54 protein-coding genes and 2 tRNA genes (2 of these 56 cut by a window edge) are annotated in these 57,671 nt (G+C 49.1%); 21 read left to right on the forward strand and 35 right to left on the reverse strand.

The annotated features are described in order from the left end of the window. The 3 genes from M988_RS10950 to M988_RS10960 all read left to right on the forward strand — a co-directional run. Window positions 1-105, forward strand: the end of a protein-coding gene (locus M988_RS10950; protein WP_004090221.1) for a LacI family DNA-binding transcriptional regulator. It extends 900 nt beyond the left edge of the window; the window shows 105 of its 1,005 coding nt (coding positions 901-1,005); its start codon lies beyond the left edge, outside the window; it ends in the stop codon at window positions 103-105. A gap of 145 nt (window positions 106-250) precedes the next feature. After that, the gene (gene nhaC / locus M988_RS10955; RefSeq protein ID WP_061060101.1) at window positions 251-1,705 is read left to right on the forward strand and encodes a Na+/H+ antiporter NhaC; all 1,455 of its coding nucleotides are present in this window, start codon (window positions 251-253) and stop codon (window positions 1,703-1,705) included. Then, window positions 1,705-2,889 carry a MalY/PatB family protein gene (locus M988_RS10960; protein WP_008813315.1) on the forward strand — a complete coding sequence of 395 codons (1,185 nt, stop codon included), beginning with the start codon at window positions 1,705-1,707 and terminating at the stop codon, window positions 2,887-2,889. The genes nhaC and M988_RS10960 overlap by 1 nt, the downstream gene beginning before the upstream one ends. 50 nt (window positions 2,890-2,939) lie before the next feature. Here M988_RS10960 and mdtI read toward each other — a convergent pair whose 3' ends face one another. From mdtI to zwf, 6 genes are all read right to left on the reverse strand, one after another. Beyond that, a complete protein-coding gene (gene mdtI / locus M988_RS10965) occupies window positions 2,940-3,269 on the reverse strand; it encodes a multidrug/spermidine efflux SMR transporter subunit MdtI (RefSeq protein ID WP_004090227.1) in 330 nt (109 codons plus the stop codon). Continuing rightward, a complete protein-coding gene (gene mdtJ / locus M988_RS10970; protein WP_008813314.1) occupies window positions 3,256-3,687 on the reverse strand; it encodes a multidrug/spermidine efflux SMR transporter subunit MdtJ in 432 nt (143 codons plus the stop codon). Before mdtJ ends, mdtI begins: the two co-directional genes overlap by 14 nt. 621 nt (window positions 3,688-4,308) lie before the next feature. Then, window positions 4,309-4,950 carry a bifunctional 4-hydroxy-2-oxoglutarate aldolase/2-dehydro-3-deoxy-phosphogluconate aldolase gene (locus M988_RS10975; RefSeq protein WP_004090231.1) on the reverse strand — a complete coding sequence of 214 codons (642 nt, stop codon included), beginning with the start codon at window positions 4,948-4,950 and terminating at the stop codon, window positions 4,309-4,311. A gap of 252 nt (window positions 4,951-5,202) precedes the next feature. Then, window positions 5,203-7,017 carry a phosphogluconate dehydratase gene (gene edd / locus M988_RS10980; RefSeq protein ID WP_008813313.1) on the reverse strand — a complete coding sequence of 605 codons (1,815 nt, stop codon included), beginning with the start codon at window positions 7,015-7,017 and terminating at the stop codon, window positions 5,203-5,205. 7 nt (window positions 7,018-7,024) lie between these two features. Beyond that, window positions 7,025-7,720, reverse strand: a complete 696-nt coding sequence (gene pgl / locus M988_RS10985) for a 6-phosphogluconolactonase (protein WP_008813312.1) — start codon at window positions 7,718-7,720, stop codon at window positions 7,025-7,027. A gap of 87 nt (window positions 7,721-7,807) precedes the next feature. Further along, window positions 7,808-9,283 carry a glucose-6-phosphate dehydrogenase gene (gene zwf / locus M988_RS10990; protein ID WP_008813311.1) on the reverse strand — a complete coding sequence of 492 codons (1,476 nt, stop codon included), beginning with the start codon at window positions 9,281-9,283 and terminating at the stop codon, window positions 7,808-7,810. Between the two features lie 479 nt (window positions 9,284-9,762). On the opposite strand from zwf, the gene M988_RS10995 reads away from it, so the two are divergent. Together M988_RS10995 and pyk are read left to right on the forward strand one after the other, a co-directional pair. Next, window positions 9,763-10,632, forward strand: coding sequence for a MurR/RpiR family transcriptional regulator (locus tag M988_RS10995; protein WP_008813310.1), 870 nt, complete (start codon window positions 9,763-9,765; stop codon window positions 10,630-10,632). A 265-nt stretch (window positions 10,633-10,897) separates the two neighbouring features. Beyond that, entirely contained in the window at window positions 10,898-12,340 is a 1,443-nt protein-coding gene (pyk, locus tag M988_RS11000; protein WP_008813309.1) for a pyruvate kinase, read from the forward strand. A 71-nt stretch (window positions 12,341-12,411) separates the two neighbouring features. Here the strand turns inward: pyk and lpxM are convergent, their stop codons facing one another. From lpxM to znuA, 3 genes are all read right to left on the reverse strand, one after another. Beyond that, window positions 12,412-13,374, reverse strand: coding sequence for a lauroyl-Kdo(2)-lipid IV(A) myristoyltransferase (gene lpxM / locus M988_RS11005; RefSeq protein WP_008813308.1), 963 nt, complete (start codon window positions 13,372-13,374; stop codon window positions 12,412-12,414). A gap of 170 nt (window positions 13,375-13,544) precedes the next feature. After that, the gene (mepM, locus tag M988_RS11010) at window positions 13,545-14,870 is read right to left on the reverse strand and encodes a murein DD-endopeptidase MepM (RefSeq protein WP_008813307.1); all 1,326 of its coding nucleotides are present in this window, start codon (window positions 14,868-14,870) and stop codon (window positions 13,545-13,547) included. Between the two features lie 13 nt (window positions 14,871-14,883). Beyond that, the gene (gene znuA / locus M988_RS11015) at window positions 14,884-15,894 is read right to left on the reverse strand and encodes a zinc ABC transporter substrate-binding protein ZnuA (protein WP_064574132.1); all 1,011 of its coding nucleotides are present in this window, start codon (window positions 15,892-15,894) and stop codon (window positions 14,884-14,886) included. A 73-nt stretch (window positions 15,895-15,967) separates the two neighbouring features. On the opposite strand from znuA, the gene znuC reads away from it, so the two are divergent. Both znuC and znuB read left to right on the forward strand, forming a co-directional pair. After that, window positions 15,968-16,759 carry a zinc ABC transporter ATP-binding protein ZnuC gene (gene znuC / locus M988_RS11020; protein ID WP_061060103.1) on the forward strand — a complete coding sequence of 264 codons (792 nt, stop codon included), beginning with the start codon at window positions 15,968-15,970 and terminating at the stop codon, window positions 16,757-16,759. Then, a complete protein-coding gene (znuB, locus tag M988_RS11025) occupies window positions 16,756-17,541 on the forward strand; it encodes a zinc ABC transporter permease subunit ZnuB (protein ID WP_004090248.1) in 786 nt (261 codons plus the stop codon). The genes znuC and znuB overlap by 4 nt, the downstream gene beginning before the upstream one ends. Before the next feature lie 69 nt (window positions 17,542-17,610). On the opposite strand, the gene ruvB is transcribed toward znuB, so the two are convergent. The 7 genes from ruvB to M988_RS22410 form a co-directional block, all read right to left on the reverse strand. Then, window positions 17,611-18,618 (reverse strand): Holliday junction branch migration DNA helicase RuvB, encoded by a 1,008-nt coding sequence (gene ruvB / locus M988_RS11030; RefSeq protein WP_008813304.1) that lies wholly within the window; start codon window positions 18,616-18,618, stop codon window positions 17,611-17,613. Between the two features lie 22 nt (window positions 18,619-18,640). Next, window positions 18,641-19,255: a Holliday junction branch migration protein RuvA gene (ruvA, locus tag M988_RS11035; RefSeq protein WP_008813303.1), complete on the reverse strand. Its 615-nt coding sequence runs from the start codon at window positions 19,253-19,255 to the stop codon at window positions 18,641-18,643. Between the two features lie 100 nt (window positions 19,256-19,355). Continuing rightward, window positions 19,356-19,877, reverse strand: a complete 522-nt coding sequence (gene ruvC, locus M988_RS11040) for a crossover junction endodeoxyribonuclease RuvC (RefSeq protein WP_008813302.1) — start codon at window positions 19,875-19,877, stop codon at window positions 19,356-19,358. Beyond that, entirely contained in the window at window positions 19,874-20,620 is a 747-nt protein-coding gene (locus M988_RS11045; RefSeq protein ID WP_008813301.1) for a YebC/PmpR family DNA-binding transcriptional regulator, read from the reverse strand. The genes ruvC and M988_RS11045 overlap by 4 nt, the downstream gene beginning before the upstream one ends. Window positions 20,621-20,738: 118 nt before the next feature. After that, window positions 20,739-21,173 carry a dihydroneopterin triphosphate diphosphatase gene (nudB, locus tag M988_RS11050; protein WP_008813300.1) on the reverse strand — a complete coding sequence of 145 codons (435 nt, stop codon included), beginning with the start codon at window positions 21,171-21,173 and terminating at the stop codon, window positions 20,739-20,741. Further along, window positions 21,173-22,963: an aspartate--tRNA ligase gene (gene aspS, locus M988_RS11055; RefSeq protein WP_008813299.1), complete on the reverse strand. Its 1,791-nt coding sequence runs from the start codon at window positions 22,961-22,963 to the stop codon at window positions 21,173-21,175. The genes nudB and aspS overlap by 1 nt, the downstream gene beginning before the upstream one ends. Before the next feature lie 108 nt (window positions 22,964-23,071). Continuing rightward, window positions 23,072-23,275: an FmdB family zinc ribbon protein gene (locus tag M988_RS22410; RefSeq protein WP_004090264.1), complete on the reverse strand. Its 204-nt coding sequence runs from the start codon at window positions 23,273-23,275 to the stop codon at window positions 23,072-23,074. Window positions 23,276-23,689: 414 nt separating this feature from the next. On the opposite strand from M988_RS22410, the gene M988_RS11060 reads away from it, so the two are divergent. Both M988_RS11060 and M988_RS11065 read left to right on the forward strand, forming a co-directional pair. Continuing rightward, window positions 23,690-24,508, forward strand: coding sequence for a DUF72 domain-containing protein (locus M988_RS11060; protein WP_039187696.1), 819 nt, complete (start codon window positions 23,690-23,692; stop codon window positions 24,506-24,508). 139 nt (window positions 24,509-24,647) lie between these two features. After that, complete coding sequence (locus M988_RS11065; RefSeq protein ID WP_008813297.1) at window positions 24,648-25,043, forward strand: MAPEG family protein; 396 nt, start codon at window positions 24,648-24,650, stop codon at window positions 25,041-25,043. 612 nt (window positions 25,044-25,655) lie between these two features. Here M988_RS11065 and M988_RS11070 read toward each other — a convergent pair. After that, window positions 25,656-27,017 (reverse strand): amino acid permease, encoded by a 1,362-nt coding sequence (locus M988_RS11070; RefSeq protein ID WP_008813296.1) that lies wholly within the window; start codon window positions 27,015-27,017, stop codon window positions 25,656-25,658. A gap of 251 nt (window positions 27,018-27,268) precedes the next feature. Between M988_RS11070 and cmoA the strand changes: the two genes are divergently transcribed. Continuing rightward, complete coding sequence (cmoA, locus tag M988_RS11075) at window positions 27,269-28,111, forward strand: carboxy-S-adenosyl-L-methionine synthase CmoA (protein ID WP_374057977.1); 843 nt, start codon at window positions 27,269-27,271, stop codon at window positions 28,109-28,111. After that, complete coding sequence (gene cmoB, locus M988_RS11080; protein WP_008813294.1) at window positions 28,108-29,079, forward strand: tRNA 5-methoxyuridine(34)/uridine 5-oxyacetic acid(34) synthase CmoB; 972 nt, start codon at window positions 28,108-28,110, stop codon at window positions 29,077-29,079. The genes cmoA and cmoB overlap by 4 nt, the downstream gene beginning before the upstream one ends. A 113-nt stretch (window positions 29,080-29,192) precedes the next feature. On the opposite strand, the gene cutC is transcribed toward cmoB, so the two are convergent. After that, on the reverse strand, window positions 29,193-29,948 hold the full coding sequence (cutC, locus tag M988_RS11085) for a copper homeostasis protein CutC (protein WP_004090284.1): 756 nt from the start codon (window positions 29,946-29,948) through the stop codon (window positions 29,193-29,195). Window positions 29,949-30,220: 272 nt separating this feature from the next. On the opposite strand from cutC, the gene M988_RS11090 reads away from it, so the two are divergent. Next, the gene (locus M988_RS11090) at window positions 30,221-31,363 is read left to right on the forward strand and encodes a MalY/PatB family protein (protein WP_008813292.1); all 1,143 of its coding nucleotides are present in this window, start codon (window positions 30,221-30,223) and stop codon (window positions 31,361-31,363) included. 81 nt (window positions 31,364-31,444) lie between these two features. Here M988_RS11090 and M988_RS11095 read toward each other — a convergent pair whose 3' ends face one another. Continuing rightward, the gene (locus tag M988_RS11095; RefSeq protein WP_064574135.1) at window positions 31,445-32,008 is read right to left on the reverse strand and encodes a VOC family protein; all 564 of its coding nucleotides are present in this window, start codon (window positions 32,006-32,008) and stop codon (window positions 31,445-31,447) included. Between the two features lie 234 nt (window positions 32,009-32,242). Between M988_RS11095 and argS the strand changes: the two genes are divergently transcribed. Continuing rightward, window positions 32,243-33,973 (forward strand): arginine--tRNA ligase, encoded by a 1,731-nt coding sequence (gene argS / locus M988_RS11100; RefSeq protein ID WP_064574138.1) that lies wholly within the window; start codon window positions 32,243-32,245, stop codon window positions 33,971-33,973. Between the two features lie 87 nt (window positions 33,974-34,060). Here argS and M988_RS11105 read toward each other — a convergent pair whose 3' ends face one another. The 5 genes from M988_RS11105 to rimJ all read right to left on the reverse strand — a co-directional run bounded on the left by M988_RS11105 (window position 34,061) and on the right by rimJ (window position 38,751). Beyond that, window positions 34,061-34,819, reverse strand: a complete 759-nt coding sequence (locus M988_RS11105; RefSeq protein ID WP_048797681.1) for a PA3715 family protein — start codon at window positions 34,817-34,819, stop codon at window positions 34,061-34,063. Between the two features lie 46 nt (window positions 34,820-34,865). Beyond that, window positions 34,866-36,404, reverse strand: coding sequence for a murein biosynthesis integral membrane protein MurJ (gene murJ, locus M988_RS11110; RefSeq protein WP_008813288.1), 1,539 nt, complete (start codon window positions 36,402-36,404; stop codon window positions 34,866-34,868). 143 nt (window positions 36,405-36,547) lie between these two features. Continuing rightward, on the reverse strand, window positions 36,548-37,459 hold the full coding sequence (locus M988_RS11115) for a Gfo/Idh/MocA family protein (protein WP_064574141.1): 912 nt from the start codon (window positions 37,457-37,459) through the stop codon (window positions 36,548-36,550). Window positions 37,460-37,469: 10 nt separating this feature from the next. Further along, window positions 37,470-38,126: a DUF480 domain-containing protein gene (locus tag M988_RS11120; RefSeq protein ID WP_039187692.1), complete on the reverse strand. Its 657-nt coding sequence runs from the start codon at window positions 38,124-38,126 to the stop codon at window positions 37,470-37,472. A 40-nt stretch (window positions 38,127-38,166) separates the two neighbouring features. Beyond that, the gene (gene rimJ / locus M988_RS11125) at window positions 38,167-38,751 is read right to left on the reverse strand and encodes a ribosomal protein S5-alanine N-acetyltransferase (RefSeq protein ID WP_008813285.1); all 585 of its coding nucleotides are present in this window, start codon (window positions 38,749-38,751) and stop codon (window positions 38,167-38,169) included. A 293-nt stretch (window positions 38,752-39,044) separates the two neighbouring features. Here rimJ and mdtH point away from each other — a divergent pair, with 293 nt between their 5' ends. Continuing rightward, the gene (mdtH, locus tag M988_RS11130) at window positions 39,045-40,250 is read left to right on the forward strand and encodes a multidrug efflux MFS transporter MdtH (RefSeq protein WP_008813284.1); all 1,206 of its coding nucleotides are present in this window, start codon (window positions 39,045-39,047) and stop codon (window positions 40,248-40,250) included. Between the two features lie 378 nt (window positions 40,251-40,628). Next, window positions 40,629-41,192, forward strand: coding sequence for a lipoprotein (locus M988_RS11135; RefSeq protein ID WP_008813283.1), 564 nt, complete (start codon window positions 40,629-40,631; stop codon window positions 41,190-41,192). Between the two features lie 93 nt (window positions 41,193-41,285). Here M988_RS11135 and M988_RS11140 read toward each other — a convergent pair whose 3' ends face one another. The 4 genes from M988_RS11140 to M988_RS11155 all read right to left on the reverse strand — a co-directional run bounded on the left by M988_RS11140 (window position 41,286) and on the right by M988_RS11155 (window position 45,302). Then, entirely contained in the window at window positions 41,286-41,864 is a 579-nt protein-coding gene (locus M988_RS11140) for a TorD/DmsD family molecular chaperone (RefSeq protein ID WP_008813282.1), read from the reverse strand. Window positions 41,865-41,943: 79 nt separating this feature from the next. Next, window positions 41,944-42,681, reverse strand: a complete 738-nt coding sequence (locus tag M988_RS11145) for a phosphatase (protein ID WP_064574143.1) — start codon at window positions 42,679-42,681, stop codon at window positions 41,944-41,946. A 152-nt stretch (window positions 42,682-42,833) separates the two neighbouring features. Next, the gene (ghrA, locus tag M988_RS11150; RefSeq protein ID WP_064574146.1) at window positions 42,834-43,775 is read right to left on the reverse strand and encodes a glyoxylate/hydroxypyruvate reductase GhrA; all 942 of its coding nucleotides are present in this window, start codon (window positions 43,773-43,775) and stop codon (window positions 42,834-42,836) included. A gap of 51 nt (window positions 43,776-43,826) precedes the next feature. After that, complete coding sequence (locus M988_RS11155) at window positions 43,827-45,302, reverse strand: peptide MFS transporter (RefSeq protein WP_020303786.1); 1,476 nt, start codon at window positions 45,300-45,302, stop codon at window positions 43,827-43,829. A 318-nt stretch (window positions 45,303-45,620) separates the two neighbouring features. Here M988_RS11155 and M988_RS11160 point away from each other — a divergent pair, with 318 nt between their 5' ends. After that, entirely contained in the window at window positions 45,621-46,817 is a 1,197-nt protein-coding gene (locus M988_RS11160; RefSeq protein ID WP_064574148.1) for an ABC transporter substrate-binding protein, read from the forward strand. A gap of 154 nt (window positions 46,818-46,971) precedes the next feature. Continuing rightward, window positions 46,972-47,061, forward strand: a tRNA-Ser gene (locus tag M988_RS11165). A gap of 79 nt (window positions 47,062-47,140) precedes the next feature. Here the strand turns inward: M988_RS11165 and M988_RS11170 are convergent. Then, window positions 47,141-47,566, reverse strand: a complete 426-nt coding sequence (locus M988_RS11170; protein ID WP_004090322.1) for an organic hydroperoxide resistance protein — start codon at window positions 47,564-47,566, stop codon at window positions 47,141-47,143. A gap of 252 nt (window positions 47,567-47,818) precedes the next feature. On the opposite strand from M988_RS11170, the gene M988_RS11175 reads away from it, so the two are divergent. From M988_RS11175 to dauA, 4 genes are all read left to right on the forward strand, one after another. Further along, window positions 47,819-47,908 (forward strand) — tRNA-Ser (locus M988_RS11175). Window positions 47,909-48,293: 385 nt separating this feature from the next. Beyond that, a complete protein-coding gene (locus M988_RS11180) occupies window positions 48,294-48,770 on the forward strand; it encodes a heme-degrading domain-containing protein (RefSeq protein ID WP_039187686.1) in 477 nt (158 codons plus the stop codon). Between the two features lie 216 nt (window positions 48,771-48,986). Beyond that, on the forward strand, window positions 48,987-49,601 hold the full coding sequence (locus M988_RS11185; protein ID WP_008813275.1) for a Slp family lipoprotein: 615 nt from the start codon (window positions 48,987-48,989) through the stop codon (window positions 49,599-49,601). Between the two features lie 1,005 nt (window positions 49,602-50,606). Then, window positions 50,607-52,313 (forward strand): C4-dicarboxylic acid transporter DauA, encoded by a 1,707-nt coding sequence (gene dauA / locus M988_RS11190; RefSeq protein ID WP_008813274.1) that lies wholly within the window; start codon window positions 50,607-50,609, stop codon window positions 52,311-52,313. A gap of 106 nt (window positions 52,314-52,419) precedes the next feature. Here the strand turns inward: dauA and kdsA are convergent, their stop codons facing one another. From kdsA to hemA, 6 genes are all read right to left on the reverse strand, one after another. Next, window positions 52,420-53,274, reverse strand: a complete 855-nt coding sequence (gene kdsA, locus M988_RS11195) for a 3-deoxy-8-phosphooctulonate synthase (RefSeq protein ID WP_004090343.1) — start codon at window positions 53,272-53,274, stop codon at window positions 52,420-52,422. 166 nt (window positions 53,275-53,440) lie between these two features. After that, window positions 53,441-54,250, reverse strand: coding sequence for an invasion regulator SirB1 (sirB1, locus tag M988_RS11200; RefSeq protein ID WP_004090346.1), 810 nt, complete (start codon window positions 54,248-54,250; stop codon window positions 53,441-53,443). Continuing rightward, window positions 54,247-54,645: a SirB2 family protein gene (locus M988_RS11205; RefSeq protein WP_004090348.1), complete on the reverse strand. Its 399-nt coding sequence runs from the start codon at window positions 54,643-54,645 to the stop codon at window positions 54,247-54,249. The genes sirB1 and M988_RS11205 overlap by 4 nt, the downstream gene beginning before the upstream one ends. A gap of 53 nt (window positions 54,646-54,698) precedes the next feature. Continuing rightward, entirely contained in the window at window positions 54,699-55,541 is an 843-nt protein-coding gene (gene prmC / locus M988_RS11210) for a peptide chain release factor N(5)-glutamine methyltransferase (protein WP_064574150.1), read from the reverse strand. Beyond that, entirely contained in the window at window positions 55,541-56,623 is a 1,083-nt protein-coding gene (gene prfA, locus M988_RS11215; protein WP_004090353.1) for a peptide chain release factor 1, read from the reverse strand. Before prfA ends, prmC begins: the two co-directional genes overlap by 1 nt. 37 nt (window positions 56,624-56,660) lie before the next feature. After that, window positions 56,661-57,671: the 3' portion of a glutamyl-tRNA reductase gene (gene hemA, locus M988_RS11220; RefSeq protein WP_008813272.1), read on the reverse strand. Its footprint extends 267 nt past the window's final position; 1,011 of the gene's 1,278 nt are visible here — the last part of the coding sequence; its start codon lies off the right edge, out of view; its stop codon occupies window positions 56,661-56,663.

Genomic DNA, 57,671 nt, shown 5'->3' on the forward strand with positions numbered 1-57,671 from the left:
ATGCTTGCCATACAACTTTCCCAACAACAGACTCCCCCTCCTCGCTCCCTGCGATTCGAAGCGGGGCTGATCGAGCGCGACTCAGTGATTTGTTTAAGCGAGTAAATTGGGTCGTCAATGCTCACAACCGTGATGTATCTCTCATTTTAATTTGTCATGTAAGCGATTACATAGCAGCTTTCTGTCGATCACATTTGAACAGCCCCATTCCCTTTACGCTAAGCCAATCCTACAAATCTGGAGCACGATCATGAATGCGAAAGAAAACAACGACAAAAAAACGCTCTCTCTAGGGCTGGCTTTAATCCCCATAATTTCCATGCTGACACTGCTCATCGTGGGTTATGGCGTAATGGGATTACGTATCGAACCCCTGCTTTTATGCTCCGCCGCCATTGCCGCAGGTTTAGCCTACTGGCAGGGGTACTGCTGGGATGATGTCATTAACTCCATCGTTAGCAAATTGGCTAAAGCGATGCCTGTGGTCATGATCCTTATCTGCGTCGGCGGCCTCATCGGTACATGGATGTTCAGCGGCACGATCCCTTATATGGTGTACTGGGGGCTAAAACTCATCAGCCCGCAGTATATTCTTATTGCCGCGTTCTTCCTGACTAGCGTGGTTTCTGTCTGTACAGGGACATCATGGGGCTCTGCGGGCACCGTGGGTGTTGCCTTGATGGGAGTCGCTTCAGGTCTGGATGTTCCCTTAGCGGCGGCGGCGGGTGCAGTAGTTTCAGGCGCGTACTTTGGTGACAAAATATCTCCGTTGTCTGACTCCACTAACTTCGCGGCTATCGTTGCCGATACCACGCTGTTTGAGCATATCCAGCATTTGATGTACACCACCATCCCCAGCTTTATTCTGGCCACCATTGTTTATTTGATCGCCGGACACAGCAGCATGATGGGGGACGTGGCAACACCACAACGCGTCACCGACATCATCAATGCGCTAGACGGTCTCTACCATTTCAATATTGTGCTGATTCTGCCTCCCGTCATTGTGCTGTGGGGTGCTATCAGTAAAAAACCTGTTATTCCATTGATGTTATCGGCCTGCGTTCTCGCCATTATTCTTGGTGTTTGGCTACAAGGTTTGAGCGTTAAGCAGGGACTTGATGCCTTCATGGATGGTTTCAACCTGTCGATGTTCCCACAAGGCGCTGAAGGTATCATTGCTGACGTCCCTCGCCTGCTAAACCGCGGTGGATTGTTCTCTATGATGAGCACAATTCTGCTGGTGTTCTGCGCATTCTCGTTTGCCGGAGCACTAACGCTCACCGGTGCACTCACCATTATCATCAATCGTCTGTTAACCGTTATTCACTCCGTTGGCCAACTGATTGCTGCCACTATCGGCACCACTATCCTCGTTACCGGCGCCACCAGCGACGGCAAACTGGCTCTGCTGGTTCCCGCTGAACTTTATCAGGATGCCTATCGTCGCATGGGGCTGGATACTAAAAACCTGTCTCGCACCATCGAAGATGCCGGTACGGTTATTGAACCGCTGATCCCATGGACCGCTGCAGGTGTCTATATGGCAACCACGCTCGGCGTAAGTACACTCGATTTATTGCCTTGGGCGGTGCAGTGCTACTCAGCCATTTTCTTTGCCCTGATTTACGGATTTACCGGCTTTGGCATTGCTAAAGCACAGCCTGAACCAACAGCAGTACAAAGCCGCGAGGAGAATTTATAATGGAAACTAACTTTGACCTGATCATCAATCGCCATGCGACCGGTTCAGTAAAATGGGATTTCATGGATCGCTATCAAAATATGCAAACGCATAATTTGTTGCCAATGTGGGTTTCAGACTTTGACTTTGCCTGCCCACCTAACGTGCTTGAAGCATTGCACAACCGTGTCGATCATGGTGTCTTCGGCTACAGCGAGCGTGATGAGGGTTACTACGCCGCGCTTATCAACTGGTTTGCTCGTCGCCACCAGTTGGAAATTAGCCCCGACTGGATTTGTAGCATTGAAGGCGTGGTTCCTGGCCTGTCTTTATTAATCCAAATGCTGAGCCAATCGGGCGACGGCGTAGTCGTTCAAGGCCCCTACTACGGTTCCTTTGCAAAAATTATCCAACTGAATCAACGAAAACTGCTCGAAAACCCGTTAGTGGAAGATGAAACACTGGGCTACGTCATGGACTTTGCGCAGTTAGAGACGGTGTTCCGTGAGCAAAAACCGACGCTGTTTCTCCTGTGTAATCCGCATAACCCCACTGGCCGCTGCTGGTCTAAAGAAGAACTGACCCAGCTTCTAACCTTGTGTGAAAAATATGATGTTACGGTGCTGTCCGACGAGATTTGGGCCGACTTGTTATTACCCGGTTCAACGTTTACTTCAGTGCTACATCTGGGCGAACGCTGGCACTCACGCGTGATTGCAGCGACCTCTGCCAGCAAAACCTTTGGTCTATCTTCGTTACGGATATCCAACTTCCTGATCCCCAATAACGAGATAAAAACTCGCTTCATTGAGCGTTTAAACGCCCACGGCTTGGACGTTTTCAATGCTCTTTCTATGGAGGCCGCCAGCGCAGCTTACCGCAGTTCGGCCCAATGGCTGGACGAAATGCTGGCTTATCTAGCCGCTAATCGCGATTGGTTTGTTGAACAGGTTAAGACGCATTTACCATGGGCGAAGATATCTCCAGCTCAGGGAACCTATCTTATCTGGATGGACTGCCGCTCACTAAACGTTAGCGATGACGACTTAAAGATGATCATGACAGAGTGCGCTGGTATCGCGCCGTCAATGGGGGCTGGTTTTGGCCCTCACGGCTCGGGCTTTATCCGCTTAAATTTGGGTTGCCCTCGCCGCTATCTAGAACAGGCAATAGAAGGTTTAATCCGCATCAAACCCCAGCGTTAAGAGACAAAAAAGGCTGCCATTTGGCAGCCTTTCATTTTACGTCAAAACCATTAAGCCAGTTTAATCATAATCATACCGGCCAATAGCAGCGTTAGCCCCGCCCAACCTTTCTTATTCAGACGTTGACCGAACAAAATCCATCCGGCAGCAACGGTAGCGGCGATACCAAAACCGCCCCACAGCGCATAGGCAACCGACAGTTCGATGCCTTTAACCGCCTGTGCCAGAGAGCTAAACGCCCCCAGTACCGCCGCTAAGGATAGCAGTCCCATCCAGATACGACGGAAACCGTCCGACCACTTAAGAAATATGTTGGCTAAAATTTCGAGTACTACGGCTAATGCTAACCACGCGATATGGAACCACTCAAGCTGTTGCATGATTGCCTCCTGTTACGTTGGATTTTGACTGCGCAGGTTTGGTTTTCGCTGCTACGGTGCTTTTCTGCTCACCAGCTTTCGCAGGGGATTTTTTTGTTTTTACCGTACCCGATTTAACCAGCGCGATACCCGCAATCAGCGTTGCCAAGCCCATCAGTTTCATCATGGACATGCTTTCATCAAACCACAGCACGCTGAACAGGGTAATAAACAGAATACCGATGCCTTCCCATAATGCGTAAGCCACGCCCAAAGCAACGCGCTTCACCGCAAACGAAAGCATGATGTAAGAAATGGTGATCATCACTAGCATAACGATGTTGCCCGTCATACCACCGCTTAGACTCGCCCATTTCATTGACAGCGTACCGATAATCTCGGCCGCGATAGCACATGCCAAAAAGATCCAATAAATCATTTTTCTCTCCACAGAGTTTTATTTTTTATTCGACCCGCTATTTTTTTAACTTTTAGCGCTATCATGCCCGTAAATAGGCGCACGAAGTCTAAATTACACTTTGGAAAACCGTTATTGGTGTTCCAGCGTAAAATGCGAATCGGTAAGAATTATTCGGTTAGGATAAACGCAGACAGCAACAGGTTAAGCCGCTGGTTTTATCAGCTACCGAGAGTGGAGAGAGAAGCTAAAGCTCGCTACACCAGTGATGTTCACTAGACAGCGTTGTAGAAATGAATAAGAGATATGTAGAAGTTTTAATCATCAAGCGATTGTGAGTTTTCATAATAGTTTACATCTTCCCCCGTACCTACTCCCTACCATACGGTTTGTTCAGTGTCCTCATCAGATTTAATTAACTGCATTATTTGTATCATAGGCAATTTTATTAAGCAAACCCCGTTTTGACAAGTTTTCTTAGAAAAATGAATATAAATAAGCAAGTTAGATAATTAAAAAAGAAAGCCGCCAAGATTTGGCGGCTTGATTTCTGTGGAGCCTCAACAGGTTAGCATTGCTTAACTATCATACGCTATGCATAAAGCAACGCTTTTGGTGCTCACGCAATATGGACAAAATATTTTACGCTTTTGCACCGGCAACGGCTTCTTTAGCCAGTTCAGTAATGCGCGCATAGTCGCCATTGTCCAGCGCATCGTTAGGGATCAACCAAGAACCACCGATGCACAGCACGCTTTTCAGTGCCAGATAATCGCGATAGTTTTGTGGGTTGATACCGCCAGTTGGGCAGAAACGAACGTGAGAGAATGGACCCGCAATAGCCTGCAGTGCTTTAACACCGCCGTTCGCTTCAGCTGGGAAGAATTTAAACTCTTTCAGACCATGATCCATACCCAGCATCAGTTCAGAAACAGTGCTAATACCTGGGATCAGTGGGATTGAACCCGCAGTGGCGGCTTTCAGCAGGTCAGCGGTCAGTCCTGGGCTGATAGCAAACTGAGCACCCGCTTCGGTCACTTCTGCGAGCTGTTTAGCGTTGGTAACCGTACCCGCACCCACGATAGCTTCTGGTACTTCTTTCGCGATAAGACGAATAGCTTCAACCGCACACTCGGTACGCAGCGTCACTTCCAATACACGCACACCACCAGCGATCAGGGCTTTTGCCAAAGGCACAGCCTGCTCCAATTTTTTGATTACGATTACAGGTACAACCGGGCCTGCGGTCATGATTGACTCGGCGCTTACTTTCCAGTTTTTCATCTGTTTATTATCTCCACTGTGCCTTGCGGCTGATAGTTATGGCTGGCGCTGTGGTTTTCAAACCGAAAAACCTTGCCGTCCCCGTCATCCTTACAGCCGCATCAGTATTAGCAGCACACCTTCCCCCGAACCACTGACCTGAATCAATTCATCGGATTCATTTGCATGCCGCTATGATGTAGCTCTAATTATTTAGGTATACAACGCCAAAAAGAATCGTTAACGCGGGCCGCGATGCGACCCACGGTTTCATTAATAGAATTTGATGCAGCTAGCGCCCTCTTCAGCGCCAGAGAGTTGTTCCCGCAGCGCAGCAAACATTTCGCGGCCTGAACCGTCATGCAGCGCAGACAGATCTGGGTGAACCAGTTCGCGGTTTGCCAGTTCAGCCTCATCCACCAGCAAGGTCAGCTCGCCGGTTTTACCGTTCAGACGGATCATATCGCCGTCACGTACTTTCGCCAGCAGGCCGCCGGAGTACGCTTCTGGTGTCACGTGGATCGCTGAAGGCACCTTGCCCGATGCCCCTGACAGACGACCATCGGTGACCAATGCCACTTTCAGACCGCGATCCATCAATACGCCCAACGGCGGCATCAGCTTATGTAGCTCTGGCATACCGATGGCACGAGGCCCCTGATAGCGAACGACAACGATGCAATCTTTGTCCAGTTTGCCCGCTTCAAAAGCGGGCACGACATCATGCTGACTATGGAATACCACCGCCGGTGCTTCGATGATCTGATTATCAGTGGGAACCGCTGAGGTTTTCATCACTGCACGACCAAGGTTGCCCGTTAACACTTTGGTACCGCCATGAGATTCAAACGGTTTATCAAAGCTGGCAATCACATTGCTATCGTGCGATTGGGTTGGACCTGGGCGATAAACCAGTTTGCCATCTTCAAGGAACGGCTCTTGGGTATAACGGCTCAGACCGTGTCCTGCAACAGTGTCCACATCCTCATGCAATAACCCCCCTTTCAGCAGTTCCTGCACTAACACAGGCACCCCGCCCGCCGCTTGGAAGTGGTTGATATCCGCAGGACCATTTGGATAAATGCGACACATCAACGGCACAACGTCAGACAGGTCAGAGAAATCATCCCAGTTGATATGGATGCCCGCAGCGCGAGCCATTGCGACCAAGTGCATAGTGTGGTTGGTCGATCCACCGGTTGCCAGCAGCGCAATAATGCCGTTAACAATCACTTTTTCATCAACCATACGGCCAACCGGCATGTAGTTGCCGCTGGTTTCAGTCATGCGAGTAACCTGACGTGCAGCCGCATCCGTGAGCGCAGCGCGCAGCGGCATATCTGGCTGGACGAAAGATGCTCCCGGCAGATGGAGACCCATAACCTCAATCACCATCTGATTAGAATTTGCAGTACCGTAAAATGTGCAAGTACCCGGCGCATGATAGGACGCAGCTTCGGCTTCGAGCAGCGCATCACGGCCTAATTTACCTTCCGCATACAGCTGGCGCACACGGACTTTTTCTTTGTTCGGCAAACCGCTCGGCATTGGTCCGGCGGGAACGAACAGGGTCGGTAAATGGCCAAAAGACATGGCGGCCATAAACAGACCCGGCACAATTTTGTCGCACACGCCAAGATACAGCGCGCCGTCAAACATATTGTGTGAAAGACCCACAGCGGCCGACATGGCGATAACTTCGCGGCTCATCAACGAGAGCTCCATGCCGTCCTGTCCCTGAGTTACGCCATCACACATTGCGGGTACGCCTGAAGCCACTTGCCCCACAGCCCCTACCGTGTGCAGCGCTGCTTTGATCTGCTGCGGATAGGTTTCGTATGGCTGGTGCGCCGAGAGCATATCGTTGAAGGATGTCACGATACCGATGTTGCTCTTAGTCATGCTGGTCAGAGAGGCTTTATCTTCCTGACCACAGGCGGCAAAGCCATGTGCCAAGTTGCCGCAGGCTAACTGAGAACGATGTACCTTTTTGCTGCGCGCGTGTTCGATTTTGGCCAAGTAGGCCGCACGGCTGTCACGGGAGCGTTCAATAATGCGTTGTGTCACTCGGGATACTGTTGGGTTCATTGCTGCCTCATGCCGTCCAGTAGATGTCGACCGGCGTTCGTGTTTGCTGTAACACGGCGCGGATCGGCATCTCATTCACATCCGTACCCTGAATTGCGCGCTGATAGACATCACGCTTGCTGTCACCTACCACATGCAGGTAGATATGACGGCTATTGAGCAGAGCCGGAAGTGTTAGGGTGATACGATCGAGCGGCGCGGTCAGCGGGGTCATCCCCATGCAGACTCGGCCGGAATCCATCGCGAGAGCTGGGAACAGATTCTCTGCCCCAGGGAAGAGCGAAGCGGTATGGCCATCATCACCCATGCCGAGGATCACAACATCGAATGGACGCGCAATAACTTTTAGCGCCTGTTCGGTGTCTTCAGCTCCGGCAAACGGGGTGGCATGACTATTCTTCAAACCAACAAACTTTGCGTCTGATGCGTAGCCTTTTAGCAAATGTTCACGTACCAGCTTTTCGTTACTGGAATCATCATTTGCATCGACCCAACGCTCATCCGCCAAGGTGATGGTGACCTTGCTCCACTCAATGGCTTGCTGAGTTAACGCCTCGAACAGTCCTAGCGGCGTACGACCACCGGACACCACTAGGCTCGCTTGTCCCTGAGCGCCAATACTGTGGCTCAGAGCTGCGGCAATTTCCTCAGCAAACTGTTCGTTGAGCGCTTGTGCGCTCGGAAATTCTTTAAACTGTGCCATCTCAATCTCCCCTAAACTGTCTGAATCATGCAACACGAAGGTTTATATCTCCGTGTTGCTCTCATTCGAAAACGCCCTTCTAGAGCGCTATTCGAACTCATTCCATGCACGGCCATCGCGACTAATCATCGCAACGGAGGCCACAGGGCCCCAAGTACCGGCTTGATACGGTTTAGGAGATTCGTTATCAGCGGCCCACGCTTCCATAATGGAATCGACCCACTTCCATGCTTCCTCAACTTCGTCACGACGCACGAACAGCGCTTGAATGCCACGCATGGCCTCTAGCAACAGGCGTTCATATGCATCAGCCAGATGTTCCTGATGGAAAGTATCGGAGAAGCTCAGATCCAGCTTAGTCGTTTGCAGGCGGTGCTTGTGCTCCAGACCCGGCACCTTATTTAAGATGTCAATCTGGACACCTTCGTCTGGCTGCAGACGGATCGTGAGTTTGTTCTGTGGCAGCTCTTGATAAGAGTCACGGAACAGGTTGAGCGGCGGGTTCTTGAAGTAAATCACGACTTCAGAACATTTTGACGGCAGACGTTTACCCGTACGCAGGTAGAATGGAACGCCAGCCCAGCGCCAGTTATCAATATCTACGCGAATAGAGACAAAGGTTTCAGTGTTACTGGTTTTATTCGCCCCTTCCTCTTCTAGATAACCCGGCACTTTTTTGCCTTGTACAAAGCCCGCGGTGTATTGACCCCGCACCGTGGTATCGCGCACGTTGGAGTGGTCGATACGACGCAGTGAACGCAACACTTTGACTTTCTCATCACGAATACGGTCAGTCGAGAGATCCGCTGGCGGTGACATCGCGATCATGGTCAGGATCTGCAACAGATGGTTTTGAATCATGTCACGCATCTGACCCGCTTTATCAAAATAACCCCAACGTCCTTCGATCCCCACTTCCTCGGCCACGGTAATCTGCACGTGATCAATCATGCTGTTATCCCAGTTATTGGCAAACAGCGAGTTAGCGAAGCGCAAGGCCAGCAGGTTGAGAACCGTTTCTTTACCTAAATAGTGGTCAATACGGTAAACCTGTGACTCATCGAAGAATTCTGCCACCTGATTGTTGATGGCTCGTGAGGACTCCAAATCAGTACCGAGAGGTTTTTCCATCACGATACGGCTTGGCTCTTTGTTCAGACCTGATGCACCTAAACCTTGGCAGATCGCACCAAAAGTGCTTGGCGGCATAGCAAAGTAGTTGATGGTGACGCGTTTTTTCTGATCCAGCATCTTGGCAAGATTTTTAAAATGCTGAGTGTCGTTGACGTCAAGGTTACAGAAATCCAGACGTGCGCTGAGCGTCGCCCACAGTTCTTCATCAACTTTTTCTTTCAGGAAGGTATCCAGCGCTTCGCGCACGACCTTGGTGTAGGCGTCTTTATCCCATTCAGCGCGACCAACGCCGATGATACGAGTGTCCGGATGGATATGACCGGCTTTTTCTAATTGGTACAGGGAAGGCAGCAGTTTACGGCGGGCTAAATCGCCCTTTGCGCCGAAAATGACCAGATCGCAGGCCTGTGCTGTTGACGTAACCGCCATGTTCATCTCCTCGTTGCAGGATGCTTGTAATTTTATTACATGATTAATGTACTATTTTTGACTATAGCCAGTAAACATGCTTTTTTGCCGAAAATTTATACATAAAAGGTATTAAATTTTCTCAAATCCTGCCGCAAGCCATGTAATGACAGACACATTATGTAATTTTCTGTCAAAACTGAACTAATATTACCATATCGAAAGTTAGACACACGTCATACTCTGGTAAAAAAAGCCCATCAAGCGGCATCATCTCGCTGCAAAGCAGTTACAGCTCGTAGTATATTTTCATCAAACAACCATAGATTTCTCCTTTCTTTGAAATCGCTTTACCCAATAGATTTCAAAAATGCAGGAAAGCGGCTGGCGAGAAAGACCCGATAAGCTTACTAGAGTAAGTGATTCCGGCGCACGAAAGTAGCCAACCCACCTGCAATTTGAAAGATGACGGGTATACCATTCATGAGTGAATTTCGTATATGAATACGCTGGACAAAATTCAGGCGAATCTGGACCAACTAAGCAAATCCGAGCGTAAAGTCGCCGAAGTCATCTTGGCTGCACCGCAGACCGCCATTCACTCTAGCATTGCAACGCTGGCGAAAATGGCTGATGTCAGCGAACCCACGGTTAACCGTTTTTGCCGACGTATGGAAACCAAAGGCTTCCCTGATTTCAAACTTCATCTTGCACAGAGCCTTGCTAATGGGACGCCATATGTCAATCGAAACGTCGAAGAGACAGATAGCGTTGATGCTTATACCAGCAAAATATTCGAATCAGCGATGGCCAGCCTTGAAATGGCCAAGAATAACCTTGATATGTCTGCGGTTAATCGCGCCGTAGACTTGCTAACGCAGGCGAAAAAAATCTCGTTCTTTGGCTTAGGCGCATCTGCCGCAGTGGCTCACGATGCCATGAACAAGTTTTTCCGTTTTAACATCCCCGTGGTTTACTTCGACGACATTGTCATGCAACGCATGAGCTGCATGAATTCGAACGAAGGCGATGTGGTTGTACTCATCTCTCATACAGGCAGAACGAAAAGCTTAGTAGAAATGGCGCATTTGGCTCGTGAGAACGACGCAACGGTCATTGCTATCACCTCCCGTGATACCCCACTGGCGTTAGAAGCTACACTTCCGTTGCTGCTCGATGTCCCTGAAGACACCGATGTTTACATGCCAATGGTATCGCGCATTGCTCAATTAACACTCATAGATGCCTTGGCGACTGGCTTTACGCTGCGTAGAGGTGCAAAATTCAGAGATAACTTGAAGCGAGTCAAAGAAGCGCTGAAAGAATCGCGCTTTGATAAGGGACTTGCGCTCCCCCACCATTTTGACTAGAACATGACAGGGATTCAGCGCAGGAAACGGTTTTAACGACAATCAGGCACCAAAGCATAAAAACAATCGGTCATTTTCTGCTAAATAAAGAAGAGACTGGTATTAATCAACCGCATGCACTCTCTTTTGCGGTTTCATGCGAGCAGGCTTGATGAGTTGATGTGCCCAGTTTGAAAAACAATGGGTGTAACGTGGATGCGTAATCAACTGCCTGTTCGTTGTATTGGCAACAACACCAATGCTTCACATGTCAACGGAGTTACACATGTCCAGACGGCTCAGAAGAACCAAGATCGTAACCACCTTAGGCCCAGCAACCGACCGCGATAATAATCTTGAAAAAATTATTTCAGCTGGCGCTAACGTTGTTCGTCTCAATTTCTCTCATGGCAGCGCTGAAGATCATTTAGCCCGCGCCAATAAAGTCCGTGAAATTGCAGCAAAACTGGGGCGACACGTCGCTATCCTAGGCGACCTGCAGGGCCCAAAAATTCGCGTTTCGACGTTTAAAGAAGGCAAAGTATTCCTCAACATCGGCGATAAATTCCTGTTAGATGCCGATCTCACCACCGGTGAAGGCGATAAAGAAAAAGTCGGTATCGACTACAAACGCCTGCCAGAAGACGTTGTTCCAGGCGACATCCTGCTGCTCGACGATGGCCGCGTGCAGCTAAAAGTGCTTGAAGTTAAAGGCAGTAAAGTCTTTACCGAAGTCACCGTGGGTGGCCCGCTGTCCAATAACAAAGGCATTAACAAGTTAGGTGGTGGCCTGTCTGCCGAAGCGTTAACTGAAAAAGACATCGCCGATATCGCCACTGCAGCGAAAATTTCCGTCGATTATCTGGCCGTCTCCTTCCCTCGCACCGGTGAAGATATCAACTATGCACGTCGTTTAGCGCGTGACGCTGGCTGTGATGCCAAAATTGTGGCGAAAGTAGAGCGTGCTGAAGCCGTATGTAGCGAAGAAGCGATGGATGACATCATTCTTGCTTCCGATGTTGTGATGGTTGCTCGTGGTGACTTAGGCGTCGAGATTGGCGATCCGGAACTGGTCGGCATCCAGAAGCAGTTGATCCGCCGCGCGCGTAAATTGAATCGTACCGTCATCACAGCCACTCAGATGATGGAATCCATGATCACCAACCCAATGCCAACGCGTGCTGAAGTCATGGACGTTGCAAACGCCGTGCTGGATGGCACCGATGCGGTGATGTTGTCGGCGGAAACGGCAGCAGGCCAGTATCCGGCTGAAACCGTAGCAGCGATGGCACGCGTCTGTCTGGGTGCGGAAAAAATCCCAAGCATCAACGTGTCTAAACACCGCTTAGACGTACAGTTCGACAACATCGAAGAAGCCATCGCCATGTCGAGCATGTATGCGGCTAACCACCTAAAAGGTGTGACGGCGATTATCGCCATGACAGAGTCGGGGCGTACCGCGTTGATGATGTCGCGTATCAGCTCTGGCCTACCTATTTTTGCCATGTCTCACCGTGAGCGTACGCTAAACCTGACTGCACTCTATCGCGGCGTGACGCCGGTTTATTTCGATAGCACCAGCGATGGCGTAGCCGCAGCTCAGGATGCAGCAAATCTGCTTCGTGACAAGGGCTTCTTGGTTTCAGGCGACTTGGTTATCGTCACTCAGGGCGACGTCATGGGGACCGTGGGCAGCACGAACACCAGCCGTATTCTGCGCGTTGAATAAGACGTTCTAATCGCCAAATACACAAGGGGCGCATCGCGCCCCTTTTTCATCGGTAGATCAACAGCTTTAGCCTACAGGTCTTTGCGCTTGTAGGGCTCTATCTCGCCCGGTTTGCGGGTCTTCAATAGCTTGAGTATCCAAGTGTACTGTTCTGGATGCGGCCCCATCAAGAGTTCCACCTCTTCGTTCATCCTGCGCGCCATATCATGTTCGTTCATCTCAGCAATATCATCCATGGGTGGACGAATATAGATATCCAACGTGCTGGTTTTGCCGTCATAAACTGGAAACAGTGGAATGACCTGCGCGCGACACAGCTTCATTAAACGACCTATTGCCGGTAACGTAGCTTTATAGGTTGCGAAGAAATCCACAAACTCACTGTGTTCTGCACCGTGATCTTGATCGGGGAGGTAATACCCCCAGTAACCGTGACGCACTGAGCTGATGAAAGGTTTGATGCCATCATCACGCGCATGCATACGCCCGCCAAAACGCCGCCGACAAGTATTCCATAACCAGTCAATCATCTTATTTTTCTGATTATGGAACATGGCCGCCATCGGCTGACCTTGAGCGGCCAGCAGCATTGCGGGAATATCAACCGCCCAACCATGTGGAACCAAGAAGATGGCATTCCCACCGCGCTCACGTAAGGCCTCGATATGTTCCATACCGTGCCAACGGGTACGCTTCAGCACTCGCTGTGGATCACGTAGCGTAAGCTCAGCCATCAAAAACATCGACTGCCCCGCTCGCTCGAACATACGGTCAATAATCTCTTCGCGCTGCGCTTCGCTTAATTCAGGAAAACAATACAGCAGATTAATTCGCGCACGACGGCGAGCGCCACCCGCTAATTTACCCGCCCAACGACCCACTGTCGCGAGGATGGGATCCCGAACTCGCACGGGCAAATAGGCCATCGCCACCATCGTGCCGACACCTAACCATGCACCCCAATATTTGGGTAACAAAAAACTTTTCTCAAACTGCGGAATAAACTCCACGTTTGACCGTTGTTCTTTTTCCATGCGAAAACTCTTTAATCAAATATCAGCTAATTATATACCTAAGCCGTCTGACATTAATTTTTATCTAACTTTTCAGATATAACGGCTGACAAAACATTATCCTGCGCATTACTTGCGTAAAGAAAAACAGCCGGAGAATAAAGCCGGCTGTTTTGCGAAAGAAGTGAATTTTAATCTAGCTGAAGCTGTGGAACAACCTGACGCACCTGAGCTAAGTACTCTCTGCGGTCTTTACCCGATAATCCATCGGAGCGTGGCAACTGCGCCGTTAGCGGGTTCACCGCCTGATTATTCAACCAGAATTCATAGTGGAGATGAGGCCCAGTAGAACGCCCTGTGTTGCCTGACAGTGCGATACGATCGCCACGTTTAACTTTCTGCCCTGGCTTCACAAGGATTTTTTTCAGGTGCATAAAACGCGTTGTATATTGGCGACCGTGGCGAATAACCACATAGTTACCGGCGGCCCCGCTGCGCTTCGCTATGACCACCTCTCCATCCCCAACCGCCAACACTGGAGTTCCTACCGGCATGGCAAAATCGACACCGCGATGCGGTGCAACACGTCCGGTGACCGGATTAACACGGCGCGGGTTGAAGTTGGATGAAACACGGAATTGTTTGGTCGTCGGGAAACGCATGAAGCCTTTCGCCAAACCGCTACCCTGACGATCGTAGAATTTACCATCGTCTGCGCGCACCGCGTAATAATCTTTCCCACCGGTACGCATTCTCACGCCCAGAAGCTGGCTCTGTTCGCTACGACCATTCAACTCTTCTCGAGACATCAGCACCGCAAACTGATCGCCTTTCTGTAGTTTGCGGAAATCCATTTGCCACTGCAGCGCCTTGATAACAGCGTTCACTTCGGAACGGCTCAGTCCCGCTGCGCGAGCGCTATTCACAAAGCTGCCGTTAAGCGTTCCGGTGACAACTTTGTTTTTCCATTCGCCCTGCTGAGATTCGACAGCCTCTTTGAAATTGCCGTTAACCAGATTGTAGGTGCGAGTTTCACGGCGATTGACTTCCCAAGTCAACTGCTGCAATTCGCCAGCGTCATTCAATACCCATGAAAGGGTTTGACCAATTTTCAGGTTGCGCAGTGCTGGATTTTGCTTAGCTAACGCAGACACTTCTGACATATCGATACCAAACTGCGTCAGAATGCTACCCAGCGTATCGCCAGTAGAAACAACGTAGTCGTGAGTACCGGAATCGTTATCCGCTTTATCGTCTAATTCGTCGGTAGGAACTTCATCTTCTGGTGCGGGCTGATCCAGTGGCTCACTGGCTTCAGGGACAAGAGTTCGCAACTGTTGATTATCCAAAGGAATAATCTTGGCAGTGGCGCTATCGCTATCAATGTTTGGCTGGTAAACGAATGGCCGCCAAATGGAGACGGCCAACGTGATGACGGTCAGTGACCCTAGCATAACCCGATGTGGTCGGGGCAAGTTGTTATACGCTAGGGCGATAGATCGCGCTATCTGCTGCACTCGGATGTTCCTCTTAATCTCCGTTCAGGCAGCTTAAATACTGTTGTGATAGCTGAGTTAAAAACCTCATGTAACTATCAGCACCCAGTGCGATTTCGCTTCCCAAGGGATCTAAGGTTCCTTGGCGGACTTTTGTCCCCTGCGCTACCGCTGAGATTACTGCTGGCCTGAACTGTGGCTCAGCGAAAACGCAAACGGCTTTCTGCTCAACCAAATGTGTTCGAATTTGATGTAAACGCTGTGCGCCAGGCTGAATCTCGGGATTGACCGTGAAGTGACCTAAAGGAGTCAGACCAAAGGTGTTCTCGAAGTAACCATAGGCATCATGAAAGACAAAATAGCCTTTACCTTGCACAGGCCGCAGCATCATACCAACATTTTTTTGCGTCTGCTCTAGTTGTTCCTCGAATTTACGTAGGTTGACATCCAGTTTGTCTTTGTTTTGTGGACTTTGTAACAATAATTTATCGTGTATCGCTATCGCGATCTGTTTTGCAATGGCCGGAGATAGCCAAATATGCAGGTTATACTGGCCATGATCGTGATCGTGATGTTCTTCGGAGGCAGTCTCTGCGCCATTTGTAACATTATGTGCAACAGAACTTTCAGATTTTTCTGTGTTGCTTTCTAGTTCTACAGATTTATGGTCGTGGTCATGATCGTCATCACCGGCGATAAGCAGGCTGTGAACGGCCGGCAGACCAGATAGCATCAGGTTTTTGTTATTTTCGAGCTGTTGGGTCGGTTTAGTCAGAAAAGCCTCCATTTCCGGCCCTACCCATACCACAAGGTCCGCCTCACGCAATCGTTTGATATCCGATGGCTTGAGTGCATAATCATGCGGAGAAGCTCCATCTGGAAGCAAAACTTCAGTCTCAGTCACTCCGTCAGCAATTGCCGACGCAATAAATCCTAATGGACGTATTGAGGTCAATACCGCTGCCTGAGCGCAGCTAATACCTGCACTGGTCACCAATGCTGCAGCAATAATAGTGCGCTTAAACCACGCTTTTTTGTGTATCATGTCAAAATTCTCTTCGTCAATTTGGGCGATCGTTATATTATAACATTTCACTCATTCTGCAATACGCAAAAACATGTCGAGTCAAAATAATAGTAGTTTGCAAAATAATCGTAGTTTGGTATCTCTCAAGGACATTACGGTGAGTTTTGGCTCTCGTAACGTGCTATCACATATATCACTCGACCTGAAGCCGGGACGCATTCTCACGCTTCTTGGGCCAAATGGTGCTGGAAAATCAACGCTGGTACGCGTGGTGCTGGGCTTAGTCAAACCCACATCAGGTTCGATTACCACCGCCAATAATTTGACCATTGGCTATGTGCCACAAAAACTTCACCTTGACGCTACGCTGCCGTTAACCGTCAGCCGTTTTATGCGTCTGCGCCCCGGTGTGCGCAAAGACGATGTATTACCCGCCCTAAAGCGTGTTCACGCGGCACACCTGCTTAATCAGCCTATGCAGAAGTTATCTGGCGGCGAAAATCAACGCGTTTTACTCGCTAGAGCCTTGCTTAACAAACCTGATTTGCTGGTATTAGACGAACCCACTGCTGGCGTTGACGTTAACGGCCAACTTGCGCTTTATGATTTGATTAATCAGCTGAGGCAAGAGCTTAACTGCTCGGTATTGATGGTTTCCCACGATCTACATTTAGTTATGGCGAAAACTGATGAAGTGCTGTGCTTGAACCAGCATATTTGCTGCTCGGGGACTCCTGAGGTGGTTTCCCTGCATCCAGAATTTATTGCCATGTTTGGCAACCGTGGTGCAGAACAACTGGCGATTTATCGTCACCACCATAACCACCGCCACGATTTACAAGGAAAAATCATCTTGAAGAGTAATGGGAGTCAGCAGTCATGATTGAGTTACTTCTTCCGGGCTGGATCGCGGGAGCGTTACTGGCGTTGACTGCGGGTCCTCTGGGGTCATTTGTCGTATGGCGGCGCATGTCTTACTTCGGTGATACGCTAGCGCATGCCTCATTGCTTGGCGTGGCGTTTGGCTTATTGCTGAATGTGAATCCTTTCTTCGCCGTTATCGTCGTCACTCTGCTACTGGCGATTGGCTTAGTGTGGTTAGAGCGTCGCCCCACACTCGGCGTTGACACCCTACTTGGCATCATGGCACACAGTGCGCTTTCGCTAGGCCTGGTCGTGGTCGCTTTAATGTCGAATGTACGCGTCGATCTCATGGCTTATTTATTTGGCGATCTGCTTTCGGTGACCTATAACGATATCGTGATGATAGCGATTGGCGTTGCCATTGTTCTCGGTATTCTGTGGTGGCAGTGGCGCCCACTGCTGTCCGTCACTATTAGCCCAGAGCTCGCCCACGTCGACGGCGTTAATCTTGAGCGCGTTCGTATGATACTGATGCTGGTAACGGCGTTGACCATCGGCTTGGCAATGAAATTTGTTGGGGCTTTAATCATCACCTCACTGCTGATTATCCCTGCTGCCACCGCGCGCCGTTTTTCCCGCACGCCGGAGCAAATGGCAAGCATTGCCGTGATCATTGGTATTCTAGCGGTGACCGGTGGGCTAACCTTCTCTGCCTTTTACGATACGCCTGCAGGGCCGTCGGTGGTGCTATGCGCAACCGCCATGTTTATTCTCAGCCTGAGCAAAAAACAAAGCGTTTAACGTGAGATATCTGTAAAAGCAAAAAGCCCGAGACATTGAATATGCTCGGGCTTTTTTATTTAGCACTGGTTATGGCTCTTCGCGCGTCATACCAAAATGTTTGTAGGCATGATTGGTTGCCATACGCCCTCGCGGCGTACGCTGCAAAAATCCCTGCTGAATGAGATAGGGCTCCAATACGTCCTCGATAGTTTCTCGCTCTTCGCCGATAGCGGCTGCAAGGTTATCAAGTCCAACGGGTCCCCCCATAAACTTATCAATCACCGCCAGCAGCAATTTTCGGTCCATGTAGTCGAAGCCTTCAGCATCAACATCCAACATATTCAGCGCTTGCGTTGCCACATCCGCGTCAATGTTGCCGTCGGCACAGACCTCCGCATAATCTCGCACGCGGCGCAGCAGACGGTTAGCAATACGCGGTGTACCACGTGAACGACGAGCCACCTCGTGTGCGCCTTCTTCTGTCAGTGACAATCCTAAGCATTGAGCACTACGACCCACGATATGCTGTAAATCAGCCACCTGATAAAACTCAAGACGCTGCACAATACCAAATCGATCGCGTAACGGTGAAGTCAGAGAACCCGCTCGGGTCGTTGCGCCCACCAGCGTAAAGGGAGGCAAATCAATCTTGATAGACCTTGCGGCTGGACCTTCGCCAATCATGATATCAAGCTGATAGTCTTCCATCGCTGGGTACAGAATCTCTTCAACCACCGGAGACAAACGATGAATTTCGTCAATAAACAGCACATCATGTGGCTCAAGATTTGTCAGCATAGCCGCTAAGTCACCCGCCTTCTCTAGCACGGGTCCAGATGTGGTACGCAAATTCACGCCCATTTCATTCGCGACAATATTTGCCAATGTCGTTTTGCCCAATCCCGGCGGGCCGAAAATCAGCAAGTGATCGAGCGCATCACCACGCAGCTTGGCCGCTTTGATGAAAATCTCCATCTGACCACGCACCTGTGGCTGCCCGACATATTCAGATAGGCTTTTAGGACGGATAGCACGATCGATAATCTCTTCTTCGCTCTGCACTTCCGCAGTAATCAGACGGTCAGCTTCAATCATCCTTCATTTACCTCATTGGCGATTACAGCGCCGCGCGCAGTGCATCACGAATTAACGTTTCACTGTCTGCATCTGGTTTGGCAATTTTGCTTATCATACGGCTTGCTTCCTGCGGTTTATAACCAAGAGCAATCAGCGCGGATACCGCCTCCCCTTCAGCATCAATTTCGCTGGCAGGTTTTTTCGCTGCTGGTACCGGCAAATCACTATGATTATTGAACAAATCACCGGTGAGTCCTTTAAAGCGATCCTTCATTTCCACCACGAGACGTTCGGCCGTTTTCTTACCCACGCCGGGAAGTTTGACCAGCGTGCTCACTTCTTCGCGTTCAATCGCCGTAACAAATTGCTGGGCAGACATGCCTGATAAAATTGCCAGCGCCAGTTTTGGCCCTACACCATTGACTTTAATCAGCTCGCGAAACAGCGCGCGCTCTTGTTTATTATTAAAACCGTACAGCAACTGCGCATCTTCACGCACCACAAAATGAGTGAAGATAATAACTTCCTGTCCTAGTTCGGGAAGCTCATAAAAACAGGTCATCGGCATGTGGACTTCATAGCCTACGCCGTTGGCTTCCAGCAGCACTTCTGGCGGCTGTTTTTCCAGAATAATTCCTCTGAGACGACCTATCACGCGCAATTCCTCTTAAATAGTAAACTCTTTCATTATGACCTACAGCTTATACCATAAAAAAGGCTGGATGAATATCCAGCCTATTATAGTTCGATCTGATTTACTTTAAACGCCCACGAGCAAGATTCAACCGAGTCGGACTCGCGCGTAATGCGTTCTGGCTGACATGGCAATGCGTGATCGCCACAGCCAACGCATCAGCGGCATCCGCCTGTGGATTCGCAGAGAGTTTCAGCAGTGAACGCACCATATGCTGAACCTGCGCCTTTTCCGCAGCGCCGGTTCCAACGACCGTCTGCTTGATCTGCCGCGCAGCATATTCGAATACGGGCAAATCAACGTTGACGGCAGCAACAATGGCCGCACCACGAGCCTGGCCTAGCTTTAAGGCCGAGTCTGCATTCTTCGCCATAAAAACTTGTTCAATAGCAAAAATATCTGGCTGGAACTGGGTGATGATCTCACTAACGCCGGCATACACCAGCTTCAGGCGAGTGGGTAAATCATCGACAGAGGTGCGAATGCACCCGCTGCCGAGATATTCGAGCTTTCGCCCCACCTGACGGATCACACCATATCCCGTGATCCGTGAGCCGGGGTCAATCCCGAGGATGATACTCATTCCAGAGTAGCCGCAACCTCGTCGGAAACTTCACCGTTGTGATAAACTTCCTGCACATCGTCACAATCTTCCAGCATATCGATCAGACGCATCAGCTTAGGTGCTGTTTCTGCATCCATTTCCGCCTTAGTGGAAGGTATCATAGAAACTTCAGCGGACTCAGCAACCAGACCGGCAGCATCTAACGCATCTTTCACTTCGCCAAAAGTTTCCCATGGGGTGAAGACGTCGATAGCGCCGTCATCATAGGTCACTACGTCATCAGCACCCGCTTCCAACGCCGCATCCATCACGGTATCTTCGTCCAGACCCGGTGCATAGGAAATAACGCCTTTCTTGGTGAACAGGTAAGAAACAGAACCATCAGTTCCCAGATTCCCCCCCGTTTTCGTGAAAGCATGACGCACTTCAGCTACGGTACGGTTGCGGTTATCACTCAGGCACTCAACCATGATCGCAGAACCACCAGGACCATATCCTTCATAGATGATGGTTTCCATGTTGGTATCATCATCACCGCCTACACCACGCGCGATTGCACGGTTCAACGTATCGCGGGTCATGTTGTTGGACAGCGCTTTATCGATAGCCGCGCGCAGACGTGGGTTCGCACCCGGATCACCACCGCCTAATTTCGCAGCAGTAACCAGCTCGCGAATAATTTTGGTGAAGATTTTACCGCGCTTAGAATCCTGCGCGGCTTTACGGTGTTTCGTGTTGGCCCACTTACTATGACCTGCCATATGTTTCTCCGGTAAAAGCCGTAGGGCTTTAAAAATGACAAACTTTACGCCTGTTAGGATGAATAGTGGCAAACGCCAAAAGTTAACCTCTTAAACGATTTGCCACACAGGCACTTAATCAATGAACGAGTTCTTCAATCGCCTGCCGGTTGCTCCACGACTTGGTGAGCTGGGCAGCCTGCTCAACGTCTAGCCATTGATAAGCCAGATGTTCCGTCAGCGGGATCTCTCGCTCCGACGGCAGCGCCAGACAGAACCAGTGCTCCAAATTGCGAGTCACACCGGGTGCATAGCGATGGCGCAAATGCGCAAATAACTCAAACTCCACACAGTGCTGACAGTCCGTCAATAACAGGTTTTCACCTGTAATATCAATACCCACTTCTTCCTTTACTTCACGCTGTGCGGCGTGCGGCGCAGATTCGCCCTCTTCCAGACTGCCGGTAACCGACTGCCAGAAATCAGGATCGTCGCGCCGCTGTAACATCAGCACCCGACCACTCTGGCGAGCATAAATGACCACCAGAATCGACTCAGGACGCTTATATGCCATTAGGCTTTCTCTGCTTCGTCTGCGCTGCCCTTTTTGGCAACCACAGAGATAGAGAGTTCCTGCAATGACGCAGGATTTGCAAAACTTGGGGCATCGGTCAGAGGATCAGCCGCTGCCGTTGTTTTAGGGAACGCAATAACATCGCGGATGTTATCGGTACCGGTCAACAACATCACCAGACGATCCAGACCAAAGGCCAGACCTGCATGTGGTGGAGTACCGTATTTCAGCGCGTCCAACAGGAAGCCAAACTTATCGCGCTGTTCCTGTTCAGTGATCCCAAGAATACCAAATACGGTTTCCTGCATTTCGCCGTTATGGATACGCACAGAGCCACCGCCTACTTCATAGCCGTTCATGACCATGTCGTATGCGTTAGCAATTGCGCCGACGGGATGAGCCTTCAGCTCGGCTGGGGAGATATCGCGTGGCGCAGTGAATGGATGGTGCATCGCAGCCAATCCACCTTCACCGTCGTCTTCAAACATAGGGAAGTCGATAACCCACAGCGGAGCCCAGCTATCTTCGTTAGTCAGCTTCAGTTCGCGACCCACCTTCAGACGCAACGCGCCCATCGCATCGGTAGCGATTTTGCTCGTGTCGGCACCAAAGAACAGAATGTCTTCACTTTGTGCACCGGTACGTTCCAAAATAGATTCTAAAACATCAGCGTTCAGGAATTTGGCAATTGGGCTTTGAACTCCTTCCATTCCCGCAGCACGGTCATTGACCTTCATCCACGCTAAACCTTTAGCACCATAGATGCTGACGAACTGACCGTATTCATCAATGATTTTACGCGTCAGATGTGCACCACCGGGTACGCGCAGCGCAATGACTCGGCCTTTAGGATCATTCGCTGGACCGGAGAAGACTTTGAAATCAACGTCTTTAACCAGATCGGCAACGTCCACCAGCTCCAGTGGGTTACGCAGATCGGGTTTGTCGGAACCATAACGACGCATCGCTTCAGCAAACGTCATCACTGGGAATTTGCCCAGATCAACACCCTTGATTTCCTGCCATAAAGAGCGAGCCAGTTCTTCCATCACTTCACGCACTTGTTCTGCGCTCATGAAGGAAGTTTCCACATCGATCTGAGTAAATTCAGGCTGACGGTCAGCACGCAGGTCTTCATCGCGGAAGCACTTAACGATCTGATAGTAGCGATCGAAACCAGACATCATCAGCAGCTGTTTGAACAACTGTGGGGACTGCGGCAATGCGTAGAACTTACCTTTATGTACACGGCTTGGAACCAAATAGTCGCGCGCACCTTCAGGCGTTGCCTTGGTCAGCATCGGCGTTTCGATGTCAAGGAAACCGTGGTTATCCATGAAACGACGCACAAACGCAGTGATGCGCGCGCGCGTTTTCAGACGCTGCGCCATTTCTGGACGACGCAGGTCGAGGTAACGATATTTTAGGCGATTTTCTTCACTGTTAGTCTGGTTGAAATCTAACGGTAAAGGTTCTGAACGGTTGATGATAGTCAGCGCGTGACCAAACACTTCCACTTCACCCGTGGACATCTCTTTATTCTTTTGGCTATCTGGACGTGCACGCACGGTACCCGTGATTTGCACACAGAATTCGTTACGCAGCTCTGAAGCCTGCTGGAACGCTTCCTGATGATCCGGATCGAAGAATACCTGTACCACGCCTTCACGGTCACGCAGATCGATGAAGATTAAACCACCCAGATCGCGGCGGCGATGTACCCAACCGCAAAGCGTCACTTCCTGACCCTCATGGGACAAATTCAACTGCCCGCAATAATTAGTACGCATAACGATATCCTTTGGCTTTCTTATATACTTCACCGATGCCGCACCCGAACGTAGGCCGGGTGGGTGCTGCCTGTGCAGCCCTATTTAAACTAGTTAACTCAGTGCTTTCTAATTCTCTGACTTCACTGACTTTGGCTTAAAGTCAGTGGCATACCATCCGGTCCCCTTCAATTGGAAACCCGCGGCAGAAACGCGTTTTTTCAGCGTCGGTTTTCCACACGCCGGACAATCAACCAACGGCGCATCAGACATTTTTTGCAATTTCTCTAACTGATGATTGCAGTCGCTACAAGCGTATTCGTAGATCGGCATAGCTAGTGATAGATTACATGTTTGATGAAAAAAGGCGGCTATTATAAAGGAAATTCGCCGCTGCGATAAGAGCGGGCGCGCACTTTGCGCGGAATCTCGCCATCGATTAAAAACCACCCATTTTATTGCTTTTAAGACGCTATCGGCCTAGCTGTTTATTTTTACAGCGAAATAGTACATGACTGTCCATTTTGACGCTTATCCTAATCAATAAGAGTTGATAAGAATCAATCAAATACTACAAATTCGTCGTCGAATAGATCTTTTGCCCTTCACAACTTAACGGAACCTATCAGGCAATAGGTACACCACGATGTGCTTGAAAGTCTTGGAGAAACAAATTACGCCCGCGCTCATCCAAGGCAATCATCTATGGTATATTTTTTAAAGTCCCTACTCAGGAGCAACGTAGAAATGATGTATATCGGTTTGCCTCAGTGGCAACATGCAGCTTGGCATAAAATTGGATTACGCGACCTTGCTGATTACAGCCGATATTTTAACTGCGTCGAGGGCAACACCACATTTTACGCACTACCAAAGCCAGAAATTGCCAGACGCTGGCGTGACATGACCGATGATAATTTTCGTTTCTGCTTTAAATTTCCGTCGATCATCAGCCATCAGGCCGCGCTCATACAGTGCACTGAACAGCTTAGCGCCTTCTACTCCAGTTTACAGCCCGTACATTCACGCATCGGTCAGCTTTGGCTACAACTTCCCGCCGCCTTTGCGCCTCAGCATTTACCGCGTCTGTGGCAATTTTTAGATGCATTGCCCAAAGAATTCACCTATGGCGTAGAAGTACGGCACCCTGATTTCTTTGCCAAAGGGGAAGCTGAGCGTGCGTTTAACCGCGGCCTGCATGAACGACAAATTAACCGAGTCTTGCTAGACAGCCGACCGGTGCATCATGCCAAACCTCTCACACCCGCGGTACGCGATGCACAACAAAAAAAGCCCAAGCTACCTGTTCACGCTGTACTCACTGCTGATAACCCACTGGTGCGTTTTGTTGGCGGTGATGTTTTAGAAGACAACCGTCTTTGGCTGCAACAATGGGAAAAGAAATTAGCGGATTGGAGCCATAGCCATACTCCTTATCTTTTTATTCATACGCCTGATTGCACAGATGCGCCACAGCAGGCTCGCGCACTTTGGCCATTGCTGAGCCAAAAAATAAAGCATCTTCCACCACAGCCAGATTGGCCGTTGCAAACCTCGTTATTCTAGAATCTAGGTCACAAGTTTAACCGAACTGATGGTTTAACGAACGAACTCCGTACCCGCCAGCGATTTTTCCTAGGGACAATTTTCCGATGTCTCGCTATTATTCATCTGCCGGTAAATTATTGGGCGATGGAGCTAAAAAATGGTAAGCGCGCTTTATGTCGTGCTCGGCGCACTGTTATTGATCAAACTGTCTTTGAACGTCGTCAAACTGCGTATGCAGTATCGTGTGGCCTACGGTGACGGCGGGTTTTATGAACTACAGACTGCGATACGTGTTCATGGCAACGCAGTGGAGTACATTCCTATTGCAGCCATTTTGCTTGTCATGATGGAGATGAATGGCTCTCTGATCTGGATGATTCACGTATGTGGGATCCTTTTGATCGCGGGTCGGTTGATGCATTCTTATGGATTACGCCATCGTGAAATTCGCTGGCGCCGTTCTGGAATGAGTGCAACCTATATTTCACTGGTATTGATGGTTTTAGCCAACCTCTTCTACCTGCCATGGGATCAGATGTTTACGCTAGATTAATGCCTTTCTTAAAAGAGTCTGTGTTAAAGGAGGAGAGTTTCCTCTCCTCCTTAGATGCGACTTGAATCAGCTAACAAACCTTAACGCTGCTTCAAGCAGTTGCACGACGGCAACCATGAATTTCGCAAGAACCGTCAATAGTTCAAGAAATTTCATACGCTCTCTCCGAGTAAGGAGCACTAACGATGGCTTTGCCTTTCCGCTGCCTATCAGCCATCGGATTGTTGAAAAACACTAACGTGCTTCCTTGAGTTAAGGCACCAATCGACACCACTCGCTATTGGCTAGGACTTAAAACTCGTTGCCCGTTTGCGGCTCAGAACACGTTACGCCTTTCAACAAAAGTGATTATATGCCAGAATACTGTATATGCAACCAGTTGTTTTAATGCTGTTAGTTAAGATTGTTGTAATGCCCAATGAATTGACTTGCTCTGCTTGCCATCATATATTTATCACGTTGAAGAACACTAACGTGCGCCGCGGCTACCAACCGCAGCGGAAAACAAAAAAACCTCGTTTATCCACGAGGTTTTTTTGTTTTTGTCGCACACGTCGGAGACGCCAATCAAAAAAGCAATCCGCAGATTGCCTTTTCGATGTGACTTTTTGATTAAATCTTCGCTTTCTTACGAGAGAGCAAAAAACCAACCCACAGCACTGCAACCCAAATAGGTAACAGGATCACTGAAATTCTAATACCTGGGGTCATATACATAATCACCAGAATCAGGGCTAAAAATGCTAGGCAGAGATAATTACCATACGGATACCACAGAGCTTTAAATGCGGTCGTAACACCTTGCTGATTCTTCGCGGCTTTAAACTTAAGATGCGCCATACAAATCATCACCCAGTTAATGACCAGCGTTGAAACCACCAAGGCCATCAATAGCTCAAACGCCTCACCCGGCATAAGATAATTAATCAGCACCACCGCAGACGTCGTCAGCGCGGACAAACCAATAGAGAGAATGGGCACGCCTCGGCGGTTAACTTTTGTCAACACCGCGGGCGCATTACCCTGCTTTGCCAAACCGAAAAGCATTCGGCTGTTGGAATAGACGCAACTGTTATACACAGACAATGCGGCGGTCAACACGACAATATTGAGCGCGGTCGCAACCCAATTGCTATCCAATGCATGGAAGATCATCACAAAAGGACTTCCCCCCTGCACAACGTTTTGCCAAGGATAAAGCGACAACAAAACGGTCAGCGAACCAATATAGAAAATCAGGATTCTATACACGACTTGGTTTGTGGCTTTAGGGATACTTTTGCGCGGTTCACTGGCTTCAGCAGCAGTAATGCCTACCAGTTCCAGTCCACCAAATGAAAACATAATGACCGCCATAGCCATAATCAGCCCATGCCAGCCGTTGGGGAGGAAGCCACCCTGCGTCCACAGATTAGTGATACTGGCCTGTGGTCCACCGGAGCCGGATGCTAGCATCCATGCGCCAAAGACAATCATGCCGATAATGGCGCCAACCTTGATGATTGCAAACCAGAATTCGGTTTCACCGTACACACGCACGTTGACCAGATTGATAATGTTAATGATGACAAAGAACCCAGCCGCAGACATCCACGTGGGAATATCAGGCCACCAGTACTGGATATAAATACCTACCGCCGTCAGCTCAGCCATTCCCACCAGCACAAACATGACCCAATAGTTCCAACCTGCTAAGAACCCAGCAAAGCTGCCCCAGTACTTATAAGCAAAGTGACTAAATGATCCGGCGACCGGCTCCTCAACCACCATTTCGCCCAGTTGGCGCATGATCAGGAACGCAATAAAACCACCGATAGCATAGCCGAGTAAAACGGATGGCCCCGCCATTTTGATCGTTTGCGCAATACCCAGAAATAATCCCGTACCAACGGCACCGCCCAGTGCTATCAGTTGGATATGTCTATTCTTTAATCCCCTTTGCAGGGTTTCTTCTTGTTGTTGCAGATCGCCCATTTTTTCCTCTGTGCGATAGCGTCATTAGCGCTGTGTGAACGCTGAACCGTGGCGCATCGTATTATTTTATTTACATTGCGGGCTGCTTTGTATCACTTCCTGACTATTGCAATCAAGCCAAACTTCATGCTAGGCATGCTAACTGTTGCCAGTTTATCCAATCGTCAACGCACTTATTTGTGCTATATCTGCCACGCACAACCCTCTTATTTGCGAGGGAATAGCCGCAACAGGCGTTTATCTGCTAAAATATGCGCCCTTTGTTGAAACCGCATGCATCCTTGCTTATGTCAAACCGCGATACACTTTCTGATAACACTTTTGATGCCGCTTCGGGTGGCAACGACGGTAGCGCTGACCGCGATACGCTTTTCTCGGCCCCTATTGCCAAACTTGGGGACTGGACTTTTGACGAACGCGTCGCCGAAGTCTTCCCCGATATGATCCAACGCTCAGTGCCGGGTTATTCCAACATTATTTCTATGATCGGAATGTTGGCAGAGCGCTTTGCCCAGCCCAATACTAAAGTGTATGACTTAGGCTGCTCGTTGGGTGCTGCGACGCTCTCCATGCGTCGTAATATTCGTGCGCAAGGATGCCAGATCGTCGCCGTCGATAACTCTCCCGCGATGGTTGAGCGCTGCCGCCGCCATATTGACGCCTTCCGAGCTCAAACGCCGGTTGAGGTTATTGAAGCCGATATTCAAAATATTGCTATCGAGAACGCCTCTATGGTGGTGCTCAATTTTACGCTGCAGTTTTTAGCCCCAGAAGAACGCCAGTCTCTACTGAATAAAATTTATCAAGGCTTACTGCCGGGGGGCGTTTTGGTACTGTCGGAGAAATTTAACTTTGAAGACAAAACATTAGGTGAATTGCTGTTTAACATGCACCACGACTTCAAACGTGCCAACGGCTACAGTGAGCTAGAAATCAGCCAAAAGCGCAGCATGTTAGAAAATGTGATGCTGACTGACTCGGTCGAAACACACAAAAGCCGACTGAGTCAGGCTGGTTTTGAACACGCTGAAATATGGTTCCAATGTTTTAACTTCGGCTCCTTGCTGGCCGTAAAAGGAGACGTCGTCGCATGATCGAATTTGGTAATTTCTATCAACGAATCGCAAATAGTCCTTTAAGCCACTGGCTGGAGGTTCTGCCGGCACAGCTAGCCGCATGGCAGCGTGAGTCGTTGCATGGCAAATTTAAAGACTGGTTTAACGCCGTCGATCGTCTTCCTGAAATGACACCGCACTCTCTGGATTTGCTCAATGGCGTTCGCGCTCAAGCAGAGCCTGAACTGGGGCCGGGTCAGAAAGAAGGGATTGAGAAAATGCTACGCGCACTGATGCCGTGGCGCAAAGGGCCATTTGATCTATATGGTATCCATATCAATACCGAATGGCGTTCAGATTGGAAATGGGAGCGTGTATTACCGCACATTTCGCCTCTGGAAGGTCGCACTATTCTTGACGTCGGCTGTGGCAGCGGATACCACCTATGGCGCATGATTGGTGCAGGGGCACATTTCGCCGTAGGTATCGACCCTATGCAACTGTTCCTATGCCAATTTGAAGCGGTACGTAAGCTGCTGGGTGGCGATCAACGCGCGCATCTATTACCGCTAGGCATTGAGCAATTGCCTGAGCTCGCCGCCTTCGACACGGTATTTTCCATGGGGGTTTTATACCACCGCCGTTCGCCGCTCGATCATCTATATCAGCTAAAAAATCAGTTGGTGAAAGACGGTGAGCTGGTACTGGAAACCATTGTCATCGAAGGTGATGAAAATCAGGTGTTAGTACCTGGTGACCGCTATGCTCAGATGCGCAATGTATATTTCATTCCGTCGGCTAAAGCGCTGGTTAAATGGTTGGAAAAATGCGGTTTTGTCGATGTACGCATCGTGGATTCTTGCGTGACCTCATTAGAGGAGCAACGCCGTACTGACTGGATGATCAGCGAGTCTTTAGCAGAGTTCCTCGATCCCAACGACCAAAGCAAAACCGTGGAAGGCTACCCAGCACCAATTCGCGCGGTTATTGTTGCCCGTAAGCCTTAATCCACAACGGGCGAAAAAAAGCCCCAACGATTTTTGTTGGGGCCATACTGTTTAGCGAAACTTCCACTAAAATTCGTACTACTTCTACTGGAACTGTACGACACACGTCTGCATCATGCAGAACGTGGAAACGGCTCACCTAAGCTTAACGCCGTTTTCATCGCTTCAACCACTTCGCCATCTACACAATAGTGGGTGAATTCATCAAATTCACTGTCTGAACACATCGTGACGCCAGCTTTACGATAACGCATTTCAGAAGGCACCATATGACCGGCGGAGCTGTGCACCTCAGTTAATCCAATTTCTTGAAACTTGTGCAGATTGGTTAAACGCACGCCTGCACCTGCCATAATGACTGGACCTTGTGTGGCATTCAGTAGCTCTTTCAGTAGTGGCAGCCCGACCTCAGCGCTCTGCTGCTGACCCGATGTCAGAATGCGCGCAATCCCTAAATCGGTCAACTGGCTCAATGCCACCATCGGACTTACACACATATCAAAAGCACGGTGGAAAGTGATGGCCATATTGCCACTCAGCTGCATCAGCTCACGCATTCTTGGCAAATCGATATGCCCTTCCGCATCTAACAAACCAACAACCGCACCGGGAAACCCCATATCGCGAATCATTGCCATGTCATTTTTCATCACTTCAAAATCAGTATAGCTATAACAAAAATCTCCGCCGCGAGGACGAATAATAGGATGCACAGGGATAGAAACCTTATCTCGCACCCATTTCAACGTGCCATAGCTTGGCGTTAACCCCCCATCTAACTGGCTGGCACAGAGTTCTATGCGATCCGCACCGGCACGTTCCGCCGTGAGGGCGCACTCTGCCCCAAAGCAACAAATTTCCAATTTCATACTAAAATACCTCCAAAAAACCGCCAAGACAGACTACGTTACGTGAAAACTTTTCATTCCAACGCATTGATGCTTGAGAAAGAGGAGCCTTCTCGCGTAGGCTGAAAAAAACCGTGATATATCTCACTCTCGGTCATGAACTCTTGATACGCTAAATACTCTTTATGCAGACACGCAAAAACATCACTGGCTGATGATAACCATGATAATTTCGTCACTCGTGTTGCAATTGCCTACTGGGCAGGAACTAAGCCTACTAAAGGATGAATACTATGACATTCAATTTTGATGAATGGGTCGACAGAAGTCACAGTGATAGCCAGAAATGGAACAAATATGCGAACAAAGACATCATTCCGATGTGGGTCGCAGATACCGACTTCCGCTCACCACCCGCTGTGATTGACGCTCTTCAAAAACGCGTTGCAGAGGGCGTGTTTGGCTACGGCGACCCATCACAAGAATTGGTGCAGATATTTATCAAGCGCATGCGCGATTTATATCAATGGGATGTGAAGCCTGAGTGGCTGGTATTTTTGCCAGGTATGGTATGTGGTTTGAACTTAAGCGTGCGTGCATTTACCGATCCACAACAGCATACGCTGGCGCCGTTCCCAATTTATCCGCCGTTTGTTAAATCATCCCGTTTCGCACATCGTCAGCAGTTGCAAATTCCAGTCAAGCTCAATAACCAACGCTGGGTGATGGATTTAGCGAGCGCCGAGCAGCAGCTCACCGGTAACGAAAAACTTCTGATGCTGTGTAACCCACATAATCCGGGCGGAACGGTCTATACACGAGAAGAGCTCGAAGAACAGCTCGCCTTTGCTCAGCGCCACAATCTTCTGATTTGTTCGGACGAAATTCATTGTGACTTACTGCTAGAACCCGGCGTTAAGCACGTCCCAATTGCTTCACTCAATGATGACGCCGCACAGCGCAGCATTACGCTGATGGCGCCATCCAAAACCTACAACATTGCAGGCTTAGGTGCGACGATAGCTATTATCCCGAACAAAAACCTGCGCGATCGTTTTATTACCGAACGCACCGGCGTCGTCCCGAGCGTGGATATTCTGGCCTACGTCGCGGCTGAAGCCGCCTATCGCGATGGCCAAGAATGGTTGAATGCGCAGCTAGACTATCTGCGCGGCAACCGAGATCTGCTCGTTGCCAGAATTAATGCGATGAAAGGTCTATCTACAGTTAACCTTGCAGCGACCTATCTCGCGTGGGTTGATGCCTCAGCGCTACCGGTGGACAATCCCCATGCGTTCTTCGAGCAGGCGGGCGTGGGTTTATCACCGGGCGCAGACTTTGGTAATGCTAAATTTGTACGCATTAACTTTGGCTGTAACCGTGGACTGTTAACAAAAGCACTGGATCGTATGGAAAACGCAATAAACGCGCTCTAAGCCTGCTAAAAAAAGCGCCGTTATCTCTACGATAATGGCGTTTTTTTGATTTCTTATATCCGCAATCGACCAACCGTGACGTTATTGCTGCTCACTCGCCACGATTTCACGAATAGAATACGGGTGAAACTTGATGGTAATCTCACCGTCGGTGACAGCCAACGTTGGGTTAGGTAAACGTTCCGACTCCCCTTTTGGGCTACTAAATTTTAGCTTGATCCCCGGAGCCAGCAGCGCTGAATCGGATAACAACTCAAGTGCTCGTGGATGTAAGGTCTCAGGATCGCCTGCAATAACCAGCTCGACATGCTCCCAACCTTCGTGTGGGTAGCGCTTTTCGCCGGGGTACGGCAACTCTACGCAGTCAATCTGCCACGGTCCCACCGATAATGGCTGGTGTAAATCAAACAGACAGATTGGGCGACCATTAATCATATTTTCAGACAACAACGAGCTACATGTTTCAAACCCACTGCGCCAGCGCTCGGCCGTGGTATTTTGATGACAACGCAGAGAAATATGATCGGCACTAAAGGCAGAGAGATCCAATTCCAACTTATCTGCAAAAATTTGCAGCAGCGCGGTAAAACGAACCAGATCGGCCTCCAGATCATGTAGCGCATCAATGTCTGCTAAAAATGTCATTTCCACTCTCTCTCCGCTATCAGCAAGGTTGCGTACTTTACCTGCTCTTTTAGCAGACTTCCATGCCCTATTTATTCCCAGAATCTGCGCAGCTTAAGCGCATGCTTGCTGACTCATGCTGCGAATTGACATATAATTATCGGCTGTTTTGGTGTGAATACACCTTGATGAACGAACTCACATATAAAACGCCGTCGTCACACACGTCAGGCTTTACAAATTTAAGGTAACCCGGTGAATATTCAGGCACTTCTTTCAGATAAAGTCACCCAGGCTCTGGTGGCTGCAGGCGCTCCTGCTAATAGCGAAGCTCTTGTCCGTCAATCCGCGAAAGCACAATTTGGCGACTATCAGGCCAATGGCGTCATGGGCGCGGCCAAGAAACTGGGTATTGCACCACGACAACTGGCAGAACAGGTATTAACTCACCTTGAATTGGGCGGTATCGCAAGCAACGTTGAAATCGCTGGTCCGGGCTTCATTAATATCTTCCTCGATCCCGCATGGCTGGCAAAACAGGTTGAGATGGCACTGGCCGATGAGCGCCTTGGCGTTGCCGCGGTTAAGCCGCAAACCATCGTGGTTGACTACTCTGCACCTAACGTAGCCAAAGAAATGCACGTGGGTCACCTGCGTTCAACCATCATTGGTGATGCTTCCGTTCGTACGCTTGAGTTCCTCGGACACAACGTCATTCGCGCTAACCATGTCGGCGACTGGGGTACCCAATTCGGTATGCTGATCGCTTATCTGGAGAAAATGCAAAACGAACACGCGAATGAGATGGATCTCTCCGATCTGGAAGCCTTCTATCGCGAAGCGAAAAAGCACTACGATGAAGACGCTGAGTTCGCCGAACGTGCACGTGCCTATGTGGTTAAACTCCAAGGTGGCGATGAGTACTGCCGCGAAATGTGGCGTAAGCTGGTCGACATCACCATGTCGCAAAACCAGAAAAACTACCAGCGCCTGAACGTGACCTTAACTAAAGATGACGTGATGGGTGAAAGCCTCTACAACAGCATGTTGCCGGGCATCGTAGCCGACCTGAAAGCTAAAGGACTGGCTGTTGAGAGCGAAGGCGCAACCGTTGTATTCCTCGACGAATACAAAAATAAAGAAGGTGAGCCTATGGGCGTCATCATCCAGAAAAAGGATGGCGGCTACCTGTACACCACCACCGATATTGCCTGTGCAAAATATCGTTATGAAACTCTCGGAGCCGATCGTGTGCTGTATTACATCGACTCTCGTCAACATCAGCACCTGATGCAAGCATGGACTATCGTGCGTAAAGCGGGCTATGTGCCTGACTCCGTCAGCCTCGAACACCATATGTTCGGCATGATGCTGGGCAAAGACGGCAAGCCGTTTAAAACCCGCTCTGGTGGCACCATCAAACTGTCTGACCTGTTGGATGAAGCCGTTGAACGCGCAGGTAAACTGATTGCAGAGAAGAATCCAGATCTGAGCGGCGATGAACTGGCGAAGCTGGTTGAGGTGGTTGGTATTGGCGCGGTGAAATATGCGGATCTGTCAAAGAGTCGTACCACAGACTACATCTTCGACTGGGACAACATGCTCGCGTTTGAAGGAAATACGGCGCCCTACATGCAATACGCCTATACCCGTGTGTCTTCAATCTTCAAGCGTGCGGGTATCGACGAACAGTCACTGAGCGGTAACATCGTCCTCACTGAAGACCGTGAAAAAGCGTTGGCTGCACGTTTGATTCAGTTTGAAGAAACCATCACGCAAGTTGCCCGTGAAGGTACACCGCACGTGATGTGTACTTATCTGTATGACTTAGCGGGTCTGTTCTCCAGCTTCTATGAAGCCTGCCCTATTCTTACCGCAGAGAGTGAAGAACAGCGTAACAGCCGCTTACAGCTTGCTGCGCTGACAGCAAGAACACTGAAGACCGGATTAGATACTCTGGGAATTGAAACCGTAGAGCGCATGTAATTCATCGCTGCGTTATTTAACGCAGGTTACCCCACAAAAAACGGCTCACATGAGCCGTTTTTTCAATGCTAAATGTCCCCAATATACTCAGAACTGGCTTTCATCAAAAAGTCGTTGTTTCTTATCGACTGAATAATTAATGCCATTGAAGTGTAAGGTATAGTTAGCCTGCGTCTTACTCACCGCAGTATCCTCGCAGTCATTGTTTCTTTTGGCTGACTCTGTATGGGTCGAGACTTCATGTACGCTAAGATCGGCAAAACCGGAGGTTGACGTTTTTGAAATAGAGAGGGTTCGAGTTGTTTTATCAGAATACCCCGCGCAATCACCATCCCACTCTGCACCAAAGTCCTCAACCGTGAGTTGATTTACCATCAACGGTAGCGCTCTGTCTTTCAGTACATATAAATTGAGATTGCTATAATAAATAGGGTTTACTCGGGAGGATCCATGGCTGTTAAACCTAACACCGAATGCCCTCAGTTCCGGCGTAAGCTGATAACGAGCGGTGTCAATCGTGACATGGCTTAACGCAATTGCATCGTTAGTAATGGCATGTGGATGATAGTTGCGGGCTAAGATCTTTCCCGATTGTGTATCCGTGACCACAACATCTACGTCATAGTCATAAACGTCGCGATCTCTTTCTTCTGGCTGATTAACTAACATCACCATAATGGTTTTATCCGGCGAGTATGGCCAAACTTTGCATACATTCAAATTATCATCATCCACCGCCCGTTTGCCGTAAAGCTGGTGAGACAAAGATTTAAGTTGCTCTTGGCAATCAGCCATTGCGATAGGTGCTATAACCATAGCACCGGCAAAAATCAAAAATCGTTTCAATCTGTCATCCTTAACAAGTACTGGCCTAATGAGTTTTCAGCGGCGATTAGACCACAACGTTTCTTGTAAAATCTCGCACACGAAAACCGAGCAGCGCTAACGCCGCAAAATAGGAACCAGCCCCTACCACCACAACCAGCAATAGCCGCAGAATGCGCATCAGCATATTGCCAGTGTCCCATGCAGGCATGAACCACATCATTCCAATGAGCACCGCCGCCATGACAACGACCGCAATCACGAGCTTAGTCAGGAATAGCACCCAACCAGTCTGCGGTATATACATCTTTTGCTTACGCAGTTGCCAGTAGAGCAAGCCCGCATTAAGACATGCCGCCAGCCCGATAGAAAGTGACAGTCCAGCATGTTTAAATGGCCCGATAAAAGCTAAGTTCATTAATTGAGTCATAATCAACGAGGCTATTGCGATTTTTACCGGCGTTCTAATGTTCTGATGTGAGTAAAAGCCCGGAGCTAGAACCTTCACCAAAATAATCCCCATCAAACCGACGGAGTAGGCAATCAAAGCCCGCTGAGTCATCTCAGTATCAAAGGCCGTGAACTGACCATACTGGAACAGGGATGCGATCAAGGGTTTGGATAAAATCCCCAAAGCCACCGTACTTGGCAATGCCAGAACAAAGCACAGGCGTAACCCCCAATCCATCAAACGAGAATAATCGTCTAAGCGACCGCTAGAAACGCTTTTTGCCAGCGAAGGCAGCAAAATAGTGCCTAAAGCAACACCGAGAACACCTGATGGAAATTCCATCATACGATCGGCGTAGTACATCCATGAAACTGAGCCAGACACCAAAAATGAAGCAAAAATGGTGTTTATGATTAAGGATATTTGGCTGACTGAGACACCAATAATCGCTGGCCCCATCAATCTCATCACTCGCCAAACGCCAGCATCGCGAAGATTGATTCGCGGTAATACCAACATGCCAATTTTTTTCAAATGTGGCAGTTGGTAAGCCAATTGCAGCACGCCACCCACGGTCACTGCCCAAGCTAAAGCCATAATCGGCGGATTAAAATAAGGAGCGGCAAACAACGAGAAGCCAATCATGCTGAGATTTAAAAACGTGGGTGCAAAAGCAGGTACAGAGAATCTGTTCCACGTGTTAAGCACTGCCCCCGCTAAGGAAGCTAAAGAGATAAGCAAAATATAAGGGAAAGTAATACGCAGCAACGAAGCGGTGAGCTCAAACTTGTCAGGATCGCGGAGAAATCCAGGAGACGTTGCCCAAATCACCCACGGGGCAGCAATCATCCCAAGGACAGTGACTAAGGCTAACACCAGCGTCAACATTCCACTGACGTAAGCGACAAAAGTACGCGTAGCCTCTTCGCCCTGCTGGCTTTTGTACTCTGCCAAAATGGGGACGAAAGCCTGAGAGAAGGCGCCTTCTGCGAAAATACGCCTCAATAGATTAGGCAGTTTAAAGGCAACAAAAAAGGCATCTGTCGCCACGCCTGCGCCGAAAATTCGCGCCACAAGCGCATCCCGCGCAAATCCCAACACGCGCGAGAACATGGTCATCGAGCTGACCGCCGCCAGTGATTTTAATAAATTCATGAGTTAGTTTTTTCAACGGTTGCAACCCCTGCAGGTTCACAGCAAGGGCGATTAAGGAGCACTAGTCTACTTATCTGTGGCGGAAGATCTAGCCGGAGATGTTACAAACCAATAGAACACTGACTAAAAATCAACGATTAGCCCTACTGAGAAAGCAAACTTTCTACTATTCGTTGAGCGGCAATAGCCTGTTCTCCCGACGTTAACGGTGCCGTCTGATTTTCAACACAATCGATAAAGTGATTCACCGCCCCGACAAAACCGCGCTGCTCCAACGTAGACTGCCAGCTAGGAATGGGGGATTCGCTAAGCACGGTATCACGCTCAATACTAAGGCTACGCAAATCCTGCGCATCATAGATCGCGCCAGAGGTAACCACCTGCATAACCTCACGCTGCGAGCCCGCGGCACGATGCATTGACGTCGTTATCTGAGTCTGACCCGCGCTAAAATGGTGCTCGGCATAAATCATCTGCCCGACATCATTGGTATGCAGAATCCCCGATTTCAGCTTCAGATTTCTACCACTCATCCAGAGCGCGGTATCAATGACGTGAAGATAGTCGTCCAACAAGGTAAAACGCACATCTTTAGGACCAATATTTTGATGGCGGTGTTTATCCATGCGGATCGATGCCACGTTATGCGCCTGCTGTTTGATTTGCATATAACGCGGCGCGAAACGGCGGTTGAAGCCCACCATTAAACGACAGTTTTGCTGTTCGGCCAGCGCAATCAGTTGTTCTGCTTGCGCGATCGTTTCCGCCAATGGCTTATCGACATAAACGTGCTTACCACGCTGTAAAAGATCGCTAACCACCTCGAAATGCGTATTCGTGCTGCTATGCACAAACAGTGCATCACACTGCTGAGCCAGCTCATCCAAACGAGCAAAAGCCTGCATGCGATAGCGGTCACACACGGCTTGTGCTTTGCTTAGCGTCGGAGAAAAACCGCCCACTAACTCCCAGCGTTCGGCCTGGCTGAAAATAGGTAAATAAGCCTTTTGAGCGATCCCCCCCAGCCCCACAACGCCAATCCGTAATTTGGTCATAGAAGATCCCTTAATCTGCAAGGTGAGCCAATAGGCTATCTACGCGCGCTTTGAGCTCGGCCACTTCGGCTTCTAACGAGGCAACGCGTTCAGCCAACGAATCATCACCCAGCGTAGCCATTAAGTTGTCTGTCGCAGAGGTGGCTACATTTTCTACTTCGCCGCTAAACAGATGCGCATAGCGGCTTTCTCGCTTACCCGCTTCGCGTTGCAAACGAACGACAAATGGCCCATCCTCACGCGCCGCCAGCTCATTCAACACCTGTTCTACCTGAGTCACATCGCTAAACTCATACAGGCGATTGGTACGCGTACGAAGCTCCCCCGGCGTTTGCGGTCCGCGCAGCAGCAAGCAACACACCACGGCCACTTCAGCCTCAGAGAATTTCAGATTACCAAACTCAGAGTTACAAAACCGATGCTCATATTTCATCACTCGGCTGCCGGGAATGCTCAGCGAGCGCACTTGATGCTTTTTCATCAGCATATCCAACGTCGACTGAACGTCAGACTCACTCAATTCAAGCACCGGATCTCGGTTGGTTTTCTGATTGCACGCCGTGGTCAAGCCATTGAGAGAAAGCGGATATTGATCGGGCGTGGTGACCTGTTTTTCCAAAAAACAGCCAATAACGCGAGCTTCGAGCGGAGATAATGGATTCTTCATGGGTTTACTATCCTTTTGTACATGAATTGTACGAGACTCACTAACGCGGAGCTGTCCATTCCTGATTAATCAGCGCAGTCAACACGTGATCCTGCCACTTACCGTTAATCAGCAGATAATCTTTGGCGTAACCTTCTTTTTCAAATCCCATACGTTTAAGCAACGCACCACTACGCTGATTATGTGGCATATAGTTCGCCATAATACGGTGCATGCGCTGCTGGCGGAACATATAACGAATCGCCGCCTGCGCACCTTCATACATCAGTCCCTGCCCTTGCCATTTCTCGCCCAAGGAATAGCCGAGATAACAGGCATGAAAAGAGCCGCGCAGCACATTGCTAAAATTAGCCACGCCACGAACCTCATTTTCATTCTGATCGAGCAGCAAAAAATAGTAGGCACTGCCTTGTTTTTGTAATTCATTAATCAGCCCGAGTCGGGCTTGCCATCCAGAAGGATAACAGTGGCTTTCATCTCGCACTGGCTCCCACGGTTTCAGGAACTCACGATTCTCTGCGTAATAGTCTGCCAAGCGATATGCATCGCGGTCATGAACCAAACGCACCACCATCCTATCGGTGATTAAACGAACTTTTGGACCGCTATTGTGATAGCCAAACATCTATCCTCCAGCATCACGCAAAAAATATTCATTACACATCACTATAACCGCTCTTTCTATCGTGGGTAAAACCTCCACTGTTGCTAAATTGCTCACTTAGATAGGATTAATCGCTTTTTATTACGTTTTTGTTGTCCAGTTAACGGTTGAAGCCTCGTGCCTCATAATCAAAAGCATTACTCCACGTACTATTTACGAAAAAATATTATTAATCAGCACTATACCCACGCTAAAAATGGGTAGAAAATGAACGGGTAAATCCCTCCCTTTCTTTTTTTCGCTGATGGTGAAACATGTCGCTGGTATCGCAAGCTAGGAGCTTGGGTAAGTACTTCTTATTACTAGATAATCTGCTGGTTGTCCTGGGTTTTTTTGTCGTATTCCCTCTGATTTCAATTCGTTTTGTTGACCAGCTTGGCTGGGCTGCCGTGGTCGTAGGTGCAGCGTTGGGATTACGCCAGCTTATACAGCAAGGGTTAGGGATTTTCGGTGGTGCCATCGCCGACCGTTTTGGTGCCAAACCGATGATTGTTATTGGTATGCTGCTGCGTGCTGCAGGTTTTGCATCGATGGCCGTTGCCAGCGAACCGTGGATTTTGTGGCTATCCTGCGCGCTTTCTGCGCTCGGCGGTACGCTGTTTGATCCTCCTCGTACCGCGTTGGTGATTAAACTCACTCGCCCGCACGAGCGTAGCCGTTTCTATTCGTTGCTGATGATGCAGGACAGTGCCGGAGCGGTCGTAGGCGCGTTGATTGGTAGCTGGCTGCTGCAATATGATTTCCATTATGTTTGTTGGGTCGGTGCGGCCATTTTTGTACTGGCAGCCCTATGTAACGCATGGCTATTGCCGGCCTATCGTATCTCTACCGTACGTGCGCCAATCAAAGAAGGCATGATGCGCGTTATTCGCGATCGTCGTTTTCTACTCTATGTTTTGACGCTAACGGGCTATTACATGCTGGCAGTGCAGGTGATGTTGATGCTGCCAATTATGGTTAACGAAATAGCGGGTACACCAACCGCCGTGAAATGGATGTATGCCATAGAAGCGACGCTATCACTGACGCTGCTCTATCCTATTGCTCGCTGGAGCGAAAAACATTTTCGTCTTGAGACTCGGTTGATGTTTGGCCTGCTTATCATGACGATCAGCATGTTTCCCGTTGGTCTCGCCACTGAAATTCGCACGCTGTTCATTTTGATTTGCTGCTTCTACTTCGGTTCTATTATCGCAGAGCCAGCCCGCGAAACCCTCAGCGCATCGCTGGCCGATCCGCGCGCACGGGGGAGCTACATGGGCTTTAGTCGCTTAGGTCTAGCGCTCGGTGGCGCTATTGGGTATACCGGCGGCGGTTGGATGTATGATACAGGGCAAGCGCTAGGTACGCCGGAGCTGCCGTGGTTCTTACTCGGCGTGGTCGGTTTAATGACGCTGGCATTACTTTACTGGCAATTCAATCAGCGCCGCATTGCTCCCGCAGTATTAGGGGGTGGTTGACCCCTTCCCTTTGGCCATTAACCGCGTTCTGAATTTTAGTCATTATCCGATTTAGAACGCGGTTTAATCCGTCTAAATTGCGCTAATCGCTTCACGCATCCATACATTAATTTAGCCTTAGCAAGTGAAGTGTTTCCCCTGCCCGCTGCAGTGTTAACAGGATGAAACAGAACGTCTCTTTTTATGCGAGGTTAATCTATGTCACAATCATCGTCATAGATTTTATACCCATCATACTTCAAGCTGCATGTGCTTTGGCTGGTCAAATTCGCGCCTGACAAATTTGTCACCAACTTGCCGCTTCAATGCAACTCGAATTATTTAGAGTATAGTTTTTTAATTAGCACGCTTATTTTCGGTATTAAGAGGTCAGATAGTATGAAAAAGGTTATTTATCTCGCAGGGATCGTTGCTGCCGGGCTGGTATTGTCGGCCTGTAATAAGCTGACCCAATACACAATTACCGAGCAGGATATGAATCAGTACCTGCAAAAGTATAATAATTTCCAAAAACAAATTGGAATTTCAGGCTTGGTGAATGCGGATATCACCGTCGATCAATTGAGCAGTCAAATTGGCCGTACCGACCCCAATAAAATTACGTTAACCGGTCATGCAAAAGTCAATATCAGCTCGATTCTCGGCCCACAAACCAGTGATATGCAAATCACACTTCAAGCGCAGCCCGTATACAACGCTGAGCAAGGTGCGATTTTCCTACGCGATATGGAATTAACTGATTACACGGTTAAACCTGAAAAAATGTCTGGCGTGATGAAGGCCGTCGTGCCCTATTTAAATCAGTCACTGAAAACATATTTCAACGAAAAAGCTGTATATACGCTAGATCCTAATAAGAGCGAAAAAGAAGCCTTAGCGAAAAAGTTAGCCAAAGGCATCGAAATTAAACCAGGTGAAGTCATTATTCCCTTTACAGACTAATTATTTGTTAGTCTTTATCTGACGCGATAAAAAAAGCCTGTTCTCATCATGAGCACAGGCTTTTATTTATTCAGACCCCAACCGGAGGCTCGACTATTCTGCGTCGTTTTCTTCTGCAGAATCGACACTTTCAGACAGTTCATCCCACATTGCTTGCACGGCTTCACGGGTCAGTTCAGCCAGCGTACGATAAAACGCCGTGGTTGAATGTGCTTCAACCTTACCTAAAAATTTACCGCACCACGGCAAGAGATACTCATCAAACAGCGTGATTTGCGCCTGCACTTCATCTTCTGCTGACTGATCTTCCAGCCATGAGGCTGCCAGCAATAGTTGACCAAATGAATCTGATGCCTGCTCACCCAATGGCATTCCACGCTGGGTCAAAAAGTCACGAACGTCTTGTTCGCTGGCATTTTCCTGATAGTCACTGCGGTGAAGATCGACGGAAGCCTCGTCACCAATAAACATGGCGGCATAGTCTGCACTCAGAGCAGCACGATCTTTAGCCGCCGCTTGCAAGCGGGTCAACAACGCATCTTGCTCGATAGGCCAAAACTGTTGCAGCTTGCCCTGTGCCATCAGGTCAAAGACCGGGGTCAATAATGCGTCTTGCGGCTGACGGGAAAATAAACTGCCTAGTAAACGGCAAATAATAGAAAAATCGTTCATCTAACATCCTGAAAAATAGGGCCTGATAAGCACAGCCTAGATAGGTGACACCGTCACTTAAAACGGTTCAACCATAAATTTACCAATCGGCAAGTTCGGGAATAGCACGCTTACCCCGCGCGACCAAAAAGTCGAGTAAACGCCGCGGCGATACATTCAGCACGCGCTCCTGCGGGAAGTTTACCTCATTCATGATGCGGATACAGTGATCAAAATTTCCCAGAGAAAATGCTACGTGAGAATCAGAGCCTAAGGACAGATAGCCACCGGCGTCACGAACCGCCTCTGCAACCGCACGGCAGTTATCTTCGCTACCGATCCGAGAATGGGTAAATGAAGAGTTATTCAGCTCAAGCGCCACATTGTGTCGCGCGGCAGCTTCAGCAACGGCGCGGATATCAATGGGAAACTTGGGATTGCCGGGGTGGCTGATAATATCGGCATCACCATTTTCTATGGTGGCAATCATCGCCTGTGTATGGCTATCGCGGTCGCGCGGCGCAAAAACGGGCTCATGGAATCCGGCAATAATCAGATCCATCTCTTCGAGCATTCGGCCTGTGCAATCAATGTCGCCCTGCGTGTTTTTAATGTTAGATTCAATGCCACGCAAAATAGCAATGTCGTCCACCACGCGTGGCCAGACACGCATATTCATAAAATGCCAATAATGCGGCGCATCAGCCATATCAGGACCGTGGTCAGTGATGGCAAACAGCTTGATTCCGCATTTCTTTGCTTGAGCAATATAATCGTGGAGGGTGCTATAGGCGTGGGTGCTTGCCACGGTGTGCATATGTAAATCTACGGGATACATGGCTTCTCCTGTCTATAGCCTGTCAGTTTTAGTACCGACAGGCGATTCCCTATAAGGTTAGCAAATAGGCATGATTCACACAGTAATGAATCGTGCTTTTGCATTTCCCAAACCAATAGACATTGCGCTCAAATCGCAATGTCATGGGAAAATTAATAACCTAAATCCATGTTAACCACACCTTCTGGTGTCTTCCCCGCTTCAATCGCTCTGATATTTTGAGCCACATAATCCATCGCGACTTCAGGCAAAGTAATCGCGGCAATATGCGGAGTGATGGTCACTCGCGGGTGTTTCCAGAAAGGATGTTCCGGCGCAAGCGGTTCTTTGGCAAAAACGTCGAGCGTCGCCGCGGCAACCTGCCCTGACTCCAGTGCCGCTAACAGAGCATCTTCTTTCATATGCGCGCCGCGCGCTAGGTTAATGATATACGCGCCAGCATTCAGTTGAGCAAACAAAGACCGATCGAGAATCCCCACGGTTTCAGGCGTATTCGGCAGCAGATTTATCAGCAACTGAATGCCCTGTAGGAAGGACGCAAACTGCCCTTTGCCATAGAAGCTTTTCACACCTGAATAATGTTTCTCTGTCCGGCTCCAGCAGCGAACCTGAAGGCCAAAAGACGCCAAACGTTCAGCGACTTTACCGCCGAGAACACCGGCTCCCAAAACGCCCACCACAAACTGAGAAGCATCATGCGGTGCCAAATATTTCCATACACCCTCGCGCTGTTGCTGCTCATACTCATCGAAGCGGCGGAAATAACGCAGTGCAACGGCGGCGGCGTACTCTTCCATCTGCAGCGCCATGCCGGTATCTTCCAAACGCACGAGAGGTACACCGTGCGGTAACGTCCCTGGGTGCGCTCGTTCCTGAGCTAGGATCGCATCAACTCCGGCCCCCAATGCAAATACACCGCGCAAATCCTGACGACTAGCTAACATTTCAAACGGTGGTTGCCATACCAAAGCATAATCTGCGGGCTTATCATCGCCGGGCTGCCACTGACGGATATTTGCTTCAGGTAAACGCTTACGCATACCATCCAGCCAAAGTTGCGCATTAAAAAACGGATGGTAGTAAATGATGTTCACTTCGAGCCTCCTGTTTTTATATTCTCATGTTGTATTTGCTTTACCGATGGGCTAAATCGCCTGACGCTGTTGGTTGATTAAGCGACGCAACAGCGGAATGAGCAGCATGAGCACCACTCCTGTCGCGACAGAACCCCAGCCTAGCGCATTAAATACGCTGCTGTAGCCCGGATTCGTTTCTAGAGGTGTGCTGCCACTGTTTTGCGGCATCAAGCTAGAAACATATCCTGCCAGCACCGAAGCGACGCCGGTAACCATCATCCAGCACCCCATCATTAATCCCTGATGGCGCGCGGGTGCCAGCTTCCCAATCATGGCGTAACCAATGGGCGAAATCATCAACTCGCCAAAGCTTTGCAGAACGTAACTCAGCGCAATCCATTTGAATGCAACGAGTCCATCGCCACCCGCTAATTGAATACCCAGTGGCAGTACCAGCATACCTAACCCCATGCAAAACAGTGAGGCACAAAATTGCAAAGGGATATCGATATTGAAACCACGTTCGCGCAGACGTTTGAACAGCAACGCCATCAGCGGACCACCGACGACAATCACCACGGTATTAATATTTTGGATCCACTGCGGCGCGACACGTAAACCATAGACATTAAGGTCGATGTTGTGCTCGGAGAACAACATCAGTCCCATTGGTGCAAGTTGGTACAGCGACCAGAACACCAGTGAGCCCGCGGCAAGAATCAGATAGGCCACCATCCGGCGGCGCTCATCGGCTTCCCTCTGACGCAGAGTCATAATGCACAGCATAATGAAAATCAGAATACCGAGCACGACCACAAAGTAACTGCTGAAGTCGGCATGCGTGAGTAAGACGCGAATAATCGGCACTAGAGCAACTAAAACGGCGAGTCCCACCAGCATTCGCAAGTAGAAAGCGCGTTTCGAAGCCTGTTTCAACGGTGTATTAATATCGGCCAGAATCTGCCAACGTGACAGCGTCACAAGAATAGCCACCGCGTTACCAATAGTGGCAAATAGGAATAACGCACGATAGTTTTCGCTAAGTTGGAAGTACCCCGCGACGGCAAATCCGGCAAAAAAACCGAGATTCATGCCGGCATAATTCCACAGGAATGCGCCCTCACGGCGATCGTCATCTGGTGCAAAACGCTGGGTCAGCATCATATTCAGGCAGGTTACGTTCAAACCGCTGCCGGTCAGGAACATCGCCAAGCCCCAATACAGACCAGAGACACCCATTTCAGCGATCATATAACAGCCGATAACCTGTAAGACCATGCCAAGAACAAACAGGTTACGATTACTCAGGCAGCGTCCACCGAGATAGCCACCAAACAGATGTAAACCATAGTTGAATGCGCCAAACACGCCCATCATGGCGTTAGCATCGCTCTCGCTGAATCCTAAACGCTTGGTGGCATACAGCACCAACGTGGAATAGAGCACCGCAAAACCGAGGGTAGAAAAAGTTTGAATAAAGAATAGAGCACCGGAGCCTACCGGAATGGCGCTACGATGCGAAGATGATGGTGTCGTCGAGCTCACCGTTTTCCCCTTACAATTTAATGTTGTACACACTCTTCCTGAGAGATGCCAAGAATCAGACTCAGCGGGCTTGTTGGTTATTATTCCATTATATTTTGTTCAAGCTTCATCCTCATTTAGCGGGATAAACCTCCAAAACACCAGTGTTAATGTTGTTATTCCGTCTATTTAGTCATTATTTATCCAGTTTATCGGCGTAACTATTCACTTCTAATGGTTTTAAAAACTTCAAGCGCCATCCGTTATAGAGATCGAGATTGCTGTTTTTATATATAAAGCCCATTACAATTCTGTTTTTGTCATCAATAAAGGCTGTTTATGCGTCTGCGAATTATCGTCCCTACTCTTCTGGCTGGCTTATGCCTGTTAGCACCTATGGCGAACGCCGAACTCTCTACAATCGAATCCCCCACTCCCTCCGCAGACTGGCAACACACAGAACAACAGGCAAAGGGCCAGACGGTGTATTTCAACGCATGGGGCGGAAGCACGCAGGTCAATAATTATCTGGATTGGGCAACCAAGGAACTACAGGCGCGTTACGGAATTACACTTAAACAGGTCAAGGTGGCTGATATTGCTGAAACGGTCAATCGCATTCAGGCTGAGAAAACCACCGGAAATACACAGAACGGTAGTGCTGATTTATTATGGGTCAACGGTGAAAACTTTAATGTCCTAAAACAGAATGGCTTGCTCTACGGGCCTTTCGCAGCATCGCTACCTAACTGGCGTTGGGTGGATAAAAAGCTGCCTGTCACACAGGACTTCACTGTACCAACCGACGGTTTTGAAGCGCCTTGGGGCGTGGGGCAGTTAGTCTTTATTCATGATATGCACACCATGCCGAACCCTCCCGCCGATCTGTCCGCCTTACTTAATTATGCAAAAGTCCATCCGGGTCGCCTCACCTATCCGCGCCCACCGCAGTTTCATGGTTCCAGTTTCTTAAAAACAGCGCTGATAGGTCTAACCTCTGGTGTCGCCTTAGATAAACCGGTTGATCCCGCCACGTTTCAACGCGATACCGCATCGTTATGGGCTTATCTGGATGCCCTGCATCCTTACCTATGGCGTCAAGGGAAAGTCTTCCCCACCAGCGATGCCCAGATGATTCAGATGCTAAACGACAATGAGTTGGATATGGCGATTACCTTCAACCCAGGTATAGCGCCAGCCGCCATCGCCGCAGGCAGCTTGCCACCGGATGCGAAAACCTACGCATTGAATCAGGGTGCATTGACCAACGTACATTTTCTGGCTATCCCGTTCAACGCACGCGCCAAGCCTGCTGCCCAAGTCGTCATTAATTTCCTGATGTCACCGGAGGCTCAGGCTCGTAAAGCTGACGGTGCACACTGGGGCGATCCCAGCATTTTGGACGTTGCCCATTTACCCGCAGGACAAGAAGCACTGTTTAAAGACAGAAAAACCCTGTTTAATGCCATCGCTGAACCTCACCCATCGTGGCAGGTCGCTTTAGACGCCGAATGGCAAAAACGCTACGGTCACTAATGGCTGTTGCAAAAGACATCCGTTATCGTTGAGGAAAACAGCAATCTGTTGATTGTTTGGCTAAACAGTTGGTTTTGATAAAAATAAAGTTGACGCACCACGCTGTTTTCCCTACATTAGCGCCCATCGCAACGGCGACGTTAGCGATAAAAACGGTGAGGTGTCTGAGTGGCTGAAGGAGCACGCCTGGAAAGTGTGTATACGCGAAAGCGTATCGAGGGTTCGAACCCCTCTCTCACCGCCATATTCTCGTAGAAAGCCCTGAATGAAAATTCAGGGCTTTTTGCTTTTTAGCGGTCAGTGACAAAACACAGCATAAAGCGCTAAATGACATTAAGCTTCACATCGATATTGCCACGCGTGGCGTTCGAGTATGGGCAGACCTGATGCGCTTTTTTCACTAGGTCTTCGGCTACGCTTCGTTCAATGCCCGGCAGGCTGATATCCAGTTGAACTTCGATACCAAATCCGCCTGGGATTTCGCCAATCCCCACGGTGCCTTCAATTTGTGCCTCTGCTGGCACTTTAACTTTCTCTTTTGACGCCACAAACTTCAATGCTCCCAGGAAGCAGGCCGAATAGCCAGCGGCAAACAGCTGCTCAGGATTAGTGACAGCGCCACCTGCACCGCCCATTTCCTTAGGCACTCCCAGTTTTACATCTAGCACGCCATCGGATGAAGTCGCACGACCGTCTCGTCCGCCAGTCGCTTTTGCTTTGGCTCGATAAACCACTTTTTCAATCGACATAGTATTTCTCCGTTTATGAATGGAAGGTTTATGAATGGAAAGATCGTAGGGTCGGAAAAGTTTTGCTTATTAACTGTAGTACATGAACTGTAGTACATGAACTGTAGTACATGACCGCGCAGGATGATGTCAGAGTGCTCTGATTGGCTATTCCCTCGCCAGATAAGCATTTGAGCTGAAATTATTCTTGACCGTCTCAGCATGAATCCCTATAGTAGCGCCCCGTTGCAGTGTATAGCACGGCGACGAAACGGTGAGGTGTCTGAGTGGCTGAAGGAGCACGCCTGGAAAGTGTGTATACGCGAAAGCGTATCGAGGGTTCGAACCCCTCTCTCACCGCCATATTCTAGAAAAAAGCCCCGAATGAAAATTCGGGGCTTTTTTTGTATCCATAAAACGATGCTAAACAGTATCTCTCAGCCCAACCATTCTCAGCTGAGCCGAGAGAAACAACGCTTATTTCCCTGCGTTTTTCGCTGCCAATGAACGCAACAAAACGCCTAAGGTCGTACCGTTATGCAAAAGTGTACTGGCGTTAGTCAGGCGAATATTGCTGTTAACCCACGCCCTCGCCCGTTAAAAACACATTTAATCCTAACGCCGTTTCTGTTCTCAGAGACGGCGTTTTACTTTATCCCTCGCATGAAATCGCATGAGTTATAAATAACAGATCTAGCGGCCTGTCCGGCCGGACGGTATGCTGCAATTTTAGATTAAGGATTAGCGCATGAGCTCTGAAGACGAACTAGCACAACTTGCTGCTGAAGAAGCCAGCCTCCAGTTTTCTGCGTTTAATGCAGAAACAGCCTGGGCGCTGGGTACTGCCCTCAAGCAAGAGGCCGAGCGTCGCGGCGTGGCCGTCAGCATTGATATTCAGCTGGCGGGACATACCCTATTTCATTATGCAATGCGGGGAACATCTCCGGATAACGCAGAGTGGATACGTCGCAAACGTAACGTTGTCAGCCGTTTCCACAAAAGTTCTTATGCCATCGGGCTACGTTTGCAGCTGCGGAATGCGACATTAGAAGAGCGTTATGGATTAAGTCTGAATGACTATGCTGCGCACGGAGGGTGTTTCCCGCTGACGATCAAAGACACCGGATGCGTCGGCACAATTACGGTGTCTGGTGCTCCGCAATTGGAAGATCACCAGATAGTAACAACTGTAATATCTCGTTTTCTCGGGCTAACCTCTTGTTAACGTGACTAACCGTTAAAACATCCATTTAAGCTTATTGATATGCGCCGTGGTGAGAACAAGGAAAATGTAGAATGAAAAACCATGGAGTAAAAAATGAGAAAACAGTCATGTAAATATCAGTTATAGATATTTATTGTTGATATTTAAACTAAATAGCGGACATTTTAAAAATTCGGTGCTAATTCTATTCCCACACTAAATAATAGGACGGCACCTATGTTAATAACTTCTTCCTCACTAATATCAAAATGTAAGAAAACCATTGGCATTATTACACTCAGCGGCGTATTTATTTTGAGCGGCTGTAGTTCGATACCTAAAAGTATTGAAGGTAATAATAGTCCCATTCTGCAAAAGAATTTTACCTCTGTGCATAACTCACCGAATCTTTACCAAGGACAGCAGGTACGCTTTGGTGGGACCGTCGTTAACGTCATTAATCGAGACAATGCAACACTGCTAGAAATCGCGGTACTTCCACTGGATAGCAGCGCTAAGCCGGAAATCAACCAACCCTATCAGGGACGGATTATCGCTAAAAGCGATAAATTTCTCGATCCTGTCAACTTCCGCAACCATCTCGTGACGGTGTTAGGCACCCTTACCGGTAGCCAAAAAGGCACCGTTGGTAAAACACCGTATAACTTTGTCACGATGAATATTGAAGGCTATCAGGTCTGGCACCTCACCGAAACTATCCAGCCTATCGCCGAGTGGGACTATGGCTTTGGACCGTATTGGCAAGCAGGTCAATGGAATAATGGCTTTGGTCCCGATTGGGGATGGTACGCGGCCGATGAAGGGCAAGTCGTCACAACGGTCACCCAGTGATACGTGTCTGGCACTTATATTCTCAGCAGCACCTGCTGCTGAGATTTTATTGCGTACAGATACCGCATAGGCAGTATGCTAATTTTTTAATGAGTTAATATATACGTTAGTGCTGATAAACTTAAAACTAAAGATAGAAATATAAAAAGAATAAACATCTTCGATGACAAAGAATAATCCATAGACAAACGCTCCCTAAAGAAATAATAAAAATGCAAAAAGATAAGTTAGGGAATCTAGCAAAAACCAAAATAAAAATAAACAGTCCACAAAAATGATAGTAAACGTGAATATTTCATTAAAAATGAAAAATGATATATGAATTTTAAATAAGAAAAACTAATCGCATGATAAACAATGAGTTAGCTAACAGAAAAATAGCGTTTGGTTTATTATCAAAATGGGCTTATAACCACAAACACACCTCTTTTCTTAATATGTAACATCATTATTAAGCCAGTCTAATATCAAATACCTGACTTTAAGGTGGAAATTCGAGTCTAACCGTTGCATCCTCCCCTCGCACTCAACATCGTTTTATCATTCGCCGCAGGGCTGAAAAATAGAGGCTTTTTACCCCATAAGAGGCCGTTATAGACTTTAGTCAAAGTAATCTACCTCAACAGAGTGTAAACTTGCATCGATGGTGGTTGATTCAGGAATTAAACGTTTTGCCTGATGAAAACAGTGGTTAGAAATTGTGCCCTTCTTTGAGATTCTGCTTCATTTAGCAATACCCCGAATAATTGACGTGATGTCAGTCGGCTAGCGAGCATAGTCGACAGCATAATTTCAATTAGGATGGGAATGACAGGCTTAATGCTGTTATCGCCGTGATTATGTTACGCATAATTTGAGATGCTAGCCTGATATAAGTGACGCAAACTTGGGGTGTACCAAGATTGTACCCATTTTGTCACCAGTGGGAGTCCATCGGCCTTGCGTCGATGGTGTAGTACTTGATCCTTTCTTATGGAGCTAGGTCACTAGCTAACAATTTGCATAATGAAAACGCATAAAATTAACGGCATCATGCCGTTTAGCGCGCTGATAGAAGCCTGCTGGCGTGAACCGTATAACGCCCAGCGCTTCGTCAAAGATATTATTGCGGGTATTACCGTTGGTATCATCGCCATACCTTTAGCGATGGCTCTCGCCATCGGCAGTGGCGTCCCGCCACAGTACGGTCTTTATACTTCCGCAGTAGCGGGCATCGTCATCGCGTTAAGCGGCGGCTCTCGCTTTAGTGTTTCAGGGCCAACGGCGGCGTTCGTCGTCATTCTCTATCCTGTATCACAACAGTTTGGCCTTTCAGGACTTCTGCTTGCCACTCTGATGTCAGGGGTATTTTTGTTGCTAATGGGGATGGCCAGATTTGGTCGCCTGATTGAGTACATCCCTCTGTCAGTCACGCTTGGTTTTACCTCGGGGATTGCCATTACCATTGGTACCATGCAAATCAAAGATTTCTTTGGCTTGCATCTGGAACACGTTCCAGAAAGCTATTTAATGAAAGTCGCTGCACTGGCGCAAGCGATGCCCACCATCAGTTGGGCAGACACCCTGATCGGCGCAACAACGTTGGCGGTTCTGGTTTTCTGGCCCAAATTGGGATTACGCTTACCGGGTCATTTGCCCGCGCTGCTCGCAGGAACTGCGGTGATGGGTATCTTTGCCCTATTCGATACTCATGTTGCTACCATAGGCTCTCGTTTTAGCTATCTACTCGCCGACGGCACCCAAGGCCAAGGCATTCCGCCGATTCTGCCACAGTTTGTTCTACCGTGGAATTTACCGTCGGGTACTGGTCAGCCTATTGACCTATCGTGGAAAACACTCACCGCGCTGATGCCTGCCGCCTTTTCCATGGCAATGCTAGGAGCCATTGAATCACTATTATGTGCCGTGGTGCTCGACGGTATGACAGGGAAAAAACATCATTCTAACGGAGAGCTGATTGGGCAAGGCTTAGGGAATATTGCAGCGCCATTCTTTGGCGGCATTACTGCTACTGCGGCCATTGCGCGCTCGGCAGCTAACGTTCGTGCCGGTGCAACATCACCCATATCTGCCGTCATACACTCACTGCTGGTGATCCTCGCCCTTCTCGTCTTGGCGCCGTGGTTATCATTCTTACCGCTGGCAGCCATGGCCTCGCTGCTGCTAATGGTGGCATGGAACATGAGTGAAGCACATAAAGTCGTTTATCTACTGCGCAGAGCGCCCAAAGACGACATCATTGTCATGCTGATGTGTATGTCACTTACGGTGTTGTTTGACATGGTAATTGCGATTACCGTCGGAATTGTGTTGGCATCACTGTTGTTCATGCGCCGTATTGCACGGATGACGCGCCTGAGCGTGTTGAGTGAATCCGTTGAAACCTCGACGCTTATGTTACGTGTCAGTGGACCGCTGTTCTTTGCCGCTGCCGAACGTATTTTCAGCGAACTGCTGGAACAAAGCGAAAACTACAACACGATTGTGATGCAATGGGATGCCGTCCCCGTACTGGATGCCGGTGGGCTCAACGCCTTCCAACGCTTTGTCGATGCACTGCCGGAAGGTAAGCAACTGGTGATTACTGATATCCCATTCCAGCCGCTAAAAACGTTTGCACGTGCCCGCATCGCACCAATCGCAGGCAAATTGGCATTCTTCTCAACGTTGCCTGAAGCCGTTAAACATTTGAACGACTCAGCCAGCTTATAATTCTGCCCTACTTCACGAGATGTAAAAAAGGCACGCTCAACGGCGTGCCTTTTCTATTTTTTATACCGTGGGATTTAGCTGCAAAGCTAAATCGCCAAAACAGCTATCAGTTAGACGTATCTAACTCTGGGAAGCTTTTCACTAGATCGTCAATCGCTTTCATCTGAACCAAGAACGGCTCAAGCTTATCGAGCGGCAGCGCAGAGGGGCCATCACAGCGCGCATTGGCTGGGTCTGGATGAGCTTCAATAAACAGACCCGCCAAACCAATCGCCATACCAGAACGAGCCAGTTCGGTCACCTGAGCACGACGGCCACCGGACGCAGCGCCAAACGGATCGCGGCACTGCAGTGAGTGAGTCACGTCAAAAATCACTGGGCTGCCTTTGGACGCATTTTTCATCACGCCGAAGCCCAACATATCCACAACCAGGTTGTCGTAACCAAAGTTAGCGCCACGGTCACACAGAATGATTTTATCGTTGCCGCCTTCTTCAAACTTATCAACGATGTTACCCATCTGGCCTGGGCTTAAGAACTGTGGTTTTTTGACGTTGATAACCGCACCCGTTTTCGCCATCGCTTCAACCAAATCGGTTTGGCGAGCCAAAAATGCTGGCAACTGAATTACATCAACCACATCAGCCACAGGCTGAGCCTGTTCTGGAGTATGAACGTCGGTGATGATTTTAACGCCGAACGCCTGTTTGATATCTTGGAAAATACGCATTCCCTCTTCCAAGCCTGGGCCACGGTAAGAGTGAATCGAAGAACGGTTGGCTTTATCAAAAGAAGCCTTGAAGACGTAAGGAATACCCAGTTTTTGAGTAACGGTAACGTAGTGCTCACAGATACGCATCGCTAAATCACGCGACTCCAGCACGTTCATACCACCGAAAAGAACGAACGGCAGATCGTTCGCGACTTTGATATCACCAATGCTGACAACTTTCTGTTTCATGCTTGCGCCTTAATATTCAAGTAACCGTGTATACCTTTCAGCTTTGCCGCTGTGCCACAGCCGCAACAAAACTTCTGGCATAATTAATATTGATAAGTGGAGGCAAAATAACCAATTTAAAGCCCACGCGCATTGTTCTCGCGCACAGGGTAGAAAATAAAATCACTCAGTGCAGAACGATATTTTTCTGCTCAATCGAGTGTATCTGTACCTTGATAACCTCAGAAACCGGGTCCTCAGGACATTGTTCTACAAAGTAGCTGAGGTCGGAAACAGCAATGTGGTTGCAATCTAACTGGGCATAAATCAGCCCGCGATCGCGAATTTCATAGGGGTCTTCAGGATCGAACTCCAGCAAGGCCTCACAGGCACGTAATGCGGGCTCTATCTGTTTCTCTTCCATCAGCGCCGCTTTCAGCGTACTCAGCATTTTACGCACTACCATGCTGTTTTCAGCTTCGTCGAAATCCGTATCTTCAAGACTGGCCATCAAACCGAGATTGCCTTTCAGCCACACTTCCAGCATATGTTCATTTAACGTTTCGCCGTTTAGCGGGTTAATGAGCCACATCTCTTCGTCTAACCAATCCGCACGCATAATCAGCTGGGTCGGGAAAATCACTGGCTGCAACGGCAAATCAAGTTGATGGGCAATATGCAGAAACACGATCCCCAGAGAAACTGGCGTCCCTTGGCGAGAACTCAGTACCTTATCGAGCCACAATGCATCGGATAAGCGGTACACGCCGCCTACGCCGCCAAATCCCCACTCATTGAAGAAGAGATCGATAAATTGCTCAAGTTTCTGATCCTGATCCAGTTCCGCATCAATATGCGCCAGCGCCTGCTCAGACAGTTGCTGCAACGACTCGCGCACTGTATCGGCAGGAAAATCACGACGTATAGTCTGAGAAACCAGAATAACCCCTTCGCTCAGCGGGAAGCGGTTAAACTCAAAATCAGCTATGGAACTCATACATACCCCATCAGCAACGGCATTTTCGTCATTGCCAGTTTAATAATTAAATACATACACGCGAGTGCCGCTACGAAAGCAAAACACCTTACTTTTTGGCTACGTGGTCGTTTGCTCAAAGCAACATAGCCGAGCACCACATAAATAATAACACCGACCAGTTTTTCCGTCAGCCACGTCCCCTGCGGGGTAAAAGGATAGAAGTGGGTGATAAACACTAATGCGATACCCGTAGCAAAGAGTACGGTATCGTTCACATGGGGCGTTATCTTCACCCAACGACGCTCCATCATAGCGGAATTACGCCATTTCCAGAAGAAACGCAGAATGAATAACACGATGCTTATCGCCACCGTCAACAGGTGCAGATGTTTAATCCCAATATAAGCTTCCATACGTTTCCTCTTCTTTTATTATTTTACGGCGTCGAGCGCGATGTTGACGCATTTTACGGTGAATAAGCGTGCCACTGTCCTAACGTAATACGATCATTATTGCCGTAGTCCTTCTCCGTAACCACGTCAGTAAATCCGCGCGTTTTAAGCAACTGGCGCACAGCCTCTCCTTGCTGCCAACCATGCTCCATGATAAGCCATCCCCCCTCAATAAGATGATCGGGGGCATATTCCACAATATGGCGCAAATCAGCGAGGCCATTTTCCGGTGCAACCAACGCACTGGCAGGCTCAAAACGGACATCCCCCTGCGAGAGATGCGGGTCGGATTCATCAATATAAGGCGGGTTACTGGCTATCAACGCAAATTGCTGAGCGCCAACGGGGTCATACCAGCTTCCGGTAACAAATGTGACGTTAGTAAGGTTTAAACGCGAGGCATTACGCGAGGCCAACGCTGTCGCATCGGCCGAATAGTCAACGCCAACAAACTGGCAATCAGGCCGTTCTCTAGCAAGGGCTAACGCGATTGCGCCAGTGCCGGTGCCAAGATCGAGCACCGAACACGCGGCGACAGGCAGGAGCGCCAACGCTTTCTCCACCAGACACTCAGTGTCAGGACGAGGGATCAACGTTGCTGGCGAAACTTCTAGCGGTAGCGACCAAAACTCGCGCTCGCCAAGCAGATAGGCTACTGGCTCGCCGCGTTCGCGCCTTGCCAACAGCAGTTCTAACTGCTGAACTTGCTCTGGCGTGAGCTCGGTTTCACCAAACGCCAAAATAGAGCTGCGGCTTTTACCAGCGACAAAACCCAGAAGGATTTCGGCGTCGCGCTTGGGGCTTTCGCCGGCACGCAATCGTTCAACCGCCTGTTTTAGCCACTGGTCAAATCGCATTAGTCTTGCTCAGACAGTGAAGCCAACTGGTCAGCCTGATATTCCTGAACAATAGGCTCGATCAGGGAATCCAGTTTGCCTTCCATCACTTCATCCAGACGGTAAATCGTCAGGTTGATGCGATGGTCAGTAACACGCCCCTGCGGGAAGTTATAGGTGCGGTTACGATCTGAACGGTCACCGCTGCCCAGCAGATTGCGGCGCGTTGATGCCTCTTCTTGCTGGCGCTTCGCCATTTCGGCAGCACGAATACGCGCGCCCAGCACGGATAACGCTTTCGCTTTGTTCTTATGCTGAGAACGTTCATCCTGACACTCAACCACAATACCGGTTGGCAAGTGGGTAATACGGATCGCGGAGTCGGTGGTGTTAACGTGCTGTCCACCAGCCCCGGAGGAACGGAAGGTATCGATTCGCAAATCACCAGGATTAATATCCGGCAACTCGGCTTCTGGAATCTCAGGCATCACGGCAACGGTACAGGCCGAGGTATGAATACGCCCCTGAGATTCGGTCGCAGGAACACGCTGAACGCGATGTCCACCCGATTCAAACTTCAAACGGCCATATGCCCCATCGCCAATCACTTTGGCAATGATCTCTTTGTAACCGCCATGTTCACCTTCGTTGGCGCTCATCACCTCGATTTTCCAGCGTCGAGATTCTGCATAACGGCTATACATACGGAACATATCACCGGCAAACAACGCGGCTTCGTCGCCGCCGGTTCCGGCACGGATTTCTAAATAGCAACTACGTTCATCATCGGGATCTTTCGGCAACAGCAGAATTTGTAGCTGCTGTTCCAGATCGGCGATTTGATTTTTCGCTTCAGCAATCTCTTCCTGCGCCATTTCGCGCATTTCGGGATCGTCGAGCATCATTTCCGCCGTGGATAAATCCTCCTGTACCTGCTGCCAGGTCTGGAAACAACGGGTGACGTCGGTCAACTGTGCGTACTCGCGAGACAGCGCGCGGAAGCGGTCTTGGTCGGCAATCACTCCGGCATCTCCGAGGTGCGCCTGCACCTCTTCGTGACGCTCTTGTAATGCTTCTAGTTTGGCAACGATAGAAGGCTTCATTCGTGGCTATTTACCTATATGTAATAAATAAGAGGAACTAATTTTGATCCAGTCCGAGACTATCACGCAACACCTGCAATTTTTCGATGTCGCCGTTACTCGCGGCCTGCTGGAGGGATTTGGTTGGTGCATGAATCAAACGATTGGTCAGCCGATGCGCCAATTTATGGATAACGGATTCTACGTCTGCGCCCTGCGCTATCGCCGCTAAGGCTTCAGCTTCAGCTTCCGCGCGCATTTGATCGGCCTGTGAGCGATAATCTCGGATAGTCTCCACCGCGCCTTGGGCTCGTAGCCAAGCCATAAAGTTAGCACTTTCCTGCTGCACAATATGCTCAGCCTGAACGGCTGCCGCTTTACGCTGGGCAAGATTACTTTGAATAATCGAATGCAAGTCATCCACGCTATACAAATAGGCGTTGGCCAATTTGCCGACTTCCGGCTCAATATCACGCGGAACAGCGATATCCACAAACAGCATTGGCTGGTTGCGGCGAGACTTCAGCGCTCGCTCTACCATCCCCTTGCCGATAATCGGCAGTGGACTGGCCGTCGAGCTAATAATGATATCCGCTTCAGCTAAGCGTTCATCGATTTCAGGCAGCGTGATTACTTCAGCGTTAACTTCATCCGCCAACACCTGTGCGCGCTCACGTGTGCGGTTAGCAATCATCATATGCCGCACTTTATGTTCACGAAGATGACGTGCCACCAGTTCGATGGTTTCACCTGCGCCAACCAGCAACACATTTACCTGAGAAAGTGACTCAAATATTTGCCTCGCCAACGTACAGGCCGCAAAGGCGACAGATACCGCACTGGCACCAATGTCGGTTTCAGTACGTACTCGCTTAGCGACCGAGAAGGTTTTTTGGAACAGACGCTCAAGGTCAGCAGACATTGACTGCTCACGTTGAGATTCCGTATAGGCCTTTTTCACCTGACCTAAAATCTGAGGCTCACCGAGAACCAAAGAGTCCAACCCGCTGGCAACGCGCATCAGATGGCTGACGGCGTCATTATCCTGATACCAATAGAGGCTTTTGTT

The organism is Hafnia paralvei ATCC 29927 (assembly GCF_001655005.1).
Lineage (GTDB): Bacteria > Pseudomonadota > Gammaproteobacteria > Enterobacterales > Enterobacteriaceae > Hafnia > Hafnia paralvei.

Coding starts and splice junctions, on each gene's coding strand:
- cmoA (WP_374057977.1), top strand. CDS start 27,269: ATGCGCCCTTTGTTGAAACCGCATGCATCCTTGCTTATGTCAAACCGC.
- M988_RS11090 (WP_008813292.1), top strand. CDS start 30,221: ATGACATTCAATTTTGATGAATGGGTCGACAGAAGTCACAGTGATAGC.
- M988_RS11070 (WP_008813296.1), bottom strand. CDS start 27,017: ATGGGCGATCTGCAACAACAAGAAGAAACCCTGCAAAGGGGATTAAAG.
- zwf (WP_008813311.1), bottom strand. CDS start 9,283: ATGGCGGTTACGTCAACAGCACAGGCCTGCGATCTGGTCATTTTCGGC.
- M988_RS11185 (WP_008813275.1), top strand. CDS start 48,987: ATGTTAATAACTTCTTCCTCACTAATATCAAAATGTAAGAAAACCATT.
- prfA (WP_004090353.1), bottom strand. CDS start 56,623: ATGAAGCCTTCTATCGTTGCCAAACTAGAAGCATTACAAGAGCGTCAC.
- M988_RS11095 (WP_064574135.1), bottom strand. CDS start 32,008: ATGACATTTTTAGCAGACATTGATGCGCTACATGATCTGGAGGCCGAT.
- znuC (WP_061060103.1), top strand. CDS start 15,968: ATGTCGAGTCAAAATAATAGTAGTTTGCAAAATAATCGTAGTTTGGTA.
- M988_RS11205 (WP_004090348.1), bottom strand. CDS start 54,645: ATGGAAGCTTATATTGGGATTAAACATCTGCACCTGTTGACGGTGGCG.
- M988_RS11115 (WP_064574141.1), bottom strand. CDS start 37,459: ATGACCAAATTACGGATTGGCGTTGTGGGGCTGGGGGGGATCGCTCAA.
- M988_RS10975 (WP_004090231.1), bottom strand. CDS start 4,950: ATGAAAAACTGGAAAGTAAGCGCCGAGTCAATCATGACCGCAGGCCCG.
- nudB (WP_008813300.1), bottom strand. CDS start 21,173: ATGGCATATAAGCGTCCTGAGTCGATTCTGGTGGTCATTTATGCTCGC.
- M988_RS22410 (WP_004090264.1), bottom strand. CDS start 23,275: ATGCCGATCTACGAATACGCTTGTAGCGACTGCAATCATCAGTTAGAG.
- M988_RS11170 (WP_004090322.1), bottom strand. CDS start 47,566: ATGTCGATTGAAAAAGTGGTTTATCGAGCCAAAGCAAAAGCGACTGGC.
- edd (WP_008813313.1), bottom strand. CDS start 7,017: ATGAACCCAACAGTATCCCGAGTGACACAACGCATTATTGAACGCTCC.
- mdtJ (WP_008813314.1), bottom strand. CDS start 3,687: ATGATTTATTGGATCTTTTTGGCATGTGCTATCGCGGCCGAGATTATC.
- rimJ (WP_008813285.1), bottom strand. CDS start 38,751: ATGTTTGGCTATCACAATAGCGGTCCAAAAGTTCGTTTAATCACCGAT.
- kdsA (WP_004090343.1), bottom strand. CDS start 53,274: ATGAAACAGAAAGTTGTCAGCATTGGTGATATCAAAGTCGCGAACGAT.
- cmoB (WP_008813294.1), top strand. CDS start 28,108: ATGATCGAATTTGGTAATTTCTATCAACGAATCGCAAATAGTCCTTTA.
- M988_RS11145 (WP_064574143.1), bottom strand. CDS start 42,681: ATGTATCCCGTAGATTTACATATGCACACCGTGGCAAGCACCCACGCC.
- lpxM (WP_008813308.1), bottom strand. CDS start 13,374: ATGGAAAAAGAACAACGGTCAAACGTGGAGTTTATTCCGCAGTTTGAG.
- M988_RS11045 (WP_008813301.1), bottom strand. CDS start 20,620: ATGGCAGGTCATAGTAAGTGGGCCAACACGAAACACCGTAAAGCCGCG.
- prmC (WP_064574150.1), bottom strand. CDS start 55,541: ATGCGATTTGACCAGTGGCTAAAACAGGCGGTTGAACGATTGCGTGCC.
- sirB1 (WP_004090346.1), bottom strand. CDS start 54,250: ATGAGTTCCATAGCTGATTTTGAGTTTAACCGCTTCCCGCTGAGCGAA.
- dauA (WP_008813274.1), top strand. CDS start 50,607: ATGAAAACGCATAAAATTAACGGCATCATGCCGTTTAGCGCGCTGATA.
- mdtH (WP_008813284.1), top strand. CDS start 39,045: ATGTCGCTGGTATCGCAAGCTAGGAGCTTGGGTAAGTACTTCTTATTA.
- cutC (WP_004090284.1), bottom strand. CDS start 29,948: ATGAAATTGGAAATTTGTTGCTTTGGGGCAGAGTGCGCCCTCACGGCG.
- M988_RS11160 (WP_064574148.1), top strand. CDS start 45,621: ATGCGTCTGCGAATTATCGTCCCTACTCTTCTGGCTGGCTTATGCCTG.
- murJ (WP_008813288.1), bottom strand. CDS start 36,404: ATGAATTTATTAAAATCACTGGCGGCGGTCAGCTCGATGACCATGTTC.
- M988_RS10960 (WP_008813315.1), top strand. CDS start 1,705: ATGGAAACTAACTTTGACCTGATCATCAATCGCCATGCGACCGGTTCA.
- M988_RS11140 (WP_008813282.1), bottom strand. CDS start 41,864: ATGAACGATTTTTCTATTATTTGCCGTTTACTAGGCAGTTTATTTTCC.
- ruvC (WP_008813302.1), bottom strand. CDS start 19,877: ATGAGTATCATCCTCGGGATTGACCCCGGCTCACGGATCACGGGATAT.
- znuA (WP_064574132.1), bottom strand. CDS start 15,894: ATGATACACAAAAAAGCGTGGTTTAAGCGCACTATTATTGCTGCAGCA.
- M988_RS11135 (WP_008813283.1), top strand. CDS start 40,629: ATGAAAAAGGTTATTTATCTCGCAGGGATCGTTGCTGCCGGGCTGGTA.
- M988_RS11180 (WP_039187686.1), top strand. CDS start 48,294: ATGAGCTCTGAAGACGAACTAGCACAACTTGCTGCTGAAGAAGCCAGC.
- M988_RS11065 (WP_008813297.1), top strand. CDS start 24,648: ATGGTAAGCGCGCTTTATGTCGTGCTCGGCGCACTGTTATTGATCAAA.
- nhaC (WP_061060101.1), top strand. CDS start 251: ATGAATGCGAAAGAAAACAACGACAAAAAAACGCTCTCTCTAGGGCTG.
- ruvB (WP_008813304.1), bottom strand. CDS start 18,618: ATGATTGAAGCTGACCGTCTGATTACTGCGGAAGTGCAGAGCGAAGAA.
- M988_RS11120 (WP_039187692.1), bottom strand. CDS start 38,126: ATGAAGAATCCATTATCTCCGCTCGAAGCTCGCGTTATTGGCTGTTTT.
- aspS (WP_008813299.1), bottom strand. CDS start 22,963: ATGCGTACTAATTATTGCGGGCAGTTGAATTTGTCCCATGAGGGTCAG.
- pgl (WP_008813312.1), bottom strand. CDS start 7,720: ATGGCACAGTTTAAAGAATTTCCGAGCGCACAAGCGCTCAACGAACAG.
- M988_RS10995 (WP_008813310.1), top strand. CDS start 9,763: ATGAATACGCTGGACAAAATTCAGGCGAATCTGGACCAACTAAGCAAA.
- pyk (WP_008813309.1), top strand. CDS start 10,898: ATGTCCAGACGGCTCAGAAGAACCAAGATCGTAACCACCTTAGGCCCA.
- znuB (WP_004090248.1), top strand. CDS start 16,756: ATGATTGAGTTACTTCTTCCGGGCTGGATCGCGGGAGCGTTACTGGCG.
- M988_RS11060 (WP_039187696.1), top strand. CDS start 23,690: ATGATGTATATCGGTTTGCCTCAGTGGCAACATGCAGCTTGGCATAAA.
- mdtI (WP_004090227.1), bottom strand. CDS start 3,269: ATGCAACAGCTTGAGTGGTTCCATATCGCGTGGTTAGCATTAGCCGTA.